The following is a 46548-nucleotide window of genomic DNA, read 5'->3' as shown; positions in this document are numbered from 1 at the left end:
CTTCAATGCGGGGGGTGTCTTCGTGTGCGTCCATAAGGACACTCGTTAAACCCTCGCGAAATCAGCCCGCCAGACGGCCCTCGGCGTAAGCTTACACTGCGGCGAAGTACAGGCAACAAACAAAAAGTCTGTTCTCAGACTGGGCATTAATGCCTGTAAACGCAATTTCATCCCATATGGTGACGGACAAGTACACAGAACTGGTTCGGTCTGGGAAAAGTGTTGACTACGTGAACAGCGGTTTCCGTACACTAAAGGCACTATTCAACTATGCTGGGGTGATCCCCAACCCGATCTCTGTAGCTGGTAAAAGAAACGGGGTATCATTTTCATCAGAACCCCGGAATACGTTCCTACGCTCAGATCAGATTAAGGGTTTGATTGCCAGCTTTGGACGGTCAGCTTGGGCCGCTGATCCACGTAGCCCGGACCATGTATCCTTTTTGTTGTTCGTCCTGCTGACAGGTTGTCGTAAAAGTGAGGCCCTGAACCTTTGCTGGAAAGACGTTAAAGAACGTGAAATTACGTTCCTGAACACGAAAAACAAACGGGATCATACAATTCCGAATGTCGGCATGATAACAGACGTCTTGGCTAGTCGGCGGAGGTCAGACGCCGAACCTGAAGACAGGGTGTTCTTGTTAACCGACGACCGCCTTAAAATCCGGCTCAAAGAGTCACGGGAAACAGGCTTTCTTGGAGATTGGACAACCCACGACTTACGAAGAACTTTTGCGGAACACTCTTCACTAGCTGGAATTGATCCCCATCAGATCGGTATGGCCTTAAATCACACACCTGTTGGTGTAACGACAAAGAGCTATCTAGGGGGCAACTTGGCTAAACTGCCCAGCCTGCGCCGAATGTACCAACTGTATCAGAGTCAACTTATGTCATACCTCATGGGCAAGGATGACAACCAAGGGATTGACGCTGATTATAGAGGTGAAGACAAAAACGGGATTTTTCAGGACCAAATCATAGCGGCATTCCCGAACTATTACGAGTTCAGAAACCCCGGAATACTAGACCTAGACCAATAGGCGCTGGGCCAATCCAAAATCTTTTTTTTTGTCGTCGGATATGTGTGGCGTTGCATTCGGAATCTGGATTCAGCGCCCATGATTCCAAGGGTCCCATGCCCCATCTACGACAGAGACAGACGGGGCCTTTGGGCTGACGACAGATTAACCTTCCTGTGTCGTGTTATGCTTCTCAATGATCCGGTACAGGCTAGCCATACTGATCCCAACTTGGTCGCATAACTGGGTCGGTCCTGCTTCGTTCAAAGGGCCAGAACAAATTTGAACTCCGACCAGAATTTAAAACTCCATCAGCTAAATTCATTACCAAGCCTGTTGAGATTACCACACCAAGAGCATTGCCAACGGTCTCAACCAAATATGGGACGGTTTATCGTGATGGTTCTCACAGCGAAGTTCCATTCAACAAGATTGCCCTGTTGGGGTTTGTGAAACCTTCCCTGCTAACCATTGAAGCGCCACACCATCACTGGGACATTTTCTTTGGGGATACCCCTGCCCCTTCGAAGAATTGGAATTTGCTTACGGACGGAAGCCACTGGCATCCACGTCATGAGGAAATCATGAACCACATTGTTGATCGTGCTGCACTTCGAGGAATCCAAGCTGTTCGCTATGATGAAGGTAGTTTCCTAACATCTAACCCAGATGCACTTGGAATGCTTTTGGATGGTGAACTTGTTCGTCTTTCCGGACGATCAGGGCAGAAACCCCTGCTTACGATCACCGATACTTATGGACGACAACATAAACGTTGGGGAGGGAAACTTTAAAATACCGTCTACTAAAAGTCTATCAAAGCACGATACGACACAAAACTTGTTGTTTTTAAATGAAATAATTCAGAACGACAAGAATTTTAAGTCTCCTGTGTCTACCGTTCCACCACGCCCGCACAACACTGGCGCGGACAATAGCGAAACAAACGGGGGTGTAAAGGCACGCCGAACGATCCCCGCTTGACGCCACTGCCAAAAGACCAGATCGTCCCCCCATGATCCCGATACGCGACCATAACCCGTCCCAGCAAACACCCTATGTCACCTATGCGTTGATCGCTGTGAACATTGGCGTGTTCCTTAGCTATGTCAGCCTATTTTCCAATCCCCCTGCGCTGAACGCATTCTTTGCGCAATATTCCCTGATCCCGGCCCGGATCAGCAGCGGGGGCGGGTATGAAACCCTGATCACCACCATGTTCCTGCATGGCGGTTTTATGCATCTGGCAGGGAATATGCTGTTCCTGTGGATATTTGGCGACAACATGGAAGACGAAATGGGCCACGTCGGCTTCCTGCTGTTTTATCTGGCCTCTGGGCTGGGGGCGGCCTTGGCCCATGTGGTGTCTGCCCCCGGCTCTATGGTGCCGACCGTGGGAGCATCAGGCGCTATTGCCGGGGTGATGGGCGGCTACCTGCTGCTGTTTCCCAAGGCAAAAATCGACATTCTGTTTATCTTCGTCGTCTTTTTCCGGGTGTTTTCAGTGCCCGCATGGGTCATGCTGGGCCTGTGGCTTGTCATTCAGCTTTTCGCCGGAACCACAGCCGACCCCAGCACAGGGGGCGTTGCCTATTGGGCACATGCCGGGGGCTTTGTGATCGGCTTTGTGCTGACATTGCCCCTGTGGCTGCGACGTGGCGGGCGGGGATACTGGGGTCGCACCGCGGGACAACCGCCGCATCCTGCTGCGCATTATAACTTCTCGGCCAGTTCCATTCCCATCGTCAGGAGACGCAGAAAATGAGCCACAAACTAACCTGCCATTGCGGCGCTGTGGAATTGAAAGTTGATCTGACGGACGGGTTCAACACCGCCCGCCGCTGCGACTGTTCCTTTTGCCGCCGCCGTGGGGCGATTGCCGTTTCAGCGCCGCTGGATGGCGTTCAGATCGTCAAAGGTGCGGATAAGCTGACCCTGTACCAATGGGGAACGAATACAGCGAAGCACTATTTTTGTTCGGTCTGTGGGATTTACACCCACCATAAACGCCGATCAGACCCCACCCAATACGGCGTGAACGTGGCCGCGCTGGAAGGGGTCAATCCCCGCGATTTGGGCGAAGTCCTGTGGACTGATGGCGTGAACCATCCCAGTGATCGCACCTGATCCACCACACACCGCAAGGACGCGGGTCTGCTGATGTTCACAAAATAAAAAAGGCAACCTTTGAAACAGGTTGCCTTTCTGTCTGTTCTTTCTTGGCAAAAATATCCAATGCGCCACCTTAGCCAAGGGACGAACGCCCAAACAGGTGTGCAACGCCTTCGCCTCGCCCACCCTACGGGCTATCAGTCGCGGGCGCGCACGATCTTGGCGAAGCGCTCAAAAATCTCGCCATTGGCGGCAACGATATCGCCATGTTCCAGCGGATCATGACCATCGCGGATCGGGCCGATCATGCCCCCGGCTTCGGTTACGATCAGCGTACCGGCCGCAATATCCCAAACGTTCAGTTCGCGTTCCCAGAACCCATCGTAGCGGCCTGCGGCGACATAGGCCAAATCCAATGCGGCTGATCCGAACCGACGGACACCGGCGCATTCGGGCATGATCCGGGCCAAATCCTGCAATGTGGCGGGCAAGGTGCGTTTCCCGGCAAAGGGGATGCCAGTTGCAAAGATCGATTCAATCATCCGGTTGCGGCCCGAAACCCGCAGACGGTTGGAATCGTTCAGCCACGCGCCCATGCCTTTTTCGGCATAGAACATTTCGTCTTTGGCGGCGTCATAGATCACAGCGGAAACGATCTGGCCCTTGTGTTCCAACGCGATCGAGATTGCCCAATGCGGCAGGCCGTGCAGGAAATTGGTGGTGCCATCCAGCGGGTCGACAATCCAGCGGCGGGTCGGGTCTTGCCCGGCGTCTTCGCCGCCCTCTTCGGCGATCCAGCCATAGGTGGGGCGTGCGCCCATCAATTCGTCTTTCAGGATGCGTTCCGCTGCCAGATCGGCCTTGGATACGAAATCGCCCGCGCCTTTCATCGACACTTGCAAATTCTCAACTTCGCGGAAGTCTTTCACCAGCGAACGGCCCGCTTTGCGCGCGGCCTTGATCATGATGTTAAGATTTGCACTGCCTTGCATCGGTCGGCTCCTGATTGTCCAAGCCGCGCCTATAGCGTCCGCAGCCCTGTTTGCCAAGGGATAAGGCGGGATTTTCCCTTGTTTCCGTGGCGCTGGCATCCATCCCCGGAACGGGCAATTTCACCATGATCCCCTGCCTTGGCCTCTGGCGGTAATATCACCCAAAAAACAGGGACAAACGCAAGCCCTTACTGACGCTGAAGCTTGACCGGCTCGGTTCGGGCCAATCGGATAAAATGCGCGAAATACGGATGTGTAGCGTCCTCGCTGCGCACAGCCGCGTAAAGCCTGCGGGTCAGCCCGTTTTTGGTCAGCGGGCGGGTCACGTAATCCGAATTATACTTGACCTCACGCACCACCCAATCCGGCAGCACTGCCACCCCACGGTTAGAGGCCACCAACAGCAAGATCATCGCTGTCAGTTCCACACGGCGAATATTGGCAGGTTCCACCCCGGCGGGTTTCAGCAACATGTTGAAGATGTCCAGCCGGGACCGATCCACCGGATAGGCAAACAGGGTTTCGCCGCGAAAATCCTCGGCCTCGATATAGTCTTTCTGCGCCAATGGATGCTGTGACGATGCCACGAAAACCGGCGAATAATCGAACAGGGGAATAAACTCGACCCCCGGAATATCCTCGGGGTCCGAGGATATGACCAAATCCACCTCTTCCTTGACCAATGCGGGCAAGGCATCGAAGGCCAGGTTCGGGCGAATATCCACATCCACATCGGACCATGCCTTGCGGAATTGTTCCAACACCGGGAACAGCCATTCAAAACAGGCATGGCATTCAATGGCGATATGCAGACGCCCCGCCTTGCCGGTAATGATGCCTTTGAATTCTTCCTCCAGCGCGGCCAGTTCCGGCAGTATTTTCTCCGCCGCCCGCAACAGCCGCATTCCCGCCGCCGACAGCTTGAGCGGTTTAGAGCGGCGAATAAACAATTCGACCCCGGTTTGATCCTCCAGATGCTTGATCTGATGGGACAGGGCCGATTGCGTGATATTCAACTGATCCGCCGCCCGGACCATTCCCCCAGCGTCATGAATGGCCTTGATCGTGCGCAGGTGGCGAATCTCGATATGCATTTATGAACGATCCTCATGTTGATCTTCAATTTTATGAAGTTGTCTCACAAAGGAAAATCTGCGACAAGGGGACAAGTTCAAAAGATGGATACACCCGATGACCGCGCCCGCTATTTCGTTCGAATTCTTCCCGCCCCAAAATCTGGAGGCATCGTTCCGCCTGTGGGATACGGTACAGGTTCTGGCCCCACTGGCCCCGCGCTTCGTATCCGTGACCTACGGTGCCGGGGGAACCACCCGCGACCTGACCCGCGATGCCGTGGCAACCATTCACAAACATTCTGGCCTGAATGTTGCGGCGCATTTGACCTGTGTAAACGCCACCAAGGCTGAAACGCTGGCCATCGCGGATCAGTTCGCCGAAGCGGGCGTCAATGAAATCGTGGCGCTGCGCGGCGACCCGCCCAAAGGATCCGGTGCATTCCAGCCCCATCCCGAAGGCTTCGCCAATTCTGTTGAATTGATCGAAGCGCTGGCCGCGACCGGGAAGTTCAAAATCCGCGTTGGTGCCTATCCTGAAAAACACCCCGAAGCAGGAAGCCATGCTGCGGATGTGGAATATCTGAAGCGCAAATTCGATGCAGGCGCGGACGAAGCCCTGACCCAGTTCTTCTTCGAGGCGGATACGTTCTTTCGCTTCCGCGATGCCTGCGCCAAAGCCGGGATCGACAAGCCGATCATCCCCGGCATCCTGCCGATTGAAAACTGGAAAGGCGCGCGCAACTTTGCCCGCCGCTGTGGCACGGATGTACCCGCATGGCTGGACGATGCGTTTGAAAAAGCCGAACGCGACGGGCGTCAGGACTTGCTGGCAACCGCCCTGTGCAGCGAATTGTGCAGCGATTTGATTGATGGCGGAGTGGACAGCCTGCATTTCTATACGCTGAACCGCCCGGAACTGACACGCGATGTCTGTCATGCACTGGGCGTTACACCCAAGGTCAATCTGGAAAACGTTGCGTAACAGGCTCTTGCCCGCCCGGCGGTGCCGCGCCACTCTTCACATGTGAAATACATGAGGGAGGCGCGGCCATGACCGCCATGAAACATGCTGTGACACCCGAAGATCTGCCCTCTCCGCAGGAGATGCTGGAACAGACCGGGTTAGAAGCCATGCAGAAAATGTTGCGCGGGGAAACGGTTGGGCCACCCATCGCGCATTTGCTGAACTATGACGTGACCGAAGTCGAAGAAGGCCGCGTGGTGTTCGTTGGAACGCCCCTGTTTAGCATGGCGAACCCGATGGGAACCGTGCATGGCGGCTGGTATGGCACGGTTCTGGACAGTTGCATGGCCTGCGCAGTCATGACCAAAGTCCCAAAGGGCAGCACCTATACGACGCTGGAATACAAGATCAACATCCTGCGCCCGATTCCGCTGGGTATGCAGGTCGAAGCCATTGGTCTGGCGCAGCATGTGGGCCGTTCCACGGGGATTGCTAACGGCGAAATTCGCGGTGTTCAGGATGGCAAACTATATGCCACCGGATCGACCACCTGTATTGTGATGAAGGTTGCCTAACCCCATCAGGGCAACGGATCAGGGCCGAACCATCCGACCCGCTAATCAGACAGGGTGCCACAGCGGCAACCCTGTCTGAGATCGCGCGGCTGCCGTTTCATGAACACGCTCTGACGGATCAGCGCCAACAGTCCGACGCTGGCGCAGCAGGAACATTTTTCCCCATCCCCGCCACGTCCCCATCGCAGGGGCATTGGGATCACAGGGAAACCGACCGCGCCACCCTGTTGGCAACGGCAAGCCGCAGTTTTCGGCACGGTCCAGCATCCAGACCAGCGGAATATTGGACAACCCACGCGCGGCTGGATAATCCCCGACCTGACCGCCGACATCGCCATGCGCCCCGGCAAACCAGACCTGTTCCAGCGTTCCGGTAAAGTCAGACCCACATTCCCACAGAATCGGCGTGAACACTTCGCGCGTTTCATCCAGCGCCAGCGCATGATAGCCGTGCTTTACCGCAGCCCCCAACGCGTGATTGTGAAAAGAGTGATGGGGTTCTGACCATTGCCACAGCACCGGCAAACGCAGGCCCAGCGATTTCACCGTGTCCCACACCCCGACCATTTCAATATCAACCCGCTCATGACAATAGCGCGCTGAAAACACTTGTGCCGCCGGGCTGCCCTGCATGGTCTGATAGTGGCGATAGGCCAGCGTAATCTGTCGCTCTGTTGCGTGTTCAGGTCTGAGCAACCCCACATTATCAATCACCCCGGCCAGTGACCGCACCGCATAAGCCCCGCGCGAATATCCCATCAGGAAAATCCGGTCGCCGGGGCGGTAGCGGCTGGCCAGATAGCCATAGGCACGACGTATCTGCCGGTTGATCCCCCGCCCCATCAAAACATCGGCGGTGTTGCGCCAATCCTGCCACTGTATCCCCGCCTCGTAATAGACCGACACGGGGGCACCGATTTCAGACAACAGGCGATAGGTCAGCCCCGCATTGGTTTCTTCACCAGCCTGCAACGACGACATCGTGCCATCCAGAATGATGACATGGCACAGCGCCCCCCGCCCCGTAGGTTGCGGGGCGCTGTGACCTTCGCGTTGGCCGGGCCATGCCCAGCCAAACAGGCGTTTACCCAGTCTGCGAAACATCTTGCAGATAACCCCAGACACGGGATGGCGTCAGCGGCATGTCCACATGGCGCACCCCGCTGTCCCACAGCGCATCCAGCACAGCATTCGTGGTTGCGGCCATCGCCCCCACGGTCCCGGCTTCGCCGCAGCCTTTCATCCCCATCGGGTTGGCGGTGGACGGGACTGGTTCGGTTTCAAATCGGAAAAACGGCATATCAGCCGCGCGCGGCATCGCGTAATCCATAAAGGTTGCGGTCAAAAGCTGCCCGTCCTCGTCATAGACGGTCTGTTCCAACAAGGCCTGCCCGGCCCCCTGCGCAATACCGCCGTGAACCTGACCTTCGGCCAGCATCGGATTAATCAAATTGCCGAAATCATCCACCACGGTGTAGCGCACCAGATCGGTTTTGCCGGTTTCGGGGTCTACTTCGACCTCGGCCACATGGGCACCGTTGGGGAAAGAACGCGCTGGCAGGGTGGCACGGTCTTCATGCGTCAACAGATCGGTGCGGCCATCGGCCCGCGCCATCGCCGCCGCTTCGACAAAGGTCGGCGTCAGATTCGATCCCGGCGCGCGGAATGTTTCATCGTCAAAGCTGATCTGATCCGCATCAACCCCCATCTTTTCCGCCAGATAAGGGGTAAACGCCTGCACCATTTTCGCCACGGTTGCCAATGTGGCATTGGTTTGCACGGTTACGGACCGCGATCCCCCGGTGCCACCACCCTGGGCGATCCGGTCACTGTCCCCCTGCACCACCTGAATCAGGTCGAACGGAATCCCGGTCTGATCCGACAGGAACTTGGCATAAACGGTTTCATGCCCCTGCCCATTCGATTGTGTGCCGACATAGATCGTCACGGTGCCATCCTCGTTAAACTCGACTTTCGCGCCTTCCGAAGGATCACCCAGAATACTTTCTATATAGTAACACAATCCGATCCCGCGCAATTTTCCCTGCGCGGCACTGGCCTGTTTGCGCGCGGCAAAACCGCTGCGATCCGCGAAACTGTCGGCGTGGTTCAGAACGCGGGAAAAATCGCCCACGTCATAGGTTTCCCCCGTCGCGGCCTTGTATGGGAAACTGGCGACCGGAATGAAATTGCGCCGCCGCAATTCCCACGGGTCCACCCCCAATTCACGGGCGGCCATGTCCATCATGCGTTCCAGCACATAAATCGCCTCGGGGCGGCCAGCCCCGCGATAGGCATCCACATAAACGGTATTGGTGTAATACCCCTCGGCCCGCAAATAGGTGGCTTGCACATCATAGGTTCCCATCAGCACCCGCGAAAACAGCGTGGTCTGGATGATCTGCCCGAAATTGGAATTATACGCCCCAAGGTTACACCGCGTATCCACCCGATACCCGATGATCTTGTTGGTTTCATCAAAGGCCAGCGCCGCCTCGCTGACCAGATCGCGGCCATGATGGTCGGACAGCATCGCCTCGGTCCGGTCGGACATCCAGCGCACCGGCAGGCCCAATAGCATCGCGGCATGGGCGCAGGCGTAATATTCGGGATAAGCCGGGGATTTCATGCCAAAGCCACCGCCCACATCGGGCATGGTGACGCGCACATTTTCCGGCTCCAGCTTCAGCACATTGGCGAAATGCGTTTTCGGCCCCCAAACGCCCTGTCCGTTGAAACATACATGCAGGCGGGTGCCATCCCATTCGGCATAGCAGCCGCGCGGTTCCATCGCGTTCACGATAACCCGGTTATCGCCCACCTCCATCCGCACGACCTTGGCCGCGCGATCAAACGCCGCCTGACAGGCCGCTTCGTCCCCCATATCCCAGTCAAAGGCCAGATTGTCCGGCACATCGTCATGCACCGCAGCCCCACCCCGCGCCAAATCCATTTTGGCGGGCAATTCATCGTAATCCAGCTCAATCAGCTCTGCCGCATCCCGCGCCTGATCCAACGTTTCCGCCACGATCATCACCACAGGTTCCCCGACATAGCGCAGCTTGCCCGTGGCCAATACCGGGCGGTATGGGCTGGCGGCGTCTGATCCGTCCCGGTTCTTGATCGTTACACCCCAGATGCTTGCAGTAATGCCTGCCGCCTGCATCCCGTCCCCGGTCAAAACCAGCCGCACTCCATCGGCCTGTTCAGCGTCCTGCGTATCCAAGGTTGTAATCGTGGCATGGGCCACCGGCGACCGCATCACATAGGCATAAAGTGCCCCTTCGGGCGCAACATCATCCACATACCCGCCGTGGCCGGTCAGAAACCGCAGATCCTCGACCCGCGTGACCGACTGACTTTTCCCGAATTTTTCCATCTGGCGTCCTCTCGCTTCCCTCAGGGTCCGAGATTAGCCTGTCAGCCGCAACTGTCCAGAGGGCGCGCCGATTACAACGCCGCCACCGTCACCGGATCGCCCAAACCATAGCCATTGAACCGGGTGGCAATCGCCAGCGAATACGCCCCCATGCCGGAAAACAGCACATAATCGCCCTCGGTCGTATCGGCAGGAAAGGCAATCGGCTCCGGCAAACGATCCAGACTGTCACACGTCGGACCAAAAGCAACGCGCTTGATCCCCGCGCTTTGGCGTGGGGTGCCGTCAGGGGCGTAAACCTGCACCCGGTCATTGCCGCAAATATCACGCAATTCCGACAATGCGCCGTAAATGCCATCGTTCAGGAACACCGCCCCATTCGGGCGCAGGGCCTTCACCCGCGTGGCCAGCGTAAAGGCTTCGGCCACCAAGGCCCGCCCCGGTTCGCACACCAATGCGGGCGGGGATGTGAAACCTTCGGTCACTGCGTCTTGGATACGTGTAAAAACCCGTTCCAAATCTGGCGCTGGTCCCCGCCAGTGCGATGCAAACCCGCCCCCCACGTTCAACCGCGCAAGCGACACACCCGCCCGCCGCGACACATCCGCCGCCACACGAATATAGGCGACCCATGCCTCGGGATCCCGACATTGCGTACCGGGATGAAAGGTAATCGCCGGGCGATAGCCACGCCGCGCGACCTCTTGCAACAAGTCAACAGCCGCATCCGGGCCGACCCCGAATTTTTCCCCGAAATCATAGGCCGCCCCCGTCACCGGCAGCGCCAGGCGCACGCTGACCTCGATCGCGCCCAGCGGGGCCAGCTTATCCAGTTCAGACAGCGCATCGACCGAGGCAGACGTCACCCCATACCGCAGCGCGGCCTGCACTTCTTCGGGGGTGCGCACCGGGTTGTTGTAATGCAGCACCGCATCGGGGCAGACCTCGCGCACGGCCTGCATTTCAGCGGGCGAGGCCACGTCAAAGGCCGTCACACCGGCGGCCACCAGATTAACCAGCACTTCGGGGCGGGTATTGGCCTTGACCGCATAAGTCACCAATCCCGGAAACCCATCCAGAAACCGCCGCGCCTGCGCTTGCAGCACCAAGGGGCTGAAATACATCACCGCATGATCCGGGCGATGGCGTTTCAGATGGGTCAACGGGTCCAGCCAATAGGGTTCCGCGCGCATATAGTGGAGTCCTTGTCCTGTTGAATTGCGGGGCCAGCCCGCTGATTTTCTTCACAATGCAAGAATTTACAGTCGATCTGGATAGGTATTCCGCCTATTGTGACGAAAATTATCGCCAAATCGCAGGATATATTCATGCTAAGTGACGAAACAGATGCTGCATTGCTGGCCCTGCTGGCCGAAAACGCCCGGATGCCCGTGGCCACGATGGCCCGCCGCCTTGGTTTGGCCCGCACCACCGTTCAGGCACGATTGGATAAGCTAGAAAATAACGGCACCATCGCAGGCTATACCCTGCGGCTTGGGGCATCCCTGCGCCCCCGCGTTCGGGCGACGGTTCTGCTAAGCGCGGAACCTCGGGCCAGCGCGGCGATCCTGTCCCGCCTGAAATCCCTGCCACAGGTCGAAGCCGTCCATAACGCCAGTGGCCGCTTTGACATGATCGTACAGGTGGCCGCCGACACGACCGAGGAACTGGATGACCTGCTGGACAAAATCGGTGACGCACAGGGTGTAAAAAGTTCAGAAAGCCTGATCCACTTATCAACGAAGATTGATCGCCGCCTCTGAAACGGCCCGCCAACGGGGGTCAAAGCCCCGCAACCTTGGTTCTTTCTTGGTAAAAATATCCAATTCCGCCCTTTCGCCCCACGCATAGCTTTATGGTGCGTCACTGCGCGGCCCACCGGGCCGCGACCCCGCCCGCCGCAGGCGAAGGCTGATTTCAATCAGCCCCGGTCGGGTCACTCTTGTCCAAACAACCCAGTCAGTGCGCGCCGCACCAATGCGGTAACGGACGGGCGTTTGGTGCGGGAAAATGGCAGCGGCCGGCAAACCTCGATTGCCGCCACGCCAACCCGTGCCGTCAAAGCGCCATTCACCACGCCTTCGCCAAAACGGCGGGACAGTTTGGACAACAAACCACCCCCGGCCAACGATCCGATCAGGTCATCCCCCACCGCCACGGCACCAGTGGCCACCAGATGCGTCATCACCGCTCGCGTCAGCCGCCAGCTTCCCAATGTTCCCGCGCGACCACCGTAAATTTCCGCCACCCGGCGGATCATCCGTAAATTCGCGGCCAGCGCCGCGAAAACATCGGCCAATGCCAAGGGCACCAACGCTGTCACCGTCGCAACCTGCCGGGCCGCCGCCTCGACCTCGCGCAGGGCAGCCTGATCCAGCGGGGCCAGCAATGTCGCTTCGGCCAGTTCCAGCAGGGCATCCGCATCGAATTGGTCGTCCTTGCGTTCGGCAAAATTCGCACGCGCCCAATCCAATTCTGCCCGCCCGGCATAAAGCGCCTCTAACCGCCGCGTGACATCCCGCGCCCCAGACAGGTTTTTATCGGCCTTTGCTTCGGTCGCCGCCCGATGCAAGTTATCCAGTCGCGCCAGACGGCTGAACGCAGCCAATTCCCGCAATGCTGCGATCACCAAGACCAACAAAAACGCAACGATCAACGCCGTCACCGCAAATCCCAGCAGCGGCATCCGCTCGATCAGCCCGGTGGCAAAATCCCATGCCGCGACAGACAGCACCGCCGCCAGCAGCGACAGCCCAAGCCCCCAGAACCAGCGCGCCAGCCCTGCCCCGCCAGCAGGCCGCGCAGCCATAGCGACAACCTTGTGCATCGCCGCGCCCTCGGGCGGGGTCAGATCGGGAACCGGCGGGGCGGTATCCGGCCCCTCTGCCGGGGCGGTGTCTTCAAGATCAATCAGGACCGGGCCTTTCGTCATGCCAGCCGCTCCTTTTCCCAGACAAGCTGCACATCGGGCAGCCCTTCGTCATTGCCCTCGCCCGAGGTATGCGCGACTTCGGCAAAGCCCTGCGCCAAATAGAAGGCCCGCGCCAAATGATTGCTTTGCAAGGTCCAAAGCTCCAGACGGCCCACCTGTGTTTTGGCATCGTTCAGCAACCGCCGCCCGATCCCATACCCCTGCGCCCGCGGATGCACATATAACCCATGCACCCGTGACGCATCCCGGATGATAAATCCCGCGATGCCCTTCTCATCCTGTAGAAAGCGCACCCAGCCCCGCAGGACCACCTGCGCCATCAGTTGCGCATCGGTCAGCCAGCCGCGCCCGACGCCCCCCGCAAATCGCGTATGTATCCACAGGATGCTCAGCAGCATCGGCACATGCCACACCCGCGCACGAACAGGGGTCTGCGCCGCCCCAGTCATGACAACCGATCCCCGATCAGAAATTGCGCCGCCCGGTCCAGCCGGATATGCGGCGGCCCCTCGCCCGGTTTCAGCGACAGGGGCGCGGGGGCGAAGGACATAATCCTGTAATCGGCGTCCAGCCATTTTTCTTCTCCGGCTCGGGCGGGGGATAACAATCGGGCGGGGTCTTCGGGCAGCGCACCGGGATAAAAAGCCGCGCGTTTCCCAGTTTCCAGCAGGGTGCCCCGCACCACCTCTAGCTGGCGCCCCTCGTGGGGCATGGTATCTTCGGTCGTGGCCCGGATCGACGCTATCGCCAACGCCGCCGTCTGCGCCCCGGCAAAATCGGCCCGGTCGCGGGCATCACGGGTCAACGCCTCCATGATCGCGGTCAGGCGGGCGTGTTGCGTATGATGCAGATGATCGGCCTTGGTCGCCGCGAACAGTATTTTCCCCACCTTTTGCCCCAGCAGCAACCGCGACAGGAACGCGCTTTTGCCCGGCCGGAAGGCAGACAGAATATCAGACATCGCGTGGCGCAAATCTTCTACCGCCTGCGGGCCATTATGAATGGCCCCAAGCGCATCAACCAATATCACCTGCCGGTCGATCCGTGCAAAATGGTCCCGGAAAAACGGTTTTACCACGCGGGCTTTATACGCCTCGAACCGCCGCTCCATTTCCCGCAGCAGCGACCCGCGTTTCGATGCGGCCTCGGCCACCATCGGCGCAAAGGTCAGCACCGGACTGCCCGCCAGATCGCCCGGCAACAGGAACCGCCCGGGCGTACAATCGGAAAACCCGGCCACCCGCGCGGCGGTCAGATAGTCGGTAAAAGCCTGCGCCAATCCCTGCGCTGTGGCTTCATCATGTTCGGCTTGTGGATCGGTGGCCCGCAACCGCACCAAATAGTCCTGCGCCATATCCCGCCGCGCCAGTCGGTCCAAGGTTTCACTGGCCCATTCGGCATAGCTTTTGTCCATCAACCCAAGGTCAAGCAGCCATTCGCCGGGGTAGTCCACAATATCCAGATGGATCGTGCGCACGCCCGACAGACCCGAAAGCAACCCCGTGGGGCGCACTTTCAGCGACAGGCGCAATTCGCTGACGGATCGGGTGCTGTCCGGCCAATGTGGCGCTGGCCCGGTCAAGGCCGTCAGATGGGTTTCATATTCAAAGCGCGGGATCGTGTCGTCAGGTTGCGGTTGCAGATACACCGCTTCGATCCGCCCCTCGGCAGCGGCCAGCAATCCGGGCACCCTGCCCCGATCCAGCAAATTGGCCACAAGCGACGTGATGAAAACAGTCTTCCCCGACCGCGCCAATCCTGTAACCCCCAACCGGATCACAGGTTCAAAAAAGGTTTCCGATATACTGTCACCGATGGCTTCAACCCCTCGGGTCAGCCCATCAGCCCAATCGGTCAGTCCCACACCCATTACCCTTTGTTATACCGTTGCCCGTTCAAGATAGGCATCCTTGCCCGCGCAAGGAAGCGCCCCCGTACATATCCCCGAAATTTGTCCAAAGATCGACATTTAAGCAGAAATTATAATGTTTTCCGAAGCGATGGCTTTCGCGCCACGAACGGGGGCTTTTCGGTCCGGTGGAATCGCGATATGGCCCGCCCATGCCCAGATTTGCAATGTTGGTCGAATATCACGGAGCGCCATTTGCCGGATGGCAGCGGCAGGCCGATCAGCCCTCGGTTCAGGGGGCGATCGAAGCCGCGCTGGCCAAGCTGGAACCCGGCCCCCACACAATCGCCGCCGCCGGACGCACCGATGCGGGGGTTCATGCGCTGGCGCAAGTGGCCCATTGCGACCTGACGAAAGACTGGGATCCCTTCCGCCTGTCCGAAGCCCTGAATTTCCATCTGAAGCCCCAGCCCGTCGCCATACGCAAGGTCGTGCAGGTAGCCGATGACTGGCACGCCCGGTTTTCCGCGGTCGAACGTCAGTACACGTTCCGTCTGTTGATGCGCCGCGCCCCGGCCACCCATGATGCCGGTCTGGTCTGGCAAATCCAGCACCAACTGGACCCAGACCCAATGCGCGAAGCTGCCCAGTATTTGCTGGGTAAACACGATTTCACCACCTTCCGGTCCTCGATCTGTCAGGCCGCCAGCCCGGTCAAAACGCTGGATGAGCTGCGCATAGACCGGGTCGAGGGCTGGTCTGGCCCCGAAATCAGGTTTTTCCTGCGCGCGCGGTCGTTTCTGCACAATCAGGTGCGCAGCTTTGTCGGCACATTGGAACGCGTCGGGGCCGGGGCATGGGCACCCGAAGACGTGAAAACCGCCCTAGAAGCGTGCAATCGCGCGGCCTGTGGCCCGGTTTGCCCGCCACAAGGGCTATACCTGTCCGGGGTCGGCTACCCGGATAATCCATTCGATTAACGCCCCGGAAACACGGCAACGAACCGGGTACTGGATATAATAGGCGCAAGGGGCGTTCCTTTTGGACAAGCCGCTTTCCCTTCCCGGTCCAATTCGCTAGATGGGTCAGCAACGAAAATCTGACGCGAGTTCTGGATCATGGCGATGGAAAAGACCTTCGACGCGGCCGAAGCCGAAAGCCGCCTGTACGAAGCCTGGGAAAAAGCAGGATGCTTCAAGGCCGGGGCAAATGCCCGCCGGGCTGAAACCTTTTGCATCATGATCCCGCCCCCCAACGTCACCGGGGCGCTGCATGTGGGCCATGCGTTCAACAACACGCTTCAGGATATTCTGATCCGCTGGCACCGGATGCGTGGGTTTGACACGCTTTGGCAGCCCGGACAGGACCATGCCGGGATTGCCACCCAGTTGCAGGTGGAAAAAATGCTGGCCGCGCAAAACCTGCCCGGCCGCCGCGACATGGGCCGCGATGACTTCTTGAAAAAAGTTTGGGAATGGAAAGGCCAATATGGCGATACGATCATCAACCAGTTGAAACGGTTGGGATCGTCCTGTGACTGGTCGCGCAACGCCTTTACCATGTCGGGCGCACCCGGCGCACCGGAATCCGATCAGCACGGGAATTTCCACGATGCCGTGATCAAGGTCTTTGTGGAAATGTATAACAAGGGCCTGATCTATCGCGGCAAGCGTCTGGTGAACTGGGACCCGCATTTCGAAACCGCGATTTCCGATCTGGAGGTCGAAAACATCGAAACCCCCGGCCACATGTGGCACTTCAAATACCCGCTGGCCGGTGGCGAAACCTATGAATACATCGAAAAGGATGAAGACGGGAACGTTACCCTGCGCGAAACGCGGGATTATATCTCGATCGCTACGACGCGCCCGGAAACCATGCTGGGCGATGGCGCTGTGGCCGTGCATCCCAGCGATGAACGCTATGCCCCCATCGTGGGCAAACTGTGCGAAATTCCGGTGGGACCGAAGGAACACCGCCGTCTGATCCCGATCATCACCGACGAATACCCCGATCCCAGCTTTGGGTCGGGCGCGGTGAAAATCACCGGCGCACATGATTTCAACGATTATCAGGTGGCCAAACGCGGCAATATCCCGATGTATCGTTTGCTGGACACGCGCGGGCATATGCGGGCGGACGGACCGGATTACGCTGAATCCGCTCTGCAAGCGCAGAAATTCAGCAGCGGCGCGACCTTCACCGAAATGCAAGTGGACGGGTTGAACCTTGTCCCCGATGAATTACGCGGGCTGGATCGGTTCGAGGCGCGAAAACTGGTCGTGCAACAGATCACCGACGAGGGTCTGGCCGTGACCACCACCGAAATCCAAAAGGATGACGAAGGCAACGAGGTCCAGGTGACCGTGCCTTATGTGGAAAACAAACCGATCATGCAGCCTTTTGGCGACCGTTCCAAGGTTGTGATCGAACCCATGCTGACGGACCAGTGGTTCGTGGAAACCACGAAAATCGTGGAACCCGCATTGGAGGCCGTGCGCTCGGGAAAGACCAAGATTATCCCTGAGAGCGGCGAAAAAACCTATTATCACTGGCTGGAAAACATCGAACCGTGGTGCATCAGCCGCCAGTTGTGGTGGGGGCATCAGATCCCGGTGTGGTATGGTCTGTATCTGGCAGCCGAGGATTTCACCGATGACGAAGGCGACGGTGATCTGGATGTCGTCGAATTGGGCCGCCTGCTAAACGAAGGCGGAATGCTGCACCGGGGGGACGTATCGCACTGTGCCGCATCCTTCGACGCTGTGACAGAAAAGTTCGTCGATGATAACGCACGCATCCCCGCGCCGCTGTCTCATGCGCAGGTGATCGAAGTCGCGGACAAGCACGCCGCCATCCATGCCTTCGCGGAATCGCTGGCTCACTATGCTATCGACCAAGACCCGACCAAGCTGGTTTATCCGGTCTGGCGCGACCCCGATGTTCTGGACACTTGGTTCTCTTCCGGTCTGTGGCCGATTGGCACGCTGGGCTGGCCCGAACAAACCCCGGAACTGGCGAAATATTTCCCCACCGATGTGTTGATCACCGGCTTTGACATCCTGTTCTTCTGGGTGGCGCGGATGATGATGATGCAACTGGCCGTGGTTGATGACATCCCCTTCCACACCGTTTACCTGCATCAGCTTGTCCGCGACGAGAAGGGCAAGAAAATGTCGAAAACCACGGGCAACGTCATCGACCCGCTGGAAATCATCGACGAATACGGCGCCGATGCGCTGCGCTTTACCAATGCGTCGATGGCGGCCATCGGCGGCGTGCTGAAACTGTCCGAGGACCGGATCAAAGGCTACCGCAACTTCGGCACCAAGATCTGGAACGCCACCCGCTTCGCGGAAATGAACGGTGTCTATGAAAACGGCGCCCCTGCATCCGGCATCCCAACGGCAACCGCCACGGTGAACAAATGGATCATCGGCGAAACCGCCCGCGTGCGCGAAGCCGTAGACGAAGCCCTGACCGCCTATCGGTTTAATGATGCGGCAAATGCGCTTTATGCCTTTGTCTGGGGCAAGGTCTGTGACTGGTATGTGGAACTGTCCAAACCGCTGCTGATGGATGGATCGGACGCCGAAAAGACCGAAACCCGCGCCGTCATGGGCTGGGTTCTGGATCAATGCCTGATCCTGTTGCACCCCGTCATGCCCTTCATCACCGAAGAACTATGGTCCGTCACCGGCGACCGGCCCAAGATGCTGGTCCATGCCGATTGGCCCGAATATGCCAGCGCGGACCTGATCGACGCAGGCGCGGACAAGGAAATGAACTGGGTGATTACCCTGATCGAAGAAGTCCGCTCTGCCCGTGCGCAAATGCATGTGCCTGCGGGTCTGTATGTGCCGATGCTGGTCACAGGGCTGGACGACGCAGGCCGCGCCGCATGGGACCGCAACGAGGTGCTGATCAAGCGCCTTGCCCGGATCGACAGCCTGACCGATGTGGCGGACTTCCCCAAAGGCACCGCGACGATCCCGGTCGAAGGCGGCACCTTTGGCCTGCCGCTGGCCGACATCATCGACGTGGACGAAGAAAAGGCCCGCTTGGAAAAGGCACTGGGCAAACTGGCCAAGGAACTGGGCGGTCTGCGTGGGCGTCTGAAGAACCCCAAATTCGTCGAAAGCGCCCCGGACGAGGTGGTTGCCGAAACCCGCGAAAATCTGGCCCTGCGCGAAGAAGAAGAAACAAAGCTGAAAGCCGCATTGGCCCGTCTGACTGAACTGGGCTGATGCTACGTCTGCTTTAAAACAAAGGCGGTCCCTTGGGGCCGCCTTTTTCTATGCCCGCTTTCATCTTGCTAAAAATACTCATGGCGCAACGGTGGCCAATCACGCTTGGCTGAAATGACACGGCCCCTCACCCGGCGGACACCGCAGGCGGACAACGAAGTATAAAGCGCGCCAAAGGCGCACCTTGGGATCAAACTAGGCGGTGATTTAGCTGCGGGCTGCGGTCAGCGCGGCGGGCAAGGCCGTTTCCAGAAGATTCAGATCCTCGGGCCGTCCGGCGCTGATCCGAATACAGCGGTCCTGTGGCGCGACAAAAGGCATCCGAACGAAAACCCCACGCGCCACCAGTTCAGACAACACCCGCCGGGCAAAATCGCCATCGCCGCCACAATCCACCGCAACGAAATTGGTGGCCGAAGGCAGGGCGCTTAGCCCGTTGGCCTGTGCAATGGCAGCAATACGATTGCGGGCCGCTGTGACATTGCCCACCGTCTGCGCCAAATAGGCAACATCTTCCAGCGCGGCCAAGGCCCCGATCTGCGCGGCCCGGTTCATACCGAAATGGTTACGGATTTTATTGAAGGCGGTAATCAGCGGTTCCGCCCCCAGCGCGTAACCCACCCGCGCCCCGGCCAGCCCATAGGCCTTGGAAAAGGTGCGCATACGGATCAGGCGCGGGTCTTCGATATCCACCGTCGCCGAAGTGCCTTCGGGCGCGAATTCAACATAGGCCTCGTCCAGAATAAACAATGTGTCCGCTGGCAGGTCTTCCATCGCGGCGACGATATCCGCGCCTTTGTGCCATGTCCCCATCGGGTTGTCCGGATTAGCCAGATAGACCAGCTTCGCCCCCACCTCGGCCGCCTTACGGAACAAGGCGCGGGGGTCTTCGTGGTCATCGCGATAGGGAACCTTGTGCAGCACCCCGCCAAATCCCGCGACATGATAATTAAACGTGGGATAAGCCCCGTCGGACGTGACAACCGCATCGCCTTGTTCGATCACAAGCCGGACCAGATAGCACAGCAGCCCGTCAATGCCTTCGCCGACCACGATGTTTTCGGGGCGAATGGCATGATGCGCGGCCAGTGCTGCGCGCAGATCATGGGATTCCGGGTCGCCATACATCCACTGATCCGCCGATGCCTCTTGCATCGCGGCAATTGCACGAGGCGAAGGGCCAAAGACATTTTCATTCGCCCCAAGACGCGCCTTGAACGGGCGATTATTCATACGTTCCTGTGCCTCGGGGCCGACGAACGGCACGGTGGCAGGAAGCGAGGCAACAAGCGGGGTATATCGAGGTCCGGTCATGGCCGCCAGATAAACGCAAGCCGGTGCCGTGAGCAAGATGCTAAGCGTGCCCTGACGTTTCTGTGGCAATCAGTCCGATTTCGACGATACTGCCGCCGCATGATGGAGGAAAAGACATGGCCCGCGTATCCGTAGAGATCGAAAACCACATTGCCCGCGTGACCCTGACCCGTGGCGATAAAATGAATGCGTTGGATAACGCGATGATCGAAGCAATCGTCGAAGCAGGCGAAAGCCTGAAAACGAACGACGATGTGCGAGTCGTGGTGCTGTCAGGCGAAGGCACCGCTTTTTGCGCCGGTCTGGATGTGTCGAATTTCGGTAAATTCGCGGGCGAAGACCCCGAAACCCTACTGATGCCCCGCAGCCACGGGGCGGCCAACCTGTTCCAGCAGGTTTGCATGGTTTGGACACAAGTGCCGGTTCCGGTAATCGCCGCAGTGCATGGCGTGGCCTTTGGTGGGGGCATTCAACTGGCTTTGGGGGCCGACATTCGAATCGCGCATCCCGATACCCGGCTGTCGGTGATGGAAATGAAATGGGGATTGGTCCCGGACATGGGCGGCATGGCCGTCCTGCCGAAACTGGTGCGCTCGGATGTGATGCGCAAACTTGTCTATACCGCTGACCCCGTGGGCGCGCTCGAGGCGCAGGCAATGGGGTTGGTCACAGAGCTATCTGACGATCCCTTGGCAGCGGCGATGGAATTGGCCGGACGCCTGGCGCAAAAAAGCCCCTCGGCCATGCGGGCGGCAAAACGCTTGGCTGATTTCGCAGAAAGCGGCGCGGATGAGGCGGCGGTGCTGCTGGAAGAAAGCCGCGAACAGGCCGCGCTGATCGGTAAACCGCATCAAATGGAAGCAATCATGGCGAATATGCAAAAACGGGCGCCGGATTTTAAATAACACGGCAGACCGCAGGGGCGATGCGTCAGGGGCAGTACCACGCGGCGTATGTGGCGCTTCGAGTATTTTCGATCAGAAAGAAACGCAATTGCAGCCCTGCCCCGGCCAGTGCCCCAGCCAGTCGCGGCCAGCGGTGCACAGGGGCCGCCCACCTGTTCTTTCTTGGTAAAAATATCCAATTCCAACCAGCGCCTTGTCCACCATACTATGAGCAGAAAACAGGCGGCCCAACGGGCCGCCCCCCCTGCCCGCCGCAGGCGCAGGCTGATTTCCAATCATCCCCTTATCCCGCAGCGATGACCCCGGCGGCGGCCTCCAGTGCGCCGCTTCCATGCGGGATGTCCAGCGCGATCAACCCGGCCTGAATGCTGCCCAGCATTCCCATCACCATTTGGGCATTCACATGCCCCATATGGCCGATACGGAAGAACCCGTCCCCCGCCGGATCGCCCGGTTCAGACATCCCCAGACCGATCCCCAGCACCAATCCCACCTGAGTTTCCACCCATTTACGCAGCGCCGTGCCGTAAGGAGCGCCCAGCCGCAAAGATGTCACCGCATGGCTGCGGTCTGCCGGATTGACCACATTCAGTTCCATCGGACCGCCCTGCCCCCACGCATCGGCGGCAGCCCAGATCGCACGGGCCAGGGCGGCATGACGCGCCCAAACCGCCTCAATGCCTTCGGCATGAATCATATCCAATGCGGTCCGCAGCCCATACAGGTGATGGGTCGGGGCCGTTCCCCCGAAATACTGGAAAAAGAATTCGGGCTGGCTGCGCGGGGTCCAATCCCAATAGCGGCTGACCCGTTCCATCCCCGCCCGCTGCTTTGCCGCGCGGTCCCCGAAGAAAACAAAGCTGATACCCGGCGGCACCATCAGCCCTTTTTGGCCGGCGGCCACCATCACATCCACGCCCCACGCATCCATTTCAAACAGGTCGCAGCCCAGCGAGGCGATGCAATCCGCCATCAAAAGCGCAGGGTGCCCCACCGCATCCAGCACCTTGCGCAGCCCGGCAATATCATTGCGCACAGAACTGGAGGTATCGACATGCGTCGCCAGAACCGCCCGGATCTTGTGATCCTTATCCATACGCAGGGCATCTTCGACCCGGTTCAGATCAAACGGCGTTTTACGACCAAAATCAATGACTTGCAGATCACACCCCAAGCCACCGGCCATATCTGCCCAGCCGTGTCCGAACCGCCCTGTCACCGGAACCAGCACCCGGTCGCCAGCGGCCACGACATTGGACAGGGCGGCTTCCCATGCGGCATGGCCGTTGCCGATATAGATCGCAACACTCTGATCGGTCCGGGCCACGCGTTTCAGATCGCGGGTCAGCCCATCCATCATGTCGACCAATTCGCCCTCGTAAATATTGGGGGCGGCGCGGTGCATGGCACGCAGAACTGCGTCTGGCATGACCGAGGGGCCGGGAATGGCCAGATAAGAACGACCGTTGGCAAGGCTCATGGGGAAACTCCGTACTTTCGACCGATGTACAGTATCCGCCCCCAATCCGGCGTCAATTCCGCAAAACCACGGAATTGCACCAAACGGTCAAAGAACCGGGCCGATGCCTAAGGATTGGCCCGGTTCCGCCGCGACACCTGCCCGCGCCTCAGCCGGGAAAATGGCAGGCGACATCCGTATCGCCCACCGCCTGCAACGCAGGTTGGGTCAGCCGGCAGACCTCCTGCGCTTTCGGACAACGATCCGCAAAGGCACAGCCCTTTGGCGGGTTGATCGGACTGGGAGGATCGCCGCTGATTTTCAGCGGACGCACATAGCCCCGCGACTTGCGCCGCGCCAATGACGGCGCCGCCGACAAAAGCGCCTGCGTATAGGGATGCTGCGGCGCATCGAACAGCGCCTTTTTCGGCGCTTTTTCAACGATCTTGCCCAGATACATCACGGCCACATCATCGCAGACATGGCGCACCACCCCCAGATCGTGACTGATGAACAGATAAGACAGGCCCAGTTCCGATTTCAGCCGCGCCAGCAGGTTCAGGATTTGCGCCTGAATCGCCACATCCAGCGCGGAAACCGGCTCGTCACAGACCAGCAGTCTGGGGTTCGTTGTCAGCGCCCGCGCGATTGAAATCCGCTGCCGTTGTCCCCCGGAAAACTGATGCGGGAACAGGTTCAACTGATCGGGACGCAACCCCACCAGTTTGAACAATTCCACCACGCGGGCCTGACGTTCAGCCATCGTACCGATGTCCATCAAATCCATAGGTTCGCGCACGATATCAGCCACCCGCGCCCGTGGATTCAGCGATGAATAGGGATCCTGAAAGATCAGTTGCACATCCCGGCGACGCTGGCGCATCTGTTCGTCCGTCAGGGTCAGCAAATCCTGCCCCTCGAACAGGACCTTACCGCTGGACGACTCGGTCAGGCGGATCGCGGCCATTGCCGTTGTTGTCTTACCCGAACCGGATTCACCGACGATCCCCAGCGCCTTGCCCGCCTCTAGCTGGAAAGACACTTGTCGGACCGCTTCCAGATAATGACGGGGTGCAAACAGGCCAGCACGCGGCAGCGCAAAGCGAACGGTCAGATCCTGAACATCCAATAGCAGGCTCATAGGCGTCCCTCCTCGACCGCGTGACACGCCGCCGGGTGGTGGCCGTGATTGATCAACAGCGGCTTTTCCACCGCGCAGCGCGGCGCTTTATGGGCGCAGCGATCCGCAAAGGCACATCCCGCCCCCAACAGATGCAAGGGCGGCACGACGCCCGGAATTTCAGCCAAACTGTCATCATCCCGGCCCAAATTCGGGATGCAATTGATCAACCCCCGCGCATAGGGATGCAAAGGCATATCCAGAACATCGTCGGCGCTGGCGTCTTCGATCACGCGGCCCGCATACATCACCGCCACCCGATCCGCCATTTCGCTGATTGCCCCCATGTCATGCGTGATCAAAACAATCGCCGCGCCAAAATCGCGTTGGATTTCATTCAGCAGGTCAAAGATTTGCGCCTGTACCGTTACATCCAGCGCCGTTGTCGGTTCATCCGCAATCAGCACTTTGGGCCGACACGATACGGCCATCGCAATCATGACACGCTGACGCATCCCCCCGGATAGCTGATGCGGAAAATCCCGCGCCCGCCGGTCCGGGGATGGAATCCCCACCCGATCCAACAGGGCAATCGCGTCTTTCATCGCCTGATCGGCGCTGACCTTTTGGTGCAGCATGATGGCTTCGGCAATCTGGTCGCCCACGGTAAACACCGGGTTCAGGCTGGTCATCGGCTCCTGAAAGATCATCGCCACCTCGGACCCACGCAAACCACGCATCCGGGCTTCGCTGACCTTGGTCAGGTCTTCGCCGTTCAACAGGATTTCACCGCCCGCAATCTTGCCCGGCGGTTGCGGGATCAGCCCCATCACCGACAGCGCCGTGATGGATTTCCCGCACCCGGATTCGCCCACAACGCCCAGCGTTTCCCCCGCGTTCACATGCAAGGACACGGAATCCAGCGCCGTCACCTCGCCATAGCGGGTACGGAACGTCACCCGCAGATCATTGATTTGAAGTAATGCGCTCATCTTTCCCTCAATTTCGGGTTGAAGGCGTCGTTCAGCCCGTCACCGATCAGCGACACGGCAAAAACGGTGCAGAAAATGGCCACCCCCGGAAAGGTCACGGGCCACCACGCGTCCAATATGTAATCCCGGTTCGCGCCGATCATCAGGCCCCAGCTCATCGTGTTGGGATCGCCCAGCCCCAAAAAGGACAGGCCTGCTTCGAACAGGATGGCCACCCCGATGGTCAGCGTTGCCGACACGATCAGCGGCGGCATCGCATTGGGCAGGATAACCCGCCAAATGATCCGCTTGTTTCGCGCACCGATGGCACGAGCGGCAGTGACATACTCCAGCTCTTTGATTTTCAGGAACTCGGCCCGTGTCAGGCGTGCAGTTTGCGGCCAACTGACAACCCCGATGGCAAAGGCAATCGTGGTCAGCGTCGGGTCCAGCAATGTCACCAAAACCATTGCGAACAACAGCGCAGGCAACACTTGAAAAAACTCGGTGATCCGCATCAGCAGATTATCCACCCAGCCGCCATAATACCCGGCCAACGCCCCCAGTGCGATCCCAATCACCATTGTAATCGCCGCCGCCGCAGCGCCCACTGCCAGCGTTGGGCCGCCGCCGGTCAACATGCCCGCCACGATGTTCCGCCCCAGATAATCCGTCCCCAGCGGAAATTCCGGCGTTGCCCCCGGCACTTCATGCGGCGCCCAGACGATTTCAAACGGATCACCACTGTAAAAAAATGTCCCATATAGCGTGGCCGCCACAATGACCGTCAGCATGACCACCCCGAACAGCGCCGGGATATTGCGGCGGAACATGCGCCATGCTTCTAATGCGGGGCTTTCTGCACCGGCATTCAGGATGTCCTGTTCGCTCATGTCCGGCCTCCCTTGGGTTTCATCTTGCCCGAAATACTCCGGGGGTATGGGGGCTGGCCCCCAGTCTGCCCTGTCATCATCAGCCCTTCCCCCGCAGTCTGGGATCGGCCACGCGATAGCTCAGATCGGTCAGGATATTGGCAATCACCACCATCGCGCTGGCAAAGAACAAAACGCCCATGATGGTTGGATAATCGCGGCGCAGGATGGAATCGAAGGCCAGCCGCCCCATGCCCGGCCAGTTGAACACCGATTCCACCAGCAATGCGCCGGAAATCAGATTGCCGAATTGCAGCCCCGCCACCGTCAAAATGGGCAGCGCCGCATTGCGCAGCGCGTGTTTAAACAGCACCGATTTTTCACTGGCCCCCTTGGCGCGGGCCGTGCGGATGTAATCCGATCCCAGCACCTCTAGCATCGAGGCCCGCGACAGCCGCGCGTATTGCGCCAGATAGATCACCGCCAGCGTAAAGGCCGGAAGAAACAGATGATGCGCCACGTCCAACGCCTGCACCAGAAACCCGGCGTCGCGCAGCTTTACCGATTGCATCCCTTCCACCGGGAAAATCGGCAGCACGCTGGCAAACAGGATAATCAGCATGATCCCGGTCCAGAACACCGGAACGGCATAGCCGATCGTGGCAAAGATCGACACGAAGCCCGACATCACGCCATTTGGTTTACGCGCCGCAATCACCCCCAAAAACACCCCAAGCGCGATAGACAAAAGCTGTGCCGACAGCACCAGCAGGATCGTTGGCCCCACGCGATGCGCAATCAGGCCCGCCACCGATTGATTAAAGAAATAGCTTTGCCCCAGATCACCCTGCGCGACATTGGAGATATAAATCCAAAGCTGCGTCAGAACCGGCTTATCCAGCCCATATTCCTGCCGGATGCTGTCCAGCATTTCCTTGGTCGCGCCGCCCATTTCCCCCGCGATGACCACCGCAGGATCGCCCGGCGCCAAGCGGATCAGAAGGAAATTCAGAACCACCACGCCCAGCATCAGCAACAGGCCAAAGCCCAGCCGTCGTATCAAAAAAGATGCGTTCATCACATGTCCGAAAAGTCAGGGGGCAGGACGATCCGCGCGGGATCACCCTGCCCGTCAGCGTCAGATCACTCGGCCCATTCCAGGGTATCCATCGGGTGCATTGGTCCCCAGATACCCACCGGCGGGTTCTTCAGCTTTTTGTTATAGGCCGTGTGATACGGCAGCGCATTGATCCAGTAGACCGGCATATCGGTTGCCACGATTTGCTGGAATTCAGCATACATCGCCTTGCGCTTTGCCGGGTCCAGTTCGACCGCCGCTGCATTCAGCAGGCTATCCACCTGATCGTTGCAATAGCTTTGGGTGTTGGACCAGATCACGCCCTTTTTGATATTTGAACACAGATAGGTGCGATGCACGCCAATCACCGGGTCGCCCCAGTTGAACACAATATCCATCGACAGTTCAAAATCATGTCCCCCGACACGCCCCGCCCATGTCGGGAAATCGGGGGCTGCGCGGACTTCGATATTGATACCGATCTTTTTCAGCTGCGATTTCATATATTCCGCAACCGATTGCTGCTGTTCTTTTGAGCCGGGAATGAAATCAATCGTCAGGTCCATACCATCGGCAAAACCTGCCTCGGCCATCAGCGCCTTGGCCTTGTCCAGATCCACATCATAGGCCGGGATCGTTTCATCAAAGAAGGGCGAGCTTTCGATGATCGGACTGCGCTGTGGTTTAGACACCCCACGGTGCAGTGCCTTGGTGATGAAATTGCGATCCACGGCATAGGCAATCGCCTGCCGCACGCGCGGGTCTGACAATTTCGGTGATGCGGTATTAAAGGCCAGCCAGCTAATCGGGCCAATCCCGGCATAGCCCTGATCGGTGATGGTCAGGCTGTCGACTTTTTCCAGCCGTTTGAATTCCTGACTGCCCGCCATGTAAGGGTACATGTCGGCCTCGCCGTTTTCCATCGCGATCAACAGCGCCGAAGGGTCTTTGATGATGCGAATGATGATTTCATCCAGTTTCGGGCGACCGTCGATAAAGAAGTTGGGGTTTTTCTTCAGCACAATCGCTTCGCCGGGGGTAAACTCTTCCAGCATAAAGGGACCGGACCCCACGGGGGCCGCATTGGCCGGGTGGGATTTCGGGTCTTGTCCGTCACCATAGACATGTTTGGGCAGGATCGGTGCCAGCGCAGGCGACAACGCCAGCAACAATGCCGGGTGCGGTTGGCTCAGCTTGATGACAGCCGTATGGGCGTCCGGGGTTTCCACGGCTTCGACCGGGGCAAACATGGATTTGAACGGGTGGTTTGCCTTGATCGTCATGATCGAAAACGCCACATCCGCCGATGTAACAGGGGTGCCATCGTGGAAGGTCGCGTTTTGCACCAGATGCAAGGTCACGCTTTTCCCATCCGCAGAGGTTTCCCAGCTTTGCGCCAGATAGGGCTGCGGGGTCCAATCGGTATCATAGCGCAGCAGAGATGCAAAAATTTGCGTGCTGGGAACAGCGGTGGCGATCCCCGATTGCACCGCACCGTTCAAATGGCGCGGCACCTGCGTCGAAGCAATCACCAGCGTTCCACCTTCGGCGATGGCTGGTGCCGAGGACAGGGCAGATACAGCGATAGCTGCCGCGCCCATCAGGCGTGTCATGAGTTTCATAGGTCAGTCTCCCGGTTCGTTTTTTGGTTATTTATGGTTATTCAATCACGCTAACCGTGCGGATTGCCCCAGAAAACCGGGTTTTGTGTTGTCTGTTTTTACATTTTTTAGCGGAAACAAGCCGAATGCTACTCGGGCAGCAGCAATGGTTCATAGGAGCCGGAACGTTCCAAATCGCGTCCAATTTCCAGAACCACTTGAACCAGCTTGGATTTTTGTCCCGCCGCCGTATAGGCGATTCCGAACAACGGGTCATGCACCTGCCCCAGTATAGGCCGCGCAACATACCCGTTTTGCCCATGCCTGTCGGCGGGGCTGCAAATATTCAGGATTGAATACCCAAAATTCGCCGCAACCAGCGCCCGCAACACCGAGGACGATTTGGTGCTATGCACGATATTTGGCGTTAACCCCTGCGCGGTGAACAGGGAACTGAAATATTCCCCAGCACGCGCCAAATCCAACATGATCATCGGCAAATCCGCCAATTCCGGAATTGTCACGCCGTCTTGCTGTGCCAATGGCGACACATCGGGCAACAAGGCCCAAGGCCGCGCTCGAAACAGGGGCAGGAACGGCATGGTTTCCGGGGTCGAGCGCCGATAGGTCAGCGCCATATCAACCGCACCGCTGTGCAACATATCCACAATGGTCTGCATATCGCCTTCGCGCAGGTTGATGCGGATTGCCGGATATACCTCGGCGATCCGTTTCAGCAGTGGCGGCAACACATGCGGCGCTGTCGGGGCATAGCAGCCCAGATTCAACATGCCCTCGGGTTCGCCGGATAACGAGGACAGATCGTTTTCAAAAACCCGCGCTTGTTCCAGAAACTCGGCTATGCGTTTGCCCGCCACCTTTCCCGCCTCTGTCGGCATAATCCCTTTGGCCGGAACCCGACGAAACAATGGAACGCCGATCAATTGCTCCAGCATATCAATCGCTGCCGTGATCGAAGATTGGGAAATATTCATTTCCAGCGCCGCCTTGGCAATCGACCCAGTGCGCAGGGCCGCATCGAAGTAACGCAACTGTTTCAGCGTAAACTGCATGACCATTCCCCTATTTTTTCAGGTTAATGCTGACAGTAAATCTATTTTTGCAAACATCAATCATCCGTTACGCCTGAAAAAAACAACAGGGTGCGACATGTCGGATATTACCGTTTTCAAGGCTAAAAAGATCATCACAATGGATACAAACCACCCCACGGCGACCCATGTCGCCGTACAGGACGGGCGGATTTTGGCGGTGGGCGGGGCAGATTGCGCCGATCAATGGGGGGCCGTCACCCATGACGACCGGCTGGCCGATACCGTCCTGATGCCCGGCCTGATCGAAGGTCATGCGCATATGATGGCGGGGATCATCTGGGATTACGCCTATGCCGGATATCACGACCGGATGGACCCGAACGGCAAATGGTGGGGCGGCAAAACCGATCTGGATACGGTCGTGGCCGATCTGACCGAATTTGAAAAATCCCTGCCTACAGGCAAACCGCTGACCGGCTGGGGGCTGGACCCGATTTTCCTGGAAGGCGAACGCCTAAGCCGCCACCATCTGGATCAGATCAGCACCGACCGCCCAGTTGTGGTGATCTATTCCAATTTCCATCTGATGTGCGCGAACTCAAAGGCGCTGGAAATGGCGGGCTATGACCGCACGACCAATGTCGAAGGTGTGGTTAAAGACGCCAATGGCGACCCCACCGGCGAATTGCAGGAAATGGCTGCCATGTTCCCCATCATGCGCCGCTGCGATGTGGATTTCCGGGCGATGACGCTACAGGACCGTGCCGTCACATCCTATGCCGAGGTCTGCAAACGTGCAGGCGTGACCACCGCGACCGATCTGTTTTCCCATATGGAGGGCAGCGATCTGGACATGTTGCTGAACGTCACCGGAAAATCCGATTTTCCCATCCGCTTGGTTCCGGCCATCGCGGCAATCGGGGGGCAGCCACAGGAAATGGCCCAGCGCATCAAACGCCTGTCGGCCCACAGCACGGATAAGCTGCGCATCGGCGCGGCCAAACTGATGACGGATGGATCAATCCAAGGCTGGACAGCGCGGGTCAAATGGCCCGGCTATGTCGGCGGTCAGCCGAACGGCATTTGGAACACCCCGCCCGAACAGATTTACCAGATCGTCGAGGCGATGCAGGCCGAAGGCGTTCAGATGAACATCCACGTCAACGGCGACGAGGCCAGCGAGGTGGCGATTGACGCAATTGCCGCCGCCGCCCGCAAATACCCCTGGGCCGATGCCCGCCACGTTCTGCAACATTGTCAGATGATGGGGCGTGATCAATTTGAACGCTGTGCGGAATTAGGGATCTGCACCAATATTTTCTCGAACCATATCTGGTATTTCGGGGATCAGCACGCTGCGCAAACCATTGGCGAAGACCGCGCACAACGCATGGATGCCGTCCGTGGCGCGATGGATGCGGGGGTAAAGGTCGCCATTCATTCGGATGCCCCTGTGACACCACTGGGCCCGCTGTTCACCGCATGGTGCGCAGTCAATCGTCAAACCATGACGGGGCGCGTGCTGGGGGCAGAACAATGTATCAGCGTTCAGGACGCCCTGTATCTGATCACGATGGGCGCGGCATCCACGATGAAACTGGACCGGGAAATCGGTTCGATCGAGACCGGGAAGAAAGCGGATTTTGCCATTTTGGGGGATGACCCCACCGCTGTTGATCCGCAGGCGCTGAAAGATGTGCCAGTTCTGGGCACGGTCTTTGGCGGCGCGGTGCATCTGGTATGATGCAGCAACGGCTGCCGCTGACAGTAATCGGCGGATATCTGGGCGCGGGTAAAACAACGCTGATCAACCGCCTGCTGCGCGAAAACCACGGTCAGCGAGTCATGGTGATGGTCAACGATTTCGGCGCGATCAATATCGACGCCGATCTGCTGGAAAGCAGCGATGGCGACACCATGACCCTGACCAATGGCTGCGTCTGTTGTACGATGGGCGCGGATTTATTCATGGCAATGGGGGACGTTCTGAACCGTCACCCGCGCCCCGATCATCTGGTGATCGAAGCATCCGGCATTGCCGATCCCGCCCGCATCGCCAATGCCGCCCGCGCCGAACCGGACATGAGCTATGGCGGTATTGCCGTGGTGGTGGATGCGGTAAATTTCCCCGCATTGGCCAGTGATCCGCAGATCGGCGCACAAATTCGCGGACAGGTTGCCGTGGCCGATCTGATCCTGATTTCCAAAACGACGGATGGCATTCCCCCCGCGCTTGGCACGCAACTGCGCACCCTAAGCGCCGCGCCACAAATCAACCTGAACGGCGCGGGGGACGTGGCACCGCTGCTGTTGGGGGGCATTGTTCCCAGTGCCAACAAGACCAGCCCCCCGCTTCATCCCGCCTATATCGGCTGGAGCCACACCGGACCAGACCGCTATGGGCTGGACGAGATCCGCGCGAAATTATCCGCCGCACCCGACGGGCTGTACCGCGTCAAAGGTCATGTCCTGTCCACCGAAGGGCCAGGATGGGAGGTGCATGTCGTCGGTCGCTCGGTCGAAGTGAAATCGAGCAACGCCACCGAAACCCGCATCGTCGCAATTGGGCCGCAAGGAAAGATCGCGCAGGATCAAATCAATGAGTGGTGGGCAGGCTGATCCCTGCCCCCATCAGCGCGGCGTTCAACTGTGCTTCGATGGTGGCGACTTCGGCGTCACCGCCATCCGGCATGGCGCCGCGAACCGAATTCAGATCGCTGACATAGCCCCTGATCTGTTCCCGCACAGCAGACAGCGACCCATCCGGGATCACCCCGGCGTCGCGCAATTGCTGTTCCGTGGCCGGTTCCTTTTCCGGGTAGTGCATCAAATTCGCCACCCGATACCCGGCGGTAAACGTATGCCCCCGCGAAAACCACGCCTTGTAATCCGGCACGATCACCAGCCCCAGCGGTTCCGGCCCCAGCCCCGCCGCAAATAACCGCTGCAAGCACACATAATTTTCAGCCACCCGCCGCGTGACTGGCTTGGACAGAACCGCCTGCCATTCCGCCAGTGTCGCATGACGTTCGTTAATCGGTTGGCCGGTCAAAACCGCCTCTCGCTTTGGGGCGCGGTGATAGGAACAATGCACCAATCCACCGACCGAATGCAGCAGCTTCAATTGCCGTGCGGGTACATAAACCGCCCAAGCCCCCGCCGCCACGCGATGCGGCATTCGGTTTATCCGGGCGTGAAACAGGCCCAGCCGTACCCGTCCCAGCACTTCTATCGTAGCGTCATCCATATCGGCCCCGCCTTTTCATCCCGCACCCCCATGCACATATGTCGCGTCTGGACGCCTGTCAAAGCCCTCGCATGTCCCCATGCTTGCCAGCCGCCCCCCCAAACCTTACAAGACCGAACGATCAACAGCCGCAGGACCGCCATGAAAGCCTTTGCAAAACTCAAGCAATGGGAACGCAATCTGCGGCTGGAGACAGAATACGATCTGTCCGATCCGGCGCAGCGTAAACGCGCGATGACACATTATCATTGGTTGGATCACGCGATCCTGCGCTATCACTGGCACAATTTCTTTGAAATCGCGCCGGGTGTGTATCGGTCGAACCAACCGACGCATGATCGGTTCGTGAAATATGCCGCGATGGGGATCAAAACGGTGCTGAACCTGCGCGGATCGGCCAACCACGCCCGCTATCTGTTTGAAAAAGAAAGCTGCGATGCGCTGGGGCTGACACTGATCAACCTGCCGCTACAGGCCCGCAAAGCCCCCCCTGCGCAAAATCTTCTGGATCTGATTGACGCCTTTCGTGCCGCCGAACGCCCCATGATGATGCACTGCAAATCCGGCGCGGACCGGGCCGGACTGGCCAGCACCATCTATCTGATGGTGATCGAAGGGGAACCTGTCGAAAAAGCCCGCCGCATGTTGTCCCCGCGCTATATCCACTTCAAATGGACAAAAACCGGCGTGTTGGATCACCTGCTGGATCGTTACGCCGCCGCCAATGCCGCTGCCCCCATCGCCTTTCAGGACTGGGTTGCCACACAATACGATCCGGCGCAGATTCAGGCCGAATTCAACGCCCGCAGAAAGGGCGGAAAATGACCGAAAAAGCAAACGCCCCAAAGCCGGTTCAAACCTCTGATACAGCGGCAAACGATTCCTCGGCGCATCTGCTGGGCTGGCTGTGGCGGAAATATCTGCATAAGCATTTGTGGCTTTTGCTGGCCGCGCTGCTGTTCATGGGGCTGGAAGGGTCCATGTTGGGCGCACTTAGCTGGATGATGAAACCGATGTTCGATCAGGTATTCGTCGCCGGTCAACATAGCGCGATTTGGTGGGTCGGGCTGGCCTTTCTGGCCATTTTTGTGATCCGTGCGTTGGCATCCGTCGGTCAAAAAGTTCTGCTGTCGCTGATTTCCCAACGTTCTGCTGCGGATATGCGCACGGAACTGTTGGATCACCTGATGGAACAGGATGGCACGTTTCACCAGACCCATCCGCCGGGGTTTCTGATCCAGCGGGTTCAAACCGATGTCGAAGCGGTGGGTCAGGTCTGGAATGCGATCATCACGGGGGCCGGGCGTGATCTGGTATCTCTGTTTATCCTGATGGGCGTGGCCCTGTCGGTGGATTGGCAATGGACTCTGGTCGCCTGTATCGGCACGCCGCTGATGGTTCTGCCCTCTGCTATCGTGCAAAAATTCGTCCGCCGCCGATCCCGCGAAGCCCGCGATTCAGGTGCCAAACTGGCCACCCGTCTGGACGAGGTGTTCCACGGCATCGTTCCGGTGAAACTGAACCGGCTGGAACGCTATCAATCAGGCCGCTACCGCACCCTGACCGATGCGCTGGTCAAGGCCGAGGTCCGCGCCAAACTGGGGGCCGCCGCCATTCCCGGCCTGATCGACATCATGGCCGGGGTCGGGTTTCTGGGGGTGCTGGTTTTTGGCGGGTCGGAAATCATCGCCGGGGAAAAAACCATCGGGCAGTTCATGTCCTTTTTCACGGCCATCGGGTTCGCCTTTGAGCCGCTGCGCCGTCTTGGGTCCGTAACCGGCGTTTGGCAAAACGCCGCCGCCGCCATCGAACGGATCAAGGAATTGCTGGACACCCAGCCCACCCTGATCAGCCCGGCCATGCCCAAACCCTTGCCCAAAGGGACGCCTGCGGTGCGGCTGGAAAACGTTCATCTGTCCTATGGTGACACCAAGGTATTGAATGGCGCGACCCTGCTGGCCCCCGCAGGAAAGACGACGGCGCTGGTTGGGGCGTCGGGGGCGGGAAAATCCACCGTTTTCAACCTGCTGACACGGCTGGTTGACCCGCAACTGGGTAAGGTGCTGATCGACAACACCGAAGCGCGGGATTTATCGCTGTCTGACCTGCGCAGCCTGTTTTCCGTGGTGTCGCAGGATGCCGCGCTGTTTGATGAAACGCTGCGGGAAAATATTCTGCTGGGGCGTACTGACGTTTCCCCCGATCAACTGGACAAGGTACTGAAAGCCGCCCATGTGCAGGATTTCCTGCCCAAACTGGCCGAAGGGCTGGACACCCCCGTAGGCCCGCGCGGGTCGGCCCTGTCCGGGGGGCAGCGCCAGCGCGTTGCCATCGCCCGCGCATTGCTGCGCAACACCCCGATCCTGCTGCTGGACGAAGCCACCAGCGCGCTGGACGCACAATCCGAAAAAGTGGTGCAACAGGCGTTGGATCAACTGGCACAGGGGCGCACCACGCTGGTCATCGCCCACCGCCTGTCCACCGTTCGCAATGCGGATAAGATCATCGTGATGGACAAGGGGCGCGTGGTCGACGAAGGCACCCATGACGAATTGCTGGACCGGGGTGGCATCTATGCCGACCTTCATGCCCTGCAATTCAGGACCGACGGCCCGACCGCCGATAGTCTTGCGCTAGAACGTGCGGGTCAGCGCCGCAAAGGTAACGGATCAGGCACCACAGATTCCGACGCCCCCGGCGCACCCAGCCTTCTGACTCGTATCGCGCGGCGCTTGTTCGGGCAGTAATCGGCAGGAGCGACATGTGCCCCTGCAACCGCCGCGCCAGCGCCACGTCCTCCATCAGGGGCAGGTCTGGAATGCCGCCGACACGATCCAGCAAGGCACGCGGCAAAACCATCCCCTGATCGCCATAGGGCAGCCCGAACACCCGCGACCGCAGGTTTGCCCAGCCCGCCACGATCCGCGCGGCCATGCCCCCGGTGTGGAAGGCCAGACGGAAATACCCCGCCTGCCCCCCTGCCATATGGGCCATCACCGCATCCGACCAACCGGGGTCCAGCACTGTATCGGCGTGCAGCAACAGCAGCCAATCGCCCCCGGCCGCCTCTACCCCTCGCCGCAATTGCCCCCCGCGCGATGCCGCCCCCCGCACGACCACCGCGCCCACGGCTTCGGCGATTTGAACGGTCCGGTCTTGTGAGCCACCGTCTGAAATCACCAGTTCCCGGATCAGCCCCACCTCCAGCCCCTCCATCAGGGCGGCCAGACAAGCAGGCAAACCGGATTCGGCGTTTAATGTCGGGATCACCACGCTTAGCGCTGCACGCATATTCTGCCCTATCTTCCCCTGTTGTCCCTGCCGCATCGTTCTATATTACAAACCGCACGCAGGACGGGAGAGCCAAATGACCAGAAAAATCATCCGCATCAGCGGGCCGGACACGTTGCATTTCCTTCAGGGGCTTGTCAGCAATGACGTGAACCGCCTGAAAGACGGCCCCGTCTATGCCGCCCTGCTGACGCCGCAGGGAAAATATCTGGCCGATTTCCTGCTGATCCCGCAGGGGCAGGATGTGTTGCTGGACATTGATGCCACGCTGGCTCCCACGGTTCTGCCGCGCCTGAGCATGTATAAACTGCGGGCACAGGTGACGCTGGAAGAAACCGATTTGCATGTACAACGCGGCACTGGCCCCGCACCCGATGGCGCCGTGACCGATCCCCGCCGCCCCGCGCTTGGTTGGCGCCTCTATGGCGCACAATCTGGTGACGATGGCACCGATTGGGATGCGATCCGCGTGGCACATTGCATCCCAGAAACCGGCGTGGAACTGACCCCCGACACTTTTATTCTGGAGGCCGGGTTTGAACGGCTGCACGGCGTTGATTTCCGCAAAGGCTGCTATGTCGGCCAAGAGGTCACTGCCCGCATGAAGCACAAGACCGAACTGCGCAAAGGGCTGGTGACAGTACAGATTGATGGCGCTGCCCCTGTTGGCACCCCGCTGATGGCTGGTGACAAAGAAGCAGGAACCCTGTTCACCCAATCCGGCGCTCGGGCGATTGCCTATCTGCGATTTGACCGCGCCACCGGCCCCCTGCGTGCAGGGCAGGCCACCGTAACATGGAACGGCTGACAGCCTCGAAACGCGCAACAAAAAAGGCCGGGTGATCCCCGGCCTTTTGGTAGGTTTCGATCAGACCTTAGGCCCGTTCGGAATATTCCATCGTTTCGGTGTTCACCACGATGTCTTCGTCCTGCGCAACGAACGGCGGAACCATGACCCGCACGCCGTTATCCAGCACCGCAGGCTTGAACGAGTTGGCGGCAGTCTGGCCTTTGACCACGGGTTCGGTTTCCACGATCTTGCAGACCACTTTTTGCGGCAGCGTCGCGTTCAGGGCTTCGGTGTCGTAATATTCCACCACAACGGTCATACCGTCCTGAAGGAACGGGCGGCGTTCACCCAGAATATCGGCGGGCAGTTCGACCTGTTCAAAGGTTTCGGTGTCCATGAACACCAGCATCCCGTCCGTTTCATACAGGAATTGCTGATCCTTCTGTTCCAGACGGACCCGTTCCACCTTGTCCGCGCTGCGGAAGCGTTCGTTCAACTTGCGCCCGTCGCGCAGATTTTTCAGCTCGACCTGAGCAAAAGCCCCACCTTTACCGGGCTTCACATGGTCCACTTTGACAGCGGCCCACAGGCCCCCGTCATGTTCCAGCACGTTACCGGGGCGAATTTCGTTACCGTTGATCTTTGGCATGTCAGCAAAACCTTGACAAAAGGTTGATAGGAGATTGCCCGCTCCTATATCTGGTGTTGGGCATCGGTGCAAGAACACGAGATTTTCCACTGATACCGAAAAAGTTATGCAAAATTTGCATGGTAGATATGCAATAGAAGTCTATCCGAATCGCGTGTTATCCGTCATAAGGAACGCCACGCCAGAAAACGCAAGAGCAATAACAAAGGACGAATCATGAAAGATTTCGTTGACGGCACTGCCTTCAATAATGAGCAAGGCAACCGTGCCCGTAAACTGTTCGCGGCCGTTGTGTTGGCCGCACTGGACGACGCCATTGCCGATGATAAAAAATATGGCAACGGTCCGGAACAGATCGCCCGCTGGGCGCGGTCCCGTGATGGGCGCGAAGTACTGACCTGCGCCGGGATTGACCCGAACGAACGCGTTGTCAAAGGTCTGATGGAATTCGTGGGCAAAGGCGTCCGGACTTCTGTCGCCCTGTCGCGCGAAGAAAGCGAACGTCGCAACGCCGCACAACAGGCCGAGGCCGCCTAAGGCCCCTGCCACACCAACCTGACGAAAAACGCGCTCCCACTGGGGGCGCGTTTTCTTTTGCACTCCCCTTCGGGTTTCCCCTTCCCCGTTGATCGCTCTGGGCTTAGACCGCAAGCAGCGCATAAACGGAGACAGAAATGGCACAGGCGATCATGATTCAGGGCGCAGGCTCGAATGTGGGGAAATCGCTGTTTGTCGCCGGTCTGGCGCGGGCGCTGTCCAATCGCGGCCTGAAGGTCCGCCCCTTTAAACCTCAAAACATGTCGAACAATGCCGCCGTCACCGCGGATGGCGGCGAAATCGGACGTGCGCAGGCGCTTCAGGCCCGCGCGGCGCGGGTTGCGCCGCATACGGATATGAACCCGGTCTTGCTGAAACCCGAATCCACAACCGGCGCACAGGTCATCGTTCAGGGGCAACGCGTAGGCACCCAACTGGCCCGTGAATTCGGCCAAAAGAAACCCAGCCTGATGCCCTATGTGCTGGACAGTTTTCGCCGCCTTTGCGCCGAAGCTGATATTGTGGTGATCGAAGGCGCAGGCAGCCCGGCAGAGGTAAATTTACGCACGGGCGACATTGCCAATATGGGATTCGCCGAAGCCGCAAATATTCCGGTGATCCTGCTGGGGGATATTGATCGCGGCGGGGTCATCGCCCAACTTGTCGGAACCCAAACGGTTCTGTCGGATCAGGATGCCCGCCGCATCTGCGGTTTTGCCGTGAACAAGTTCCGCGGCGATGTCACCCTGTTCGAGGACGGGGTGCAATTCATCGAAACCCGCACGGGGTGGCCTTCGATTGGTGTGCTGCCTTGGTTCGATCAAGCGTGGAAACTGCCCGCCGAGGATGTGATGGATATTGCATCGGGCGGCTCTGGCGCGGCGAAGATCGCAGTCCCCCGCCTGCCCCGCATTGCAAATTTCGACGATCTGGACCCGCTTTCGGCAGAGCCCGGCGTTTCCGTTCAGATCATCGAACCCGGCCGCCCCCTGCCCGGCGATGCAACGCTGGTGTTGATTCCCGGATCAAAGGCCACCATCGCCGATCTGGCGTTTCTGCGTGAACAGGGCTGGGACATCGACATTCAGGCCCATATCCGACGCGGCGGGCATGTATTGGGCATTTGCGGTGGTTATCAAATGCTGGGAACTATGATCCATGACCCGCTTGGGATCGAAGGCCCAGCAGGTTCATATCCCGGTCTTGGCCTGCTGGACATCGCCACCACGATGCAGCCGGAAAAGCACCTGTCCCTGACACAAGCGACCTATGTGCCCACTGGGGACGCGGTGGAAGGGTATGAAATCCACATGGGCCGCACCGATGGCCCGGATTGTGCGCGGGCTTGGCTAACGGTGGGACATCGCCCCGAGGGGGCAACCAATGCCAGCGGGCGGGTGCGCGGCTGCTATCTGCACGGGTTGTTCAGCGCCGATGGATTCCGCCGGGCCTTTTTGGCTGAACTGGGGGCGCAAAGCGGTCTGGATTACGAAAGCACAGTCGAAGCCACACTGGACGCGCTGGCCGCCCATATGGAACAACATCTGAATATCGAAACGGTGTTGGAACTGGCGGCAGAGCCGGATTATTCCATGTCCTGACTGGCCAAGGCCCGCAGAATTTCACGGCGCACCAGTTTGCGGACATTTCGGGTGATCCGTTCACCCAGCTTGCCCTGCAATTCCTCGCGCACGATTTCCGCGACCAAGGCCCGCAACATGTCCTCGTCCACGACGACATCCTGCCCGGCAAGGGTTTCTTCCAAAACCTCTTCGGTCACAGGCTCGGTATGGGGTTCGGCTTCCTCAACATAGCCCAACGCTTCTGGCTCGTAATCGTCCGGCTCAAAATCCGGCTCCACCTCGACCATGTCGCTTGGGTCCGTATCCCCACTCAGCGTATCTGCTGCGCCCGTGAATTCATCCGGCACGGCAAATCGGGCAATCGTGGCGGAAACAACGCTTTCTTCCACATTCTGAAACGGGGCTTCCTCAACCGGGTCAGGTTCCGCCAGTGACCCGTCCCACGGCAGGCTTTCCAGCGCGTCGCCAGCATTGGCGCTGCCTTCTTCGCCATCCTGTTCCCATACGCCACCGGCATCGGAAATTACGGCCTCCAGCTCGGCAATCCGCGCTTCCAGATTGCGCCGCCCGGTATCGTCCGGCTTGACCCCCAGCAACTCGTGCGCCTCAACTAGTTCGGGCTGAGGCAAATCCCCCCCGGCACACGCATCATCCGCGCTCGAATCCGGTTGGTTGCCCTGCTGATCGGAATCTTCATCCGGTGCGACAGTTTCCATCACCCGCAACGCAGGTGTCAAAACCAAGCGGCCCATCCCCTGCGCCACAGGCGGGGCGACCTGTGGGCGCGCTTCCTCGGACACAAGTCGACGGATAGAGGACAGAACATCCTCGATATCTGCGTTGGTTACAAGGTTTGACATGCCTTCATCCACTCAGCCTCGGGGGAAGTGTACCCCCGAGAACCGTTTCGCTCAACCGATGCGGAAAGTTTTATTTTTTACCAAGCCCCTGAAGCACACGCTCCAACTGCTGCCCTTGTTTGCTGATCGAAGCCGGGGCATTTTTGACCTGATTGTAATAAGCCGCCGCATCGTAACGCTGCACTTTCAGCTTCAGATGCTCTGCCGTCAGCAAACCCATCGTTTCCAACAGCGCATAAGAGGCAACATATTCGCTGTTGCGGGCTGAAATCAGGCTGGCCTGCGCGTTCAAGAGTTCCTGTTCCGCGTTCAGCACATCCAGCGTGGTCCGGGCGCCCAGGGTCGCTTCTTCACGCACCCCGCGGAAGGCAACCGTTGCGGCCCGTACCTGCTGATCGAACGCGGTACGTGCAGCGCCCGCCACTTTCAGGTTTGAAAATGCAGTGCCCACTTCGCGCTCAACGCTTTGCGTTGTCACCAAAAGACTGGCGCGCGCGGCTTCACGATTTGCAATCGCCTGCCGGAACAGCGCGGAAATCCTGCCGCCCGAATAAATCGGACCGCTGGCCCCCAACGACACACCGAAATTTTTCGTAAAATTCGTGCTGTCGAAATTTTCTTCCAATCCGATCGAGCTGTTCAAGGTAATCGTCGGCTTGGTGGCAGCACGGGTAATCTCGATCGCCAGATCAGCGGCGGTGGCCTCGTGCTGTGCTTTTTTGATATCGGGATGGTTCCGCACGGCAATGGCTTTGGCTTCGCTCATTGTTTTCGCAGTGGCCGGAACCGACGGCGGCGGGCTTAGACGGCCCGGCAACCGGCCAACAGCCGCTTTGAAATACTCTTGGGCGGTTACAAGATCACCCTGCGCCTGCGCGAAATTGCTGCGGGCGGCGGCCAGACGGGCCTCGGCCTGCGCCACATCGGTGCGTGTGACTTCGCCAACCTCGAACCGGTCCTTTGCGGCCCTCAGTTCTTCGGTGATGACGCGCACGTTATTTTGCCGCAACGCCACCGTTTCCGACGCGCTGCGCACGCTCATATAGGCATCGACCGCTTGCAGCAGAACATTCTGTTCGACCCCGACAAGCGCCTCACGCGTTGCCAGAACCGCTTCTTTCTTGGCTTCAAGCGTCAGCTTGCTTTTGCCCGCATCCCAAAGCAACTGCTCCAGCCCGATCCCCAGCGAAACGCTGGTTCCGTCGCTGGTGGTCGGAAAGAACATGGACGAGCTTTTGAGCCGCGTTTTATTGTAATCAATGCTACCGCTCCAGCCGATCACAGGGCGAAGCGAGGACAACGCAACAGCCACATCTTCGTCTGCGGCGCGCAACACGGCGCGGTATTGGGTCAGCAAACCGCTGTTATTATAGGCCGAAACCAGTGCATCAGCCAAGCTGTCCGCCGTTGCGGCGACGGGGGCTGATATGGCGAATGCCAATGCCAGCCCGCTTGCCATCACACGTTTCCGTATCCGCGTCATCCCCATCGTTTCGCTCCTGCTGCGCCCGTATGTCAGGCCATCTGCTCAAACCAAAACCGCGCCCGTTTCTTCGGGCGCGGTCAGTACTGTACCGTTTTTACAGTGTGAACGCCCGGTGGCGTTCGTAACCGGGCAACACCGGCGCACCCGCGTTAAAAGCAAACCGCCAGTTCATTTCACCGTCAATCTTATAACCAATCCGCACCACGCCCAATTCACCATCAGCGAACAGAACGGCGATACGGCCACCTTCTTTCAATTGCGCGGGAATCGCATCAGGCAGGTGTTCGACCGCCCCCTCGATCACGATAACATCATACGGCCCATGCGATTCCGCACCGGCAGTCAGCGCACCCGTGTGTACGATCACATTATCCGCATCCGCACGCGCCAACGCTGCCTGTGCCTCTTCGGCCAGATCGTCCTCTTCAACGGCAACCACGGCAGCCGCCATTTTCGCGATCACAGCGGCCGAGTAGCCCAAGCCGCACCCAACATCCAGCACCAGTTCATCGCTATGAATATCCAGCGCATCCAGCATCTTAGCCAGCGTGCGGGGTTCCAGCACCACGCGCGTGCCACCAAGGCTGACATTGTCGCCGACATAAGCGGCCTCGATCTTATCAGACGGCACGAAATCTTCGCGCGGAACTGACAGCATCGCGTCAATGATTGGGAATTTCGTCACATCCGAGGGGCGGATCTGCGTATCAACCATCATGATACGGCGGGCGGCATAGTCGGTCATAAGCTAAACTCGTTCGTTCAGAATCTTACGACCCGTTTTGTCATATTCCCTCACGGGCGGCAACGCCAATGCGCCAAAAGACAAAAGTCAAATCGACGCGACCGTTTTGGGTGCCTGCCATTCCCGCGTTCACCCCCCGTAAACCGGCACGTCAACCAGCAAGGACCGTACACTGTTACAAGACTACAATTTCCCTGATGTCCGACCATCGGGCATCATTGCGCATACCGCCCGCGCAAAATGACAAAATTCATACGCCAACTGTGGCAAATCCCCCGCGTTTGCCCATACCGACTATCCAAAGGCAGGAAACAGTTGGACACATCGCAAGGGATCGCTTACCCGTGAGAAAGAACGATTACGGCAGGCTGGTTCAGATATGTATTTCAAAAGCGGCACAGAACGCTTGCAAAAGGTGCGTCCGGGGACTGCAAAAAAAAGCAATCCCTTTTGGCGTCATGGCTACGTTGCTGATCACCGGGTCGGCGCTGGCGCAAGACGTCCCCTTTTTCGGGCTGTATGGCACTCCGGGGCTGATTGATATGCCCTCAGCGGATATGGCGCCCGACGCGACATTATCCACCTCTATGTCCCATTTCGCAGGCACAACGCGCAGCACGATCACCTTTCAGGTGGCCCCCCGGCTGACGGCCAGTTTCCGCTATACGGCGATCAAAGAGCTGTATTTGCGCGGATGGGATCAGGACACGTATTACGACCGTAGCTTCGACGTCCGTTACCAACTGCTGACCGAAACAGACCGCCGCCCCGCTGTGGCCATTGGCTTGCAGGATTTCATTGGAACCGGGCTGTATGGTGGGGAATATATTGTTGCCAGCAAGAACATAACCCCACGTCTGCGCCTGACCGGCGGTCTGGGTTGGGGGCGTCTGGGCAGCTATGGTTCCTTTGCCACAACGGGAACCCGCCCAAACGAAGTAATCGGCGAAGGTGGCATTCCCACCTATGACCGCTGGTTCCGCGGTGATGTCGCGGCCTTTGGTGGGGTCGCCTATAAGATGACGGATCGGCTGACGCTCAAGGCTGAATATTCGTCGGATGCGTATGACGACGAACAGAAATCAGGCAATACCAATCCCAGCGGAACCACCTATGGCCCGGTATTCGACCGCAAATCCCCGTGGAACTTCGGCATCGACTACCGGCTTCGCAGCGGGGCGCAACTGTCACTGTATTCACTGTATGGATCAGAAATCGGCGCATTGCTGACGTTGCACGCAAACCCGCGCCAATCCAGCTATCCCAGCGGCACGGAACCGGCCCCGCTGCCGATTGCACCACGGTCCGCGAAAGCGAAAACCGATCTGGGCTGGCAGAACGACACCGATGTCGTGAACAGCCTGCCCGTTCGCATGCGTAAATCCCTGGAAGGGCAAGGCCTGCGCTATGAAGGGATGCAAGTGACGGCCACCAGCGCCACCTTGCGGTTGGGCAATGCCCGCTATGGCGACGAACCAGAAGCCATCGGTCGCGCGGCCCGCGCGATGTCACGCATCCTGCCCGGTTCGGTGGAAACCTTTGTGATCGTACCTGTGGTCAAGGGCATGGAAATGTCCGCGATCACCCTGAACCGCAGCGATCTGGAACGGCTGGAAAACGCCCCCGCCGATCAAATGCTGGCCCGCATGGGCATTCAGGACGGCCTGCGCCGCGCCCCGGCGCTGGAAGGCGGCATTCAGCAACGTCTGAATTGGTCCATCAGCCCCTATATGCAGCTAAGCGTCTTCGACCCGGACAACCCCGTTCGCTATGATTTGGGCATCCGGGCCAAAGCACGCTATCAGCTTTCCCCGAACTGGGTACTTTCGGGATCATTGGCGAAAAAGCTGAACGGCAACTTGGATTCGGTCACGCGGGCCATCCCATCGGGATTGCCACGGGTGCGCACCGATTATGCCCAATACAGCCGCGAAGGCGACCCCGCGCTGGAATACCTGACGCTGGCACATTACGGGCGTCCGGGCCAAAATCTGTATAGCCGCGTCACAATGGGTTATCTGGAAGCGATGTATGCTGGTGTATCCGGTGAAATCCTGTGGAAACCCGTCAACAGCCGTCTGGCGCTTGGGGCTGAACTGAACTGGGTCCGCCCGCGTGATTTCGATCAGATGTTCGGCCTTCGCAGCCGCGTCACCAGCAGCGGCACCATCCCGGAATTCAACGGTCATGTGTCGGCCTATTATGCCTTTGGCAATGGATTCCACGGTCAATTGGACGTGGGCAGCTATCTGGCGGGCGATCTGGGGGCAACCGTATCTCTGGACCGTGAATTTGCAAACGGCTGGCGAGTTGGGGCCTATGCCACCTTTACCGACGCCAACATTGATGACTTCGGCGAAGGGTCTTTTGACAAAGGTATCCGCGTGACCATCCCATTCGGCTGGGCATTGGGTAAACCCGCGCGTCAAAGCAACACAATCAACATTCAGTCGCTCACCCGCGACGGCGGCGCTCGCCTGAACGTGAACGAACGCCTGTACGAATCCGTGCGCGACTATCACCAACCCGAACTGGCACGCGAATGGGGGCGTTTCTGGCGATGAGCAGCAGTATCAAAACTCTGGTCAAAGCACCGATTCTAGCTGGTCTGGCGGCATTGATGCTGGCGGGCTGCGGCAATGATGCCAACCGTGGCAACATGACCGAAATGCTGAAATCCAGCCTGCCCTTTCTGGGCAAGAAGACGGCGGGCGCACCACAGCCCATGAATATCCCGCAGGTGTTGGCAAATACCACGGCGCCGCTGACGCTCATCGTGCAAAAAGACCTGAATAACACCAGCGTTCTGGTGCTTCAGATCGAACAGAACGGCGCGTATCGCACTTATTCGACTGCGGGCAAACAAACCCTGACGTTCCGTCAGGGGCTTGTCACAGCAACCCGCGGCTTGGGCAATGACATGATGTCGGCCAGCGTATCCGAAAGCCTTGCACTGATCCGCGCCCGCAAATCAGGAACGGCCAAGCGCGTTCTACGCTATTTGGACGGGGCGAATAACGTCATCGCGTTCGAGTTTAACTGCCAGATGTTTGTGACGGGATCGGGTCAGGTCAGGCAAGGCGTGGTTTCGGCCAATACCGTTGAACTGACCGAGAATTGCGTTGCAGACAGCCGCAAATTCACCAACACCTATCAGGTGGACGCCAGTGGCATGATCCTGTCGTCACGCCAGTGGATTGCCCCCTTGCAGGGCTACTATGACATCAAGGTCTTGCGTCACTGAAGCGATCCGTCTTTTCGCGGTTCCAGATAGTTTTCGCAATCATAGTTATGAAATGGGCGGCCACACGGACCGCCCTTTTTCTTGTTCCCTGATGGGGAAGCCCCCGGCAAGCCAGACAAAAACAAAACATATCCGGGCAAAAGAAAAAGGCGCGGTCAAAACCGCGCCTTTCCCTGTTCGTAAGTCAGCAGGACTTAGGAATCGCCCGAAGCCGCGATGCCGACGACCAGCAGAGCAGCAACAGCTGCTGCTGCTGCGCCTGCGCCGCCCAGAGCCAGCGAAGCTTGGGTCGAAACAAACGGATCGTCCGAGGTTTTGGTGTCAGCAACGGCAGGAACAGCCGATGCCAGTGCCAGAGCGGCAGCTGCTGCAATCGAAAACTTTTTCATAATGTCTCTCCAACATCTAGAATGAGATGACTCGGGCGAACCCGGTCTTTCTGTTCATCTCACACCTTTAGGCTCAGGACCCATTAATCGGCTTGAGATCGCATTGGTCGCATGCTTCAAATCCCCAAACTTTCAGGGGGTATCATGAGCAATCTATTTTGGCTGACCGACGAACAGATGGCGCGGCTGCGACCGTTCTTTCCC

41 protein-coding genes and 1 pseudogene are annotated in these 46548 nt (G+C 58.8%); 19 read left to right on the top strand and 23 right to left on the bottom strand.

Going from position 1 to position 46548, the window contains the following annotated elements:
* Window positions 1-230: 230 nt before the first annotated feature.
* The 4 genes from FN828_RS15360 (at window position 231) to FN828_RS15345 (ending at window position 3149) form a co-directional block, all read left to right on the top strand.
* Window positions 231-1043: a tyrosine-type recombinase/integrase gene (locus FN828_RS15360; RefSeq protein WP_185959044.1), complete on the top strand. Its 813-nt coding sequence runs from the start codon at window positions 231-233 to the stop codon at window positions 1041-1043.
* Window positions 1044-1606: 563 nt separating this feature from the next.
* On the top strand, window positions 1607-1816 hold the full coding sequence (locus tag FN828_RS15355; RefSeq protein WP_142494321.1) for a hypothetical protein: 210 nt from the start codon (window positions 1607-1609) through the stop codon (window positions 1814-1816).
* Between the two features lie 221 nt (window positions 1817-2037).
* A complete protein-coding gene (locus FN828_RS15350; protein ID WP_142494320.1) occupies window positions 2038-2787 on the top strand; it encodes a rhomboid family intramembrane serine protease in 750 nt (249 codons plus the stop codon).
* The gene (locus tag FN828_RS15345) at window positions 2784-3149 is read left to right on the top strand and encodes a GFA family protein (protein WP_142494319.1); all 366 of its coding nucleotides are present in this window, start codon (window positions 2784-2786) and stop codon (window positions 3147-3149) included. Before FN828_RS15350 ends, FN828_RS15345 begins: the two co-directional genes overlap by 4 nt.
* Before the next feature lie 182 nt (window positions 3150-3331).
* Here the strand turns inward: FN828_RS15345 and FN828_RS15340 are convergent, their stop codons facing one another.
* Together FN828_RS15340 and FN828_RS15335 are read right to left on the bottom strand one after the other, a co-directional pair.
* Complete coding sequence (locus FN828_RS15340; protein WP_142494318.1) at window positions 3332-4126, bottom strand: inositol monophosphatase family protein; 795 nt, start codon at window positions 4124-4126, stop codon at window positions 3332-3334.
* A gap of 188 nt (window positions 4127-4314) precedes the next feature.
* On the bottom strand, window positions 4315-5220 hold the full coding sequence (locus tag FN828_RS15335; RefSeq protein WP_142494317.1) for a LysR family transcriptional regulator: 906 nt from the start codon (window positions 5218-5220) through the stop codon (window positions 4315-4317).
* A gap of 97 nt (window positions 5221-5317) precedes the next feature.
* Here FN828_RS15335 and metF point away from each other — a divergent pair, with 97 nt between their 5' ends.
* Window positions 5318-6184 (top strand): methylenetetrahydrofolate reductase [NAD(P)H], encoded by an 867-nt coding sequence (metF, locus tag FN828_RS15330; protein ID WP_142494316.1) that lies wholly within the window; start codon window positions 5318-5320, stop codon window positions 6182-6184.
* A 77-nt stretch (window positions 6185-6261) separates the two neighbouring features.
* On the top strand, window positions 6262-6741 hold the full coding sequence (locus tag FN828_RS15325; protein ID WP_142494324.1) for a PaaI family thioesterase: 480 nt from the start codon (window positions 6262-6264) through the stop codon (window positions 6739-6741).
* Between the two features lie 45 nt (window positions 6742-6786).
* On the opposite strand, the gene FN828_RS15320 is transcribed toward FN828_RS15325, so the two are convergent.
* The 3 genes from FN828_RS15320 to FN828_RS15310 form a co-directional block, all read right to left on the bottom strand.
* Window positions 6787-7845 carry a DUF2235 domain-containing protein gene (locus FN828_RS15320; protein ID WP_142494315.1) on the bottom strand — a complete coding sequence of 353 codons (1059 nt, stop codon included), beginning with the start codon at window positions 7843-7845 and terminating at the stop codon, window positions 6787-6789.
* Window positions 7826-10120, bottom strand: a complete 2295-nt coding sequence (locus FN828_RS15315) for a xanthine dehydrogenase family protein molybdopterin-binding subunit (RefSeq protein ID WP_142494314.1) — start codon at window positions 10118-10120, stop codon at window positions 7826-7828. Before FN828_RS15315 ends, FN828_RS15320 begins: the two co-directional genes overlap by 20 nt.
* 71 nt (window positions 10121-10191) lie before the next feature.
* The gene (locus FN828_RS15310; protein WP_142494313.1) at window positions 10192-11313 is read right to left on the bottom strand and encodes a type III PLP-dependent enzyme; all 1122 of its coding nucleotides are present in this window, start codon (window positions 11311-11313) and stop codon (window positions 10192-10194) included.
* A 135-nt stretch (window positions 11314-11448) separates the two neighbouring features.
* On the opposite strand from FN828_RS15310, the gene FN828_RS15305 reads away from it, so the two are divergent.
* Window positions 11449-11883 carry an Lrp/AsnC family transcriptional regulator gene (locus tag FN828_RS15305; RefSeq protein WP_142494312.1) on the top strand — a complete coding sequence of 145 codons (435 nt, stop codon included), beginning with the start codon at window positions 11449-11451 and terminating at the stop codon, window positions 11881-11883.
* Between the two features lie 173 nt (window positions 11884-12056).
* Here the strand turns inward: FN828_RS15305 and FN828_RS15300 are convergent, their stop codons facing one another.
* Genes FN828_RS15300 through FN828_RS15290 form a run of 3 tightly spaced genes read right to left on the bottom strand, consistent with a single transcriptional unit; the run spans window position 12057 to window position 14916 of the window.
* On the bottom strand, window positions 12057-13052 hold the full coding sequence (locus FN828_RS15300; protein WP_142494311.1) for a YcjF family protein: 996 nt from the start codon (window positions 13050-13052) through the stop codon (window positions 12057-12059).
* Window positions 13049-13501: a GNAT family N-acetyltransferase gene (locus FN828_RS15295; protein WP_142494310.1), complete on the bottom strand. Its 453-nt coding sequence runs from the start codon at window positions 13499-13501 to the stop codon at window positions 13049-13051. The genes FN828_RS15300 and FN828_RS15295 overlap by 4 nt, the downstream gene beginning before the upstream one ends.
* A complete protein-coding gene (locus tag FN828_RS15290; protein ID WP_185959043.1) occupies window positions 13498-14916 on the bottom strand; it encodes a YcjX family GTP-binding protein in 1419 nt (472 codons plus the stop codon). Before FN828_RS15290 ends, FN828_RS15295 begins: the two co-directional genes overlap by 4 nt.
* 197 nt (window positions 14917-15113) lie before the next feature.
* Here FN828_RS15290 and truA point away from each other — a divergent pair, with 197 nt between their 5' ends.
* Window positions 15114-15881 carry a tRNA pseudouridine(38-40) synthase TruA gene (gene truA, locus FN828_RS15285; RefSeq protein ID WP_142494308.1) on the top strand — a complete coding sequence of 256 codons (768 nt, stop codon included), beginning with the start codon at window positions 15114-15116 and terminating at the stop codon, window positions 15879-15881.
* Window positions 15882-16019: 138 nt separating this feature from the next.
* Window positions 16020-19148, top strand: a complete 3129-nt coding sequence (locus tag FN828_RS15280) for a valine--tRNA ligase (RefSeq protein ID WP_142494307.1) — start codon at window positions 16020-16022, stop codon at window positions 19146-19148.
* 207 nt (window positions 19149-19355) lie between these two features.
* On the opposite strand, the gene FN828_RS15275 is transcribed toward FN828_RS15280, so the two are convergent.
* Window positions 19356-20462, bottom strand: coding sequence for a pyridoxal phosphate-dependent aminotransferase (locus FN828_RS15275; RefSeq protein WP_142494306.1), 1107 nt, complete (start codon window positions 20460-20462; stop codon window positions 19356-19358).
* 116 nt (window positions 20463-20578) lie between these two features.
* Here FN828_RS15275 and FN828_RS15270 point away from each other — a divergent pair, with 116 nt between their 5' ends.
* Complete coding sequence (locus tag FN828_RS15270; protein ID WP_142494305.1) at window positions 20579-21367, top strand: crotonase/enoyl-CoA hydratase family protein; 789 nt, start codon at window positions 20579-20581, stop codon at window positions 21365-21367.
* Window positions 21368-21650: 283 nt separating this feature from the next.
* On the opposite strand, the gene FN828_RS15265 is transcribed toward FN828_RS15270, so the two are convergent.
* The 7 genes from FN828_RS15265 to FN828_RS15235 form a co-directional block, all read right to left on the bottom strand.
* Window positions 21651-22847, bottom strand: coding sequence for a pyridoxal-phosphate-dependent aminotransferase family protein (locus tag FN828_RS15265; protein ID WP_142494304.1), 1197 nt, complete (start codon window positions 22845-22847; stop codon window positions 21651-21653).
* A gap of 148 nt (window positions 22848-22995) precedes the next feature.
* The gene (locus tag FN828_RS15260) at window positions 22996-23967 is read right to left on the bottom strand and encodes an ABC transporter ATP-binding protein (protein WP_142494303.1); all 972 of its coding nucleotides are present in this window, start codon (window positions 23965-23967) and stop codon (window positions 22996-22998) included.
* Window positions 23964-24938, bottom strand: coding sequence for an ABC transporter ATP-binding protein (locus tag FN828_RS15255; RefSeq protein ID WP_142494302.1), 975 nt, complete (start codon window positions 24936-24938; stop codon window positions 23964-23966). The genes FN828_RS15260 and FN828_RS15255 overlap by 4 nt, the downstream gene beginning before the upstream one ends.
* Entirely contained in the window at window positions 24935-25810 is an 876-nt protein-coding gene (locus FN828_RS15250; RefSeq protein WP_142494301.1) for an ABC transporter permease, read from the bottom strand. The genes FN828_RS15255 and FN828_RS15250 overlap by 4 nt, the downstream gene beginning before the upstream one ends.
* 79 nt (window positions 25811-25889) lie before the next feature.
* Window positions 25890-26867: an ABC transporter permease gene (locus FN828_RS15245; RefSeq protein WP_142494300.1), complete on the bottom strand. Its 978-nt coding sequence runs from the start codon at window positions 26865-26867 to the stop codon at window positions 25890-25892.
* Window positions 26868-26932: 65 nt separating this feature from the next.
* Window positions 26933-28489 (bottom strand): ABC transporter substrate-binding protein, encoded by a 1557-nt coding sequence (locus FN828_RS15240; RefSeq protein ID WP_142494299.1) that lies wholly within the window; start codon window positions 28487-28489, stop codon window positions 26933-26935.
* Between the two features lie 128 nt (window positions 28490-28617).
* A complete protein-coding gene (locus FN828_RS15235; RefSeq protein ID WP_185959042.1) occupies window positions 28618-29541 on the bottom strand; it encodes a LysR family transcriptional regulator in 924 nt (307 codons plus the stop codon).
* Window positions 29542-29638: 97 nt separating this feature from the next.
* Between FN828_RS15235 and FN828_RS15230 the strand changes: the two genes are divergently transcribed.
* The gene (locus tag FN828_RS15230; RefSeq protein WP_142494297.1) at window positions 29639-31267 is read left to right on the top strand and encodes an amidohydrolase; all 1629 of its coding nucleotides are present in this window, start codon (window positions 29639-29641) and stop codon (window positions 31265-31267) included.
* Window positions 31264-32142 (top strand): CobW family GTP-binding protein, encoded by an 879-nt coding sequence (locus tag FN828_RS15225; RefSeq protein ID WP_235891499.1) that lies wholly within the window; start codon window positions 31264-31266, stop codon window positions 32140-32142. Before FN828_RS15230 ends, FN828_RS15225 begins: the two co-directional genes overlap by 4 nt.
* On the opposite strand, the gene FN828_RS15220 is transcribed toward FN828_RS15225, so the two are convergent.
* The gene (locus FN828_RS15220; RefSeq protein ID WP_142494296.1) at window positions 32120-32770 is read right to left on the bottom strand and encodes a hypothetical protein; all 651 of its coding nucleotides are present in this window, start codon (window positions 32768-32770) and stop codon (window positions 32120-32122) included. The two genes, FN828_RS15225 and FN828_RS15220, sit on opposite strands and share 23 nt — an antisense overlap.
* Before the next feature lie 141 nt (window positions 32771-32911).
* Here FN828_RS15220 and FN828_RS15215 point away from each other — a divergent pair, with 141 nt between their 5' ends.
* Together FN828_RS15215 and FN828_RS15210 are read left to right on the top strand one after the other, a co-directional pair.
* The gene (locus FN828_RS15215) at window positions 32912-33595 is read left to right on the top strand and encodes a fused DSP-PTPase phosphatase/NAD kinase-like protein (RefSeq protein WP_142494295.1); all 684 of its coding nucleotides are present in this window, start codon (window positions 32912-32914) and stop codon (window positions 33593-33595) included.
* Complete coding sequence (locus FN828_RS15210; RefSeq protein ID WP_235891498.1) at window positions 33592-35517, top strand: ABC transporter ATP-binding protein; 1926 nt, start codon at window positions 33592-33594, stop codon at window positions 35515-35517. Before FN828_RS15215 ends, FN828_RS15210 begins: the two co-directional genes overlap by 4 nt.
* On the opposite strand, the pseudogene FN828_RS15205 reads toward FN828_RS15210, so the two are convergent.
* A pseudogene (locus tag FN828_RS15205) lies at window positions 35453-36061 on the bottom strand (glycosyltransferase); the annotation flags it as partial. The gene FN828_RS15210 and the pseudogene FN828_RS15205 sit on opposite strands and share 65 nt — an antisense overlap.
* 76 nt (window positions 36062-36137) lie before the next feature.
* Here FN828_RS15205 and ygfZ point away from each other — a divergent pair.
* A complete protein-coding gene (ygfZ, locus tag FN828_RS15200) occupies window positions 36138-36869 on the top strand; it encodes a CAF17-like 4Fe-4S cluster assembly/insertion protein YgfZ (RefSeq protein WP_142494293.1) in 732 nt (243 codons plus the stop codon).
* A 67-nt stretch (window positions 36870-36936) separates the two neighbouring features.
* On the opposite strand, the gene efp is transcribed toward ygfZ, so the two are convergent.
* On the bottom strand, window positions 36937-37500 hold the full coding sequence (efp, locus tag FN828_RS15195; protein ID WP_142494292.1) for an elongation factor P: 564 nt from the start codon (window positions 37498-37500) through the stop codon (window positions 36937-36939).
* Window positions 37501-37716: 216 nt separating this feature from the next.
* On the opposite strand from efp, the gene FN828_RS15190 reads away from it, so the two are divergent.
* Window positions 37717-38037, top strand: coding sequence for a DUF6280 family protein (locus FN828_RS15190; RefSeq protein WP_142494291.1), 321 nt, complete (start codon window positions 37717-37719; stop codon window positions 38035-38037).
* Between the two features lie 137 nt (window positions 38038-38174).
* Window positions 38175-39638, top strand: a complete 1464-nt coding sequence (locus FN828_RS15185) for a cobyric acid synthase (RefSeq protein ID WP_142494290.1) — start codon at window positions 38175-38177, stop codon at window positions 39636-39638.
* Here FN828_RS15185 and FN828_RS15180 read toward each other — a convergent pair.
* From FN828_RS15180 to FN828_RS15170, 3 genes are all read right to left on the bottom strand, one after another.
* Window positions 39623-40480 carry a hypothetical protein gene (locus tag FN828_RS15180; RefSeq protein WP_142494289.1) on the bottom strand — a complete coding sequence of 286 codons (858 nt, stop codon included), beginning with the start codon at window positions 40478-40480 and terminating at the stop codon, window positions 39623-39625. The genes FN828_RS15185 and FN828_RS15180 overlap by 16 nt on opposite strands.
* Window positions 40481-40550: 70 nt before the next feature.
* The gene (locus FN828_RS15175; protein WP_235891497.1) at window positions 40551-41939 is read right to left on the bottom strand and encodes a TolC family outer membrane protein; all 1389 of its coding nucleotides are present in this window, start codon (window positions 41937-41939) and stop codon (window positions 40551-40553) included.
* A gap of 121 nt (window positions 41940-42060) precedes the next feature.
* Window positions 42061-42711 (bottom strand): protein-L-isoaspartate O-methyltransferase family protein, encoded by a 651-nt coding sequence (locus FN828_RS15170; RefSeq protein WP_142494287.1) that lies wholly within the window; start codon window positions 42709-42711, stop codon window positions 42061-42063.
* A 458-nt stretch (window positions 42712-43169) separates the two neighbouring features.
* On the opposite strand from FN828_RS15170, the gene FN828_RS15165 reads away from it, so the two are divergent.
* Together FN828_RS15165 and FN828_RS15160 are read left to right on the top strand one after the other, a co-directional pair.
* Entirely contained in the window at window positions 43170-45275 is a 2106-nt protein-coding gene (locus tag FN828_RS15165; protein WP_142494286.1) for a YjbH domain-containing protein, read from the top strand.
* On the top strand, window positions 45272-45955 hold the full coding sequence (locus FN828_RS15160) for a YjbF family lipoprotein (RefSeq protein WP_185959041.1): 684 nt from the start codon (window positions 45272-45274) through the stop codon (window positions 45953-45955). The genes FN828_RS15165 and FN828_RS15160 overlap by 4 nt, the downstream gene beginning before the upstream one ends.
* A 194-nt stretch (window positions 45956-46149) precedes the next feature.
* Here FN828_RS15160 and FN828_RS15155 read toward each other — a convergent pair whose 3' ends face one another.
* Window positions 46150-46344 carry a hypothetical protein gene (locus FN828_RS15155; RefSeq protein WP_142494284.1) on the bottom strand — a complete coding sequence of 65 codons (195 nt, stop codon included), beginning with the start codon at window positions 46342-46344 and terminating at the stop codon, window positions 46150-46152.
* Window positions 46345-46548 lie beyond the last annotated feature (204 nt).

The sequence above is a fragment of the Thalassovita litoralis genome (genome assembly GCF_900182725.1).
In the GTDB taxonomy this organism is placed as follows: Bacteria; Pseudomonadota; Alphaproteobacteria; order Rhodobacterales; family Rhodobacteraceae; genus Thalassobius; species Thalassobius litoralis.
This window is presented reverse-complemented; position numbering and strand designations above follow the sequence as displayed.

Bases quoted from the DNA above. Each gene is read 5' to 3' on its own strand.
- FN828_RS15355 (WP_142494321.1), top strand. From the start codon at position 1,607: ATGAACCACATTGTTGATCGTGCTGCACTTCGAGGAATCCAAGCTGTT.
- FN828_RS15350 (WP_142494320.1), top strand. From the start codon at position 2,038: ATGATCCCGATACGCGACCATAACCCGTCCCAGCAAACACCCTATGTC.
- FN828_RS15345 (WP_142494319.1), top strand. From the start codon at position 2,784: ATGAGCCACAAACTAACCTGCCATTGCGGCGCTGTGGAATTGAAAGTT.
- FN828_RS15340 (WP_142494318.1), bottom strand. From the start codon at position 4,126: ATGCAAGGCAGTGCAAATCTTAACATCATGATCAAGGCCGCGCGCAAA.
- FN828_RS15335 (WP_142494317.1), bottom strand. From the start codon at position 5,220: ATGCATATCGAGATTCGCCACCTGCGCACGATCAAGGCCATTCATGAC.
- metF (WP_142494316.1), top strand. From the start codon at position 5,318: ATGACCGCGCCCGCTATTTCGTTCGAATTCTTCCCGCCCCAAAATCTG.
- FN828_RS15325 (WP_142494324.1), top strand. From the start codon at position 6,262: ATGAAACATGCTGTGACACCCGAAGATCTGCCCTCTCCGCAGGAGATG.
- FN828_RS15320 (WP_142494315.1), bottom strand. From the start codon at position 7,845: ATGTTTCGCAGACTGGGTAAACGCCTGTTTGGCTGGGCATGGCCCGGC.
- FN828_RS15315 (WP_142494314.1), bottom strand. From the start codon at position 10,120: ATGGAAAAATTCGGGAAAAGTCAGTCGGTCACGCGGGTCGAGGATCTG.
- FN828_RS15310 (WP_142494313.1), bottom strand. From the start codon at position 11,313: ATGCGCGCGGAACCCTATTGGCTGGACCCGTTGACCCATCTGAAACGC.
- FN828_RS15305 (WP_142494312.1), top strand. From the start codon at position 11,449: ATGCTAAGTGACGAAACAGATGCTGCATTGCTGGCCCTGCTGGCCGAA.
- FN828_RS15300 (WP_142494311.1), bottom strand. From the start codon at position 13,052: ATGACGAAAGGCCCGGTCCTGATTGATCTTGAAGACACCGCCCCGGCA.
- FN828_RS15295 (WP_142494310.1), bottom strand. From the start codon at position 13,501: ATGACTGGGGCGGCGCAGACCCCTGTTCGTGCGCGGGTGTGGCATGTG.
- truA (WP_142494308.1), top strand. From the start codon at position 15,114: ATGCCCAGATTTGCAATGTTGGTCGAATATCACGGAGCGCCATTTGCC.
- FN828_RS15280 (WP_142494307.1), top strand. From the start codon at position 16,020: ATGGCGATGGAAAAGACCTTCGACGCGGCCGAAGCCGAAAGCCGCCTG.
- FN828_RS15275 (WP_142494306.1), bottom strand. From the start codon at position 20,462: ATGACCGGACCTCGATATACCCCGCTTGTTGCCTCGCTTCCTGCCACC.
- FN828_RS15270 (WP_142494305.1), top strand. From the start codon at position 20,579: ATGGCCCGCGTATCCGTAGAGATCGAAAACCACATTGCCCGCGTGACC.
- FN828_RS15265 (WP_142494304.1), bottom strand. From the start codon at position 22,847: ATGAGCCTTGCCAACGGTCGTTCTTATCTGGCCATTCCCGGCCCCTCG.
- FN828_RS15260 (WP_142494303.1), bottom strand. From the start codon at position 23,967: ATGAGCCTGCTATTGGATGTTCAGGATCTGACCGTTCGCTTTGCGCTG.
- FN828_RS15255 (WP_142494302.1), bottom strand. From the start codon at position 24,938: ATGAGCGCATTACTTCAAATCAATGATCTGCGGGTGACGTTCCGTACC.
- FN828_RS15250 (WP_142494301.1), bottom strand. From the start codon at position 25,810: ATGAGCGAACAGGACATCCTGAATGCCGGTGCAGAAAGCCCCGCATTA.
- FN828_RS15245 (WP_142494300.1), bottom strand. From the start codon at position 26,867: ATGAACGCATCTTTTTTGATACGACGGCTGGGCTTTGGCCTGTTGCTG.
- FN828_RS15240 (WP_142494299.1), bottom strand. From the start codon at position 28,489: ATGAAACTCATGACACGCCTGATGGGCGCGGCAGCTATCGCTGTATCT.
- FN828_RS15235 (WP_185959042.1), bottom strand. From the start codon at position 29,541: ATGCAGTTTACGCTGAAACAGTTGCGTTACTTCGATGCGGCCCTGCGC.
- FN828_RS15230 (WP_142494297.1), top strand. From the start codon at position 29,639: ATGTCGGATATTACCGTTTTCAAGGCTAAAAAGATCATCACAATGGAT.
- FN828_RS15225 (WP_235891499.1), top strand. From the start codon at position 31,264: ATGATGCAGCAACGGCTGCCGCTGACAGTAATCGGCGGATATCTGGGC.
- FN828_RS15220 (WP_142494296.1), bottom strand. From the start codon at position 32,770: ATGGATGACGCTACGATAGAAGTGCTGGGACGGGTACGGCTGGGCCTG.
- FN828_RS15215 (WP_142494295.1), top strand. From the start codon at position 32,912: ATGAAAGCCTTTGCAAAACTCAAGCAATGGGAACGCAATCTGCGGCTG.
- FN828_RS15210 (WP_235891498.1), top strand. From the start codon at position 33,592: ATGACCGAAAAAGCAAACGCCCCAAAGCCGGTTCAAACCTCTGATACA.
- ygfZ (WP_142494293.1), top strand. From the start codon at position 36,138: ATGACCAGAAAAATCATCCGCATCAGCGGGCCGGACACGTTGCATTTC.
- efp (WP_142494292.1), bottom strand. From the start codon at position 37,500: ATGCCAAAGATCAACGGTAACGAAATTCGCCCCGGTAACGTGCTGGAA.
- FN828_RS15190 (WP_142494291.1), top strand. From the start codon at position 37,717: ATGAAAGATTTCGTTGACGGCACTGCCTTCAATAATGAGCAAGGCAAC.
- FN828_RS15185 (WP_142494290.1), top strand. From the start codon at position 38,175: ATGGCACAGGCGATCATGATTCAGGGCGCAGGCTCGAATGTGGGGAAA.
- FN828_RS15180 (WP_142494289.1), bottom strand. From the start codon at position 40,480: ATGTCAAACCTTGTAACCAACGCAGATATCGAGGATGTTCTGTCCTCT.
- FN828_RS15175 (WP_235891497.1), bottom strand. From the start codon at position 41,939: ATGGCAAGCGGGCTGGCATTGGCATTCGCCATATCAGCCCCCGTCGCC.
- FN828_RS15170 (WP_142494287.1), bottom strand. From the start codon at position 42,711: ATGACCGACTATGCCGCCCGCCGTATCATGATGGTTGATACGCAGATC.
- FN828_RS15165 (WP_142494286.1), top strand. From the start codon at position 43,170: ATGGCTACGTTGCTGATCACCGGGTCGGCGCTGGCGCAAGACGTCCCC.
- FN828_RS15160 (WP_185959041.1), top strand. From the start codon at position 45,272: ATGAGCAGCAGTATCAAAACTCTGGTCAAAGCACCGATTCTAGCTGGT.
- FN828_RS15155 (WP_142494284.1), bottom strand. From the start codon at position 46,344: ATGAAAAAGTTTTCGATTGCAGCAGCTGCCGCTCTGGCACTGGCATCG.